The 57,671-nt window shown below is 70.4% G+C and carries 45 protein-coding genes (1 of these 45 cut by a window edge); 29 read left to right on the top strand and 16 right to left on the bottom strand.

What is annotated here, in order from left to right:
• Nucleotides 1-1,629: the 5' portion of an AMP-dependent synthetase/ligase gene (locus tag ACSMXX_RS04130; RefSeq protein ID WP_473182672.1), read on the bottom strand. Its footprint begins 198 nt before the window's first position; only the first 1,629 of its 1,827 coding nucleotides appear in the window; the start codon lies at nucleotides 1,627-1,629; the stop codon falls past the left edge of the window.
• Between the two features lie 304 nt (nucleotides 1,630-1,933).
• On the opposite strand from ACSMXX_RS04130, the gene ACSMXX_RS04125 reads away from it, so the two are divergent.
• Nucleotides 1,934-2,956 (top strand): bile acid:sodium symporter family protein, encoded by a 1,023-nt coding sequence (locus tag ACSMXX_RS04125; protein ID WP_473182671.1) that lies wholly within the window; start codon nucleotides 1,934-1,936, stop codon nucleotides 2,954-2,956.
• A 53-nt stretch (nucleotides 2,957-3,009) separates the two neighbouring features.
• Here the strand turns inward: ACSMXX_RS04125 and ACSMXX_RS04120 are convergent, their stop codons facing one another.
• The 9 genes from ACSMXX_RS04120 to ACSMXX_RS04080 all read right to left on the bottom strand — a co-directional run bounded on the left by ACSMXX_RS04120 (nucleotide 3,010) and on the right by ACSMXX_RS04080 (nucleotide 13,794).
• Nucleotides 3,010-4,896, bottom strand: coding sequence for an exo-alpha-sialidase (locus tag ACSMXX_RS04120; RefSeq protein WP_473182670.1), 1,887 nt, complete (start codon nucleotides 4,894-4,896; stop codon nucleotides 3,010-3,012).
• Nucleotides 4,897-5,171: 275 nt separating this feature from the next.
• The gene (fdhD, locus tag ACSMXX_RS04115; RefSeq protein ID WP_473182669.1) at nucleotides 5,172-6,044 is read right to left on the bottom strand and encodes a formate dehydrogenase accessory sulfurtransferase FdhD; all 873 of its coding nucleotides are present in this window, start codon (nucleotides 6,042-6,044) and stop codon (nucleotides 5,172-5,174) included.
• Between the two features lie 222 nt (nucleotides 6,045-6,266).
• Nucleotides 6,267-7,139, bottom strand: coding sequence for a 2Fe-2S iron-sulfur cluster-binding protein (locus tag ACSMXX_RS04110; protein WP_473182668.1), 873 nt, complete (start codon nucleotides 7,137-7,139; stop codon nucleotides 6,267-6,269).
• The gene (locus ACSMXX_RS04105; protein ID WP_473184620.1) at nucleotides 7,136-8,866 is read right to left on the bottom strand and encodes an NADH-ubiquinone oxidoreductase-F iron-sulfur binding region domain-containing protein; all 1,731 of its coding nucleotides are present in this window, start codon (nucleotides 8,864-8,866) and stop codon (nucleotides 7,136-7,138) included. Before ACSMXX_RS04105 ends, ACSMXX_RS04110 begins: the two co-directional genes overlap by 4 nt.
• Before the next feature lie 26 nt (nucleotides 8,867-8,892).
• Nucleotides 8,893-9,138 (bottom strand): hypothetical protein, encoded by a 246-nt coding sequence (locus tag ACSMXX_RS04100; RefSeq protein WP_473182667.1) that lies wholly within the window; start codon nucleotides 9,136-9,138, stop codon nucleotides 8,893-8,895.
• 8 nt (nucleotides 9,139-9,146) lie between these two features.
• The gene (locus tag ACSMXX_RS04095) at nucleotides 9,147-11,099 is read right to left on the bottom strand and encodes a molybdopterin oxidoreductase family protein (RefSeq protein WP_473182666.1); all 1,953 of its coding nucleotides are present in this window, start codon (nucleotides 11,097-11,099) and stop codon (nucleotides 9,147-9,149) included.
• Entirely contained in the window at nucleotides 11,096-12,073 is a 978-nt protein-coding gene (locus ACSMXX_RS04090; protein WP_473182665.1) for a 2-dehydropantoate 2-reductase, read from the bottom strand. Before ACSMXX_RS04090 ends, ACSMXX_RS04095 begins: the two co-directional genes overlap by 4 nt.
• A 165-nt stretch (nucleotides 12,074-12,238) precedes the next feature.
• Nucleotides 12,239-12,406 (bottom strand): MFS transporter small subunit, encoded by a 168-nt coding sequence (locus ACSMXX_RS04085; RefSeq protein ID WP_473182664.1) that lies wholly within the window; start codon nucleotides 12,404-12,406, stop codon nucleotides 12,239-12,241.
• Nucleotides 12,403-13,794, bottom strand: coding sequence for an OFA family MFS transporter (locus tag ACSMXX_RS04080; RefSeq protein ID WP_473182663.1), 1,392 nt, complete (start codon nucleotides 13,792-13,794; stop codon nucleotides 12,403-12,405). Before ACSMXX_RS04080 ends, ACSMXX_RS04085 begins: the two co-directional genes overlap by 4 nt.
• 200 nt (nucleotides 13,795-13,994) lie before the next feature.
• On the opposite strand from ACSMXX_RS04080, the gene ACSMXX_RS04075 reads away from it, so the two are divergent.
• Nucleotides 13,995-14,210, top strand: a complete 216-nt coding sequence (locus ACSMXX_RS04075; RefSeq protein ID WP_473182662.1) for a hypothetical protein — start codon at nucleotides 13,995-13,997, stop codon at nucleotides 14,208-14,210.
• 117 nt (nucleotides 14,211-14,327) lie between these two features.
• On the opposite strand, the gene ACSMXX_RS04070 is transcribed toward ACSMXX_RS04075, so the two are convergent.
• Complete coding sequence (locus tag ACSMXX_RS04070) at nucleotides 14,328-15,026, bottom strand: class I SAM-dependent methyltransferase (RefSeq protein WP_473182661.1); 699 nt, start codon at nucleotides 15,024-15,026, stop codon at nucleotides 14,328-14,330.
• Between the two features lie 242 nt (nucleotides 15,027-15,268).
• Between ACSMXX_RS04070 and ACSMXX_RS04065 the strand changes: the two genes are divergently transcribed.
• The 12 genes from ACSMXX_RS04065 (at nucleotide 15,269) to ACSMXX_RS04010 (ending at nucleotide 30,569) form a co-directional block, all read left to right on the top strand.
• On the top strand, nucleotides 15,269-15,946 hold the full coding sequence (locus ACSMXX_RS04065; RefSeq protein ID WP_473182660.1) for a GntR family transcriptional regulator: 678 nt from the start codon (nucleotides 15,269-15,271) through the stop codon (nucleotides 15,944-15,946).
• A 367-nt stretch (nucleotides 15,947-16,313) separates the two neighbouring features.
• Nucleotides 16,314-17,495 carry an ROK family transcriptional regulator gene (locus ACSMXX_RS04060; protein WP_473182659.1) on the top strand — a complete coding sequence of 394 codons (1,182 nt, stop codon included), beginning with the start codon at nucleotides 16,314-16,316 and terminating at the stop codon, nucleotides 17,493-17,495.
• 226 nt (nucleotides 17,496-17,721) lie between these two features.
• On the top strand, nucleotides 17,722-19,284 hold the full coding sequence (locus ACSMXX_RS04055) for a sugar ABC transporter ATP-binding protein (protein WP_473182658.1): 1,563 nt from the start codon (nucleotides 17,722-17,724) through the stop codon (nucleotides 19,282-19,284).
• 77 nt (nucleotides 19,285-19,361) lie between these two features.
• Nucleotides 19,362-20,303: an ABC transporter permease gene (locus ACSMXX_RS04050; RefSeq protein ID WP_473184619.1), complete on the top strand. Its 942-nt coding sequence runs from the start codon at nucleotides 19,362-19,364 to the stop codon at nucleotides 20,301-20,303.
• Nucleotides 20,300-21,382 carry a substrate-binding domain-containing protein gene (locus ACSMXX_RS04045; RefSeq protein WP_473182657.1) on the top strand — a complete coding sequence of 361 codons (1,083 nt, stop codon included), beginning with the start codon at nucleotides 20,300-20,302 and terminating at the stop codon, nucleotides 21,380-21,382. Before ACSMXX_RS04050 ends, ACSMXX_RS04045 begins: the two co-directional genes overlap by 4 nt.
• Before the next feature lie 197 nt (nucleotides 21,383-21,579).
• A complete protein-coding gene (locus ACSMXX_RS04040) occupies nucleotides 21,580-22,788 on the top strand; it encodes a Gfo/Idh/MocA family protein (RefSeq protein WP_473182656.1) in 1,209 nt (402 codons plus the stop codon).
• A 35-nt stretch (nucleotides 22,789-22,823) separates the two neighbouring features.
• Nucleotides 22,824-23,822 carry a sugar phosphate isomerase/epimerase family protein gene (locus tag ACSMXX_RS04035; protein ID WP_473182655.1) on the top strand — a complete coding sequence of 333 codons (999 nt, stop codon included), beginning with the start codon at nucleotides 22,824-22,826 and terminating at the stop codon, nucleotides 23,820-23,822.
• 275 nt (nucleotides 23,823-24,097) lie between these two features.
• Nucleotides 24,098-24,484, top strand: a complete 387-nt coding sequence (locus tag ACSMXX_RS04030; protein WP_473182654.1) for an SseB family protein — start codon at nucleotides 24,098-24,100, stop codon at nucleotides 24,482-24,484.
• Nucleotides 24,481-25,107, top strand: coding sequence for a hypothetical protein (locus ACSMXX_RS04025; RefSeq protein WP_473182653.1), 627 nt, complete (start codon nucleotides 24,481-24,483; stop codon nucleotides 25,105-25,107). Before ACSMXX_RS04030 ends, ACSMXX_RS04025 begins: the two co-directional genes overlap by 4 nt.
• Before the next feature lie 3 nt (nucleotides 25,108-25,110).
• Nucleotides 25,111-29,745, top strand: coding sequence for a putative T7SS-secreted protein (locus tag ACSMXX_RS04020; RefSeq protein ID WP_473182652.1), 4,635 nt, complete (start codon nucleotides 25,111-25,113; stop codon nucleotides 29,743-29,745).
• Between the two features lie 39 nt (nucleotides 29,746-29,784).
• A complete protein-coding gene (locus ACSMXX_RS04015; protein ID WP_473182651.1) occupies nucleotides 29,785-30,117 on the top strand; it encodes a hypothetical protein in 333 nt (110 codons plus the stop codon).
• Between the two features lie 38 nt (nucleotides 30,118-30,155).
• The gene (locus tag ACSMXX_RS04010) at nucleotides 30,156-30,569 is read left to right on the top strand and encodes a DUF7878 domain-containing protein (protein WP_473182650.1); all 414 of its coding nucleotides are present in this window, start codon (nucleotides 30,156-30,158) and stop codon (nucleotides 30,567-30,569) included.
• A 72-nt stretch (nucleotides 30,570-30,641) separates the two neighbouring features.
• Here ACSMXX_RS04010 and ACSMXX_RS04005 read toward each other — a convergent pair whose 3' ends face one another.
• On the bottom strand, nucleotides 30,642-30,977 hold the full coding sequence (locus ACSMXX_RS04005) for a hypothetical protein (RefSeq protein ID WP_473182649.1): 336 nt from the start codon (nucleotides 30,975-30,977) through the stop codon (nucleotides 30,642-30,644).
• A 104-nt stretch (nucleotides 30,978-31,081) separates the two neighbouring features.
• Here ACSMXX_RS04005 and ACSMXX_RS04000 point away from each other — a divergent pair, with 104 nt between their 5' ends.
• The 13 genes from ACSMXX_RS04000 (at nucleotide 31,082) to ACSMXX_RS03940 (ending at nucleotide 48,381) form a co-directional block, all read left to right on the top strand.
• Complete coding sequence (locus ACSMXX_RS04000; protein ID WP_473182648.1) at nucleotides 31,082-31,684, top strand: helix-turn-helix transcriptional regulator; 603 nt, start codon at nucleotides 31,082-31,084, stop codon at nucleotides 31,682-31,684.
• Nucleotides 31,685-31,727: 43 nt separating this feature from the next.
• Nucleotides 31,728-32,693: a hypothetical protein gene (locus ACSMXX_RS03995; protein WP_473184618.1), complete on the top strand. Its 966-nt coding sequence runs from the start codon at nucleotides 31,728-31,730 to the stop codon at nucleotides 32,691-32,693.
• Nucleotides 32,694-33,106: 413 nt separating this feature from the next.
• Nucleotides 33,107-33,877 (top strand): D-Ala-D-Ala carboxypeptidase family metallohydrolase, encoded by a 771-nt coding sequence (locus tag ACSMXX_RS03990; protein WP_473182647.1) that lies wholly within the window; start codon nucleotides 33,107-33,109, stop codon nucleotides 33,875-33,877.
• 484 nt (nucleotides 33,878-34,361) lie between these two features.
• Complete coding sequence (locus tag ACSMXX_RS03985; protein ID WP_473182646.1) at nucleotides 34,362-36,812, top strand: PQQ-dependent sugar dehydrogenase; 2,451 nt, start codon at nucleotides 34,362-34,364, stop codon at nucleotides 36,810-36,812.
• A gap of 14 nt (nucleotides 36,813-36,826) precedes the next feature.
• Nucleotides 36,827-38,260, top strand: a complete 1,434-nt coding sequence (locus tag ACSMXX_RS03980; RefSeq protein WP_473182645.1) for a ThuA domain-containing protein — start codon at nucleotides 36,827-36,829, stop codon at nucleotides 38,258-38,260.
• A gap of 416 nt (nucleotides 38,261-38,676) precedes the next feature.
• The gene (locus ACSMXX_RS03975) at nucleotides 38,677-39,891 is read left to right on the top strand and encodes an inositol-3-phosphate synthase (protein WP_473182644.1); all 1,215 of its coding nucleotides are present in this window, start codon (nucleotides 38,677-38,679) and stop codon (nucleotides 39,889-39,891) included.
• Between the two features lie 512 nt (nucleotides 39,892-40,403).
• Nucleotides 40,404-41,516: an SCO3242 family prenyltransferase gene (locus tag ACSMXX_RS03970; protein WP_473182643.1), complete on the top strand. Its 1,113-nt coding sequence runs from the start codon at nucleotides 40,404-40,406 to the stop codon at nucleotides 41,514-41,516.
• Nucleotides 41,513-42,493: a sugar phosphate isomerase/epimerase family protein gene (locus tag ACSMXX_RS03965; RefSeq protein WP_473182642.1), complete on the top strand. Its 981-nt coding sequence runs from the start codon at nucleotides 41,513-41,515 to the stop codon at nucleotides 42,491-42,493. Before ACSMXX_RS03970 ends, ACSMXX_RS03965 begins: the two co-directional genes overlap by 4 nt.
• Nucleotides 42,487-43,317: an EboA domain-containing protein gene (locus ACSMXX_RS03960; protein WP_473182641.1), complete on the top strand. Its 831-nt coding sequence runs from the start codon at nucleotides 42,487-42,489 to the stop codon at nucleotides 43,315-43,317. The genes ACSMXX_RS03965 and ACSMXX_RS03960 overlap by 7 nt, the downstream gene beginning before the upstream one ends.
• Nucleotides 43,317-44,174 (top strand): TatD family hydrolase, encoded by an 858-nt coding sequence (locus ACSMXX_RS03955; protein WP_473182640.1) that lies wholly within the window; start codon nucleotides 43,317-43,319, stop codon nucleotides 44,172-44,174. The genes ACSMXX_RS03960 and ACSMXX_RS03955 overlap by 1 nt, the downstream gene beginning before the upstream one ends.
• A gap of 15 nt (nucleotides 44,175-44,189) precedes the next feature.
• The gene (eboE, locus tag ACSMXX_RS03950) at nucleotides 44,190-45,368 is read left to right on the top strand and encodes a metabolite traffic protein EboE (protein ID WP_473182639.1); all 1,179 of its coding nucleotides are present in this window, start codon (nucleotides 44,190-44,192) and stop codon (nucleotides 45,366-45,368) included.
• A 560-nt stretch (nucleotides 45,369-45,928) separates the two neighbouring features.
• Nucleotides 45,929-47,359, top strand: a complete 1,431-nt coding sequence (locus tag ACSMXX_RS03945; RefSeq protein WP_473182638.1) for an alkaline phosphatase family protein — start codon at nucleotides 45,929-45,931, stop codon at nucleotides 47,357-47,359.
• A complete protein-coding gene (locus ACSMXX_RS03940) occupies nucleotides 47,356-48,381 on the top strand; it encodes a sugar phosphate isomerase/epimerase family protein (protein ID WP_473182637.1) in 1,026 nt (341 codons plus the stop codon). Before ACSMXX_RS03945 ends, ACSMXX_RS03940 begins: the two co-directional genes overlap by 4 nt.
• A gap of 76 nt (nucleotides 48,382-48,457) precedes the next feature.
• Here ACSMXX_RS03940 and ACSMXX_RS03935 read toward each other — a convergent pair whose 3' ends face one another.
• From ACSMXX_RS03935 to ACSMXX_RS03920, 4 genes are all read right to left on the bottom strand, one after another.
• On the bottom strand, nucleotides 48,458-49,840 hold the full coding sequence (locus ACSMXX_RS03935; protein ID WP_473182636.1) for an OFA family MFS transporter: 1,383 nt from the start codon (nucleotides 49,838-49,840) through the stop codon (nucleotides 48,458-48,460).
• Nucleotides 49,841-50,128: 288 nt separating this feature from the next.
• On the bottom strand, nucleotides 50,129-52,288 hold the full coding sequence (locus tag ACSMXX_RS03930) for an acetate--CoA ligase family protein (RefSeq protein ID WP_473182635.1): 2,160 nt from the start codon (nucleotides 52,286-52,288) through the stop codon (nucleotides 50,129-50,131).
• Nucleotides 52,289-52,291: 3 nt separating this feature from the next.
• Nucleotides 52,292-53,524, bottom strand: a complete 1,233-nt coding sequence (gene frc / locus ACSMXX_RS03925; protein WP_473184617.1) for a formyl-CoA transferase — start codon at nucleotides 53,522-53,524, stop codon at nucleotides 52,292-52,294.
• Nucleotides 53,525-53,570: 46 nt separating this feature from the next.
• On the bottom strand, nucleotides 53,571-55,271 hold the full coding sequence (locus tag ACSMXX_RS03920; protein ID WP_473182634.1) for a thiamine pyrophosphate-binding protein: 1,701 nt from the start codon (nucleotides 55,269-55,271) through the stop codon (nucleotides 53,571-53,573).
• 151 nt (nucleotides 55,272-55,422) lie between these two features.
• Here ACSMXX_RS03920 and sucC point away from each other — a divergent pair, with 151 nt between their 5' ends.
• Both sucC and sucD read left to right on the top strand, forming a co-directional pair.
• A complete protein-coding gene (gene sucC / locus ACSMXX_RS03915; protein ID WP_473182633.1) occupies nucleotides 55,423-56,577 on the top strand; it encodes an ADP-forming succinate--CoA ligase subunit beta in 1,155 nt (384 codons plus the stop codon).
• Between the two features lie 14 nt (nucleotides 56,578-56,591).
• Entirely contained in the window at nucleotides 56,592-57,470 is an 879-nt protein-coding gene (gene sucD, locus ACSMXX_RS03910; protein WP_473182632.1) for a succinate--CoA ligase subunit alpha, read from the top strand.
• The last annotated feature ends 201 nt before the right edge of the window (nucleotides 57,471-57,671 follow it).

Below are 57,671 nucleotides of genomic sequence, written 5' to 3'. Positions count from 1 at the left end.
CGGGTCGCGTACGAGGTCCGTGGGCTTCAGCTCCGGCTTCTCGCGCATCTGGAGCCAGTGCGTGACGGCGTCCGGGTCGAGCGTGACCAAGGCGGAGACGTACGGACGGTCGTTGCCGACGACGATGCACTGCGCGACCAGCGGGTGCGCGCGCACGCGCTCCTCCAGGATGCCGGGGGAGACGCTCTTGCCGCCGGAGGTGACCAGGATCTCCTTCTTGCGGCCGGTGATGGTGAGGTAGCCGTCCTCGTCCAGGGCGCCGAGGTCCCCCGTCGCCAGCCAGCCGTCGTGCAGGGCCTCGTCGGTGCCCTTGGGGTTGTTGAGGTAGCCCTGGAAGATCTGGGGACCGCGGAGCCAGATCTCGCCGTCGTCACCGATGTGCACGGTGGTACCGGGCAGCGGGTGCCCGACGGTGCCGAACCGGGTCCGCTCCGGCGGGTTGAGCGTGGCTCCCGCGCTGGTCTCGGTGAGGCCGTACCCCTCGTAGATGCGCATGCCCACGCCGTCGAAGAAGAGCCCGAGCCGGCGCTCCATGGCGCTGCCGCCCGACATGGCGCCGCGGCAGATGCCGCCCATGGCCTCGCGCAGCTTGCTGTAGACGAGCGTGTCGAAGACCTGGTGCTTCAGACGCAGCGACGCGCTGGGGCCGGGCCCGGTGCGGAACGCCTTGTGCTCCAGGGCCTCCGCGTACCGCACGGCCACGTCCACGGCCTTCTCGAACGGGCCGAGCTTGCCCTCCAGTTCGGCCTTGCGGCGCGAGGACTGGAAGATCTTCTCGAAGAGATAGGGCACGGCCAGCATGAACGTCGGCTTGAAGCTCTGCAGGTCGGGCAGCAGCGCTTCCGCCGCCATGACGGGCTGGTGACCGAGCCTGACTTTGCCGCGTATGCAGACCAGTTGCACCATACGTCCGAAGACGTGCGCGAGAGGGAGGAAGAGCAGCAGGGACGGCGGCTCGCTCGGCTTGGAGCTGAAGACCGGGTGGTACTTGCCCTGGATGGCGTCGGCGTCGGCGAGGAAGTTCGCGTGCGTGAGCACACAGCCCTTGGGGCGGCCGGTCGTACCGGAGGTGTAGATGATGGTGGCGGTGGAGTCCGGGGTGACGGCGAGCCGGTGCCGGTGGACGACGTCGTCCTCCAAGTGGGCGCCGGCGGCCATGAGTTCCTTCTCCGCCTGGGCGTCGAGCTGCCAGAGCTTCTTCAGCTGCGGCAGGCGGTCGATGACGGAACCGACCGTCATCGCGTGGTCCTCGTGCTCGACGATGGCGGCCGAGACCTCCGAGTCGTGCATCATCCAGCAGACCTGCTCGGCGGAGGAGGTCGGGTAGATGGGCACGACGTGGGCGCCGATGGCCCACAGTGCGAAGTCGAGCAGCGTCCACTCGTAGCGCGTACGGGACATGATGGCGACCCGGTCGCCGAAGCGGACGCCTTCCGCCAGCAGGCCCTTGGCCATAGCCATCACCTGGTCGCGGAACTCCGCGGCGGTCACATCCTGCCACTCGCCCGCGGCGTCCTTGCGGGACAGGGCGACCCGGTCCGGGTCCTCGGTGGCATGATCGAAAACCGTGTCAGCCAGCCCGCCAACCTGGGGCGTGGGCGCCACAGCCGGGACGGTGAACTCGCGCAATGGGAATGCTCCTCGACGTGCAGTGCACAGCTGTGTGTGAGGCACAGCGCGCGGTGACCGTATCCGATGAAACAGCTGGCGGGGAGAGGTCCCGAACCCGGTCAACCGGTCATTTCGGGATGCATCGGAAGGCCGTCGTCAGGTTGTTGCAGATCGTACGAGTTTTCTGCACGGAACCTCCCCGAGTAAAGCAGCCGAAGGGCCCCGGGGAGAATGGGGCGGAGGAGATTCGTACGACGCCCCGCGCGGCACCCGGCCTGCGGCCGCCGCCACGAGGGTGCAACAGCACCGCCCCGAGGGAGACATGCGCCGACTGGCACAACTGGCCGACCCCTACATCGCTCTGCTTCTCGGCACCGTCCTCCTCGCAGTGTTCCTGCCGGCGAGCGGCGGCGTGGCCGACGGCCTCGGATGGGCGACCAAGGCAGCCGTCGGGCTGATCTTCTTCCTCTACGGAGCCCGGCTCTCCACCCGCGAGGCCTTCGACGGCATGCGCCACTGGAGGCTTCAACTCCTCGTCCTTCTCTGCACGTTCGCTGTCTTCCCGCTGCTCGGCCTGGCGACACGGGTGCTCGTCCCGTACGTGCTGACACCCGGGCTGCAGGCAGGGCTGCTCTTCCTCTGCCTGGTCCCCTCCACCATCCAGTCCTCCATCGCCTTCACCTCCGTCGCACGCGGCAACGTGCCCGCGGCCATCTGCGCGGGCACCTACTCCAGCCTCGTCGGCATGGTGGCCACTCCGCTGCTCGCGGCCTGGCTCGTCGGCGGTCACGCCTCGCTCGGCGCGGACGGGCTCGCCGGCATCGTCGGCCAGCTCCTGGCGCCCTTCGTGGCCGGGCAGCTGCTGCGGCGGTGGATCGGGAGCTTCCTCACGCGGCACCGCCGCATCCTCGGCTTCGTCGACAGGGGATCGGTTCTCCTCGTCGTCTACGCCGCCTTCAGCCAGGGCATGACCGAGGGAATCTGGGGCCGGATCACACCGCTGCGGCTGCTCGCCCTCCTGGGCGTCGAGGCCGTGCTGCTCGCGCTGATGCTGGGCCTCACCTGGTACGGGGCGCGCCGGCTGGGCTTCTCACGAGCCGACCGCGTCGTCTCCGTCTTCGCCGGTTCCAACAAGTCCCTCGCGGCCGGACTGCCCATGGCGAGCGTCCTGTTCGGGGCGCACGCGAGCCTCGCCGTGCTGCCGCTGATGCTCTTCCACCAGATGCAGCTCATCGTCTGCGCGTTCCTGTCGCGGCGCTGGGCGGGGAGGACGTCGCACGTGCGTGCCACCGGAGAGGCCGACCGCGGGGCAGCCGGGAGCCCGCCGCTCACCCGCACCCCGTAGACCGGCGGACGGTCCAGGGGCGCGGGCGGGCCAGGCGTGCGGGCGGGGGAGGCTCAGCGGCCCGGGCTGGGGGTCCCCCCAGCGGAGCGAGGGGGAGTACGGACCCTGTCCAGCGGAAGATCCAGCACCCGGTGCCCGCCGGCGGTGACCCGCACCTCGTCCAGGGCTCCCGTGAAGTGCGCCCGGCTGTCCACCTTCTGCCCCAGATGCACGCCGAACGGAGAGCCGACGCTCACCGAGCCCGGCACATCGGGCGCGGACACGCTCTCCCCGTCGACCGTCAGCCGCAACTGCCCGCCTCCGCGGCGCAGTTCCGCGCGATGCCACCGCCCGTCGTTGTAGGCGCCCGCCGTGGCCACCTGCGCGGTGGCGGCAGGTGCCGGGAGCCGCCGCGCCGTGACCGCTGCCGTGATCCGGCCGCCCGCCGGGTCCGCCACGAGACGCACCTGTGGCTGTGCCGTGCCGACGCCGCCCATCCACAGCAGGGGCCGCTCGCCCGTCTCCGCCGTGTAGCGGAACCACAGGCGGGCCGAGAAGTCCCGTTCGCCCAGCGGCAGTCGGCGGCTGAAGGGCAGCCGCACCGCGTCGTCGCGACCGTCGAACTCCAGGGCGCCACCGTGACGCCCGCTCACCTGGCCGGGCCCGCCGAGTACGGCAGCGTCCGCGGCGCCCGGTGCCTCGTCCGGGGTGGCCGGGTCGGGGCCCCGGCGGGGGCCGAGCCAGTCCTCGGTGAAGCGCGCGAACCGGATCTCGTCACGTGCGTCGGCCGCACCGCCTTCGTACAGCAGCCCGACCTCGCCGGTGGTGGCCTGCACCAGGTCGGAGTATCCGGACCAGTCGGCCGTCACGGTGCGGCCACGGTCCACGCCCTCCCAGGTCGCGCCCTCGTCGTAGGAGGAGCGGACGGACATGGTGCGGCGCCGGTCCGGGTCGGCGGGTGCGGACAGCAGCAGCCGGTCGCTGCCGCCCAGGCGCAGCACGGAGCCCTGCACCTGAGGCGTGTAGAGCCCGGGCAGCGTACGGAAGGGCGTCTCGAAGGACTCCCCGCCGTCCGCGCTGACGGCTGCGGCCCGGTGCCCGAGGTCGGTGCCCTCGGTCTCACGCGCACTTGCGAGGACCGCACCGTCGCGGCGTTCGTGAAGAGTCAGCTCCTGCGGCTTCTGACGGAAGGTCCCGTCGGCCGCGTACGGGTGGCTGTCCGTGGCGCCGCGGCGCCAGTTGCGGCCGCCGTCGTCGCTGAAGACCAGCGCCGCATGGTTCCGGGTGTTCCTCCCGTCCTGCCACGTCTCGGCGTTGACACCGAGGACGAGCCGTCCGGCGTGGCTGCCGTGGCTCAGCTGGAGACCGTGCCCCGGGCCGGTCGCGTACCAGGAGTTCCAGCCGTCCGGGCGGAGTTGCGCGGTCAGGTCCCGGGGCGGTGACCAGCTCTGCCCGTCGTCGTCGCTGTGCTGCAGGTGCGGGGTGCGGTCACAGGGCGACTCGCAGCTCTTGCCGTCGGCACGCCCGGCGTTGAAGGTCTGAGCGAGCAGGATCCGCCCGGTGCGGTGGTCCACCAGGGGCACCGGATTGCCGTGGGTGTCGCCGTCGCCGCGGCTGACCACGCGCAGCGGGCCCCACGTACGACCGCCGTCGGCCGACCGCTTGACGACGATGTCTATGTCACCGGCGTCGCCGCAGTCGCGTACCCGCCCCTCCGCGAAGGCGAGAAGCGTGCCCTTGGCCGTCCGTACGACGGCCGGGATGCGGAAGCAGCTGTAGCCGGTCTCGTCCGTGGCCTTGAAGAGCACCTGCTGGGTGAAGCCGGTGGCCCGTCCGGCCCGGTCCTGTCCCGGATGTGCGCCCGCCCGGTCCGGCACCGCGAGCAGCGACGCGCACAGGACGAGGAGGAGCCCGGCCCGGAGGGCGGCTCCGTCACGTAAGGCTGAGCAGGTCGACCTCATGCGCGCCCCTTTCCGCGGCCTCTCCGGTGCACCCCGGGAACAGCCGGCCCATGGATATCAGATGTCGGATGTCGGACATCCTTCCAAGTGCATTCCCGGTCGGGGTGGAAAGTACGTCTGCTGCAGGAGTCCGGAACCCGGGATCCGGACCCCGGAACCGGGATCCGGCACGGCTCGGAGAGACAGGGAGCCCTTCGATCACGGGGAAGGGCCCGGCCGGCGCAGGGGGCGCCTCCCGCCGACCGAGCCCCTATCCCGTGCAGCAGGCGAGACCGTCAGGCCCGGCCGGCCGTGGTGCGCAGGGCGAGCCGGTGCTCACCTGCGTACACGTTCATGGAGGAGCCGCGGAGGAAGCCGATCAGGGTCAGCCCCGTCTCCGTGGCAAGATCCACCGCCAGTGACGACGGCGCCGAGACGGCCGCGAGCACGGGGATGCCCGCCATCACCGCCTTCTGCGCCAGTTCGAACGACGCGCGTCCCGAGACCATCAGCACGGACTCGCGCAGCGGCAGCCCGCCCTGCTGCAGCGCCCGTCCGACGAGCTTGTCCACGGCGTTGTGGCGGCCCACGTCCTCCCGGACGTCCAGCAGCTCGCCCTCGGCGGTGAAGAGGGCGGCGGCGTGGAGGCCGCCGGTGCGTTCGAAGACCCGCTGGGACGCGCGCAGCGTGTCGGGGAGGGAGGAGAGCACGGAGGGTTCGAGACGCACGCGAGGCCCGGCGGGATCGTCGGGGTCCTCCGGGTTCTCGATGCTCCAGCGTGCGGTCGTACGGACGGCGTCGAGGCTCGCCTTGCCGCACAGGCCGCACGACGAGGTGGTGTATACGTTCCGCTCCAGGGCGATGTCCGGGACCGGGACGCCGGGTGCGAGGCGGACGTCGACGATGTTGTAGGTGTTGGAGCCTTCGTCGGTGGCGCCCGCGCAGTAGACGATGTTCGCCAGCTCCTCGGCCGCGCCGAGCACGCCCTCGCTGACGAGGAAGCCCGCGGCCAGCGCGAAGTCGTCACCGGGGGTGCGCATGGTGATGGCGAGCGGCTTGCCGTTCAGCCGGATCTCCAGCGGCTCCTCGGCGACGAGGGTGTCCGGGCGGGTGGAGACCGCACCGTCCCGGATGCGCAGCACGCGCCGTCGCTCAGTGACCCGTCCCATTCGGTCCGTCCTGTCGGTGAGTCCTGTCGGTGAGTCCCGTGGGGGCGGCGGTGCCGGCCGGGCCGCGGGGTGCCCGGGGCCGGCCGGAGTCCGCCGTCATCCGTCAGTGGATGTCCGTCAGCCGATGTCGGTCATCGGCAGTTGGAAATCCGTTATCTGTTATCTGTCATCTGCCGTCCGCGATCCGTCATCTGACATCCGTCATCTGCCGTCCGCGATGCCTCATGCGCCGGCCGTGTTCCCGCCACCGACGTGCTGATAGCCGAAACGGCCCTTGATGCAGAGATTGCCGTGCGTCACCGGATTGTCGAGCGGTGAGCTGACCTTGACGATTTCATTGTCCTGCACGTGGAGCGTGAGGTTGCAGCCCACACCGCAGTACGCGCACACCGTGGTCGTCTCGGTCTGCCGCTCCTCGTCCCACGTGCCCGCCTCCCGCATGTCGAACTCCGACTTGAAGGAGAGCGCACCGGTCGGGCACACCTCGATGCAGTTGCCGCAGTAGACACACGCCGAGTCCGTCAGCGGCGCGTCGTGCTCGGTGGAGATACGGGCGTCGAAGCCCCTGCCCGCCATGGAGATCGCGAACGTGTTCTGCCACTGCTCACCGCAGGCGTCGACGCACTTGTAGCAGAGGATGCACTTGTCGTAGTCCCGCACGTACAGATCGTTGTCGATCTTCGGCTGCTCGTTCATCGTGGCCGCGTCCTCGCCGAAGCGGTCCGGCTTCGCGCCGTACTCCTTGATCCACTCGGCGGCGCGCGGCGTCGTGGACAAGTCCGTGGCCGAGGCGAGCAGTTCGAGGACGATCTTGCGGCTGTGCCGGGCGCGCTCGGTGTCGGTGCTCACCGTCATCCCCGGCTCGGCCTTGCGCGAACAGGCCGGCGCGAGCGTACGGGCGCCCTCCACCTCCACGACACAGGCACGGCAGGCGTTCTTCGGTTCGAGGGTCTCGCCCTGACAGAGCGTGGGGATGTCCTTGCCCGCCGCGCGGCAGGCGTCGAGGATCGTGGCCCCTTCGGCGACGCGGGCCGGCTCGCCGTCGAGGGTGAACTCCACGAGACGTCGCGGGGGATCCAGCGGTACAGCGGTCATGCGTACGCTCCAAGTCGGTCGATGGCGGACTCCACGGCGTTCCACGCGGTCTGTCCCAGACCGCAGATCGAGGCGTCGCGCATCGCCTCTCCCACCTCGCGGAGCAGCTGGATGTCTTCGGCGGTGCCGGCGGTGCCGTCGGTCCCGTTCGCGGTCCCGTTCGCGCCGTTCTTTCCGTTCGCAGAGGGCCCGCCGACGCGCTCGGCGAGCCGGTGCAGCGCCTCCTCCTGCCGTACGGTGCCGATCCGGCACGGCACGCACTGGCCGCAGGACTCGTCGCGGAAGAACTCCGCGATGCGCAGCAGGATCCGCGGCAGCGGCACCGAGGAGTCCAGCGCGAGCACCACGCCGGACCCGAGCGTCGTCCCTGCCTCTCTGGTGCCCTCGAAGGTCAGCGGGATGTCCAGCTCGTCGCCTCGTACGAAGCCGCCCGCGGCACCGCCCAGCAGCACCGCGCGCAGTCCGTCCGCCGCACCCGCGAGGGAGAGCAGGTCGCCGAGTGTGGCGCCGAATGGCAGTTCGTAGATGCCGGGACGCTCGACGCTGCCGGCGACGCAGAAGAGCTTCGGGCCCGTGGACTTCCCGGTGCCGATCGCGGCGTACGCCTCGGCGCCCGACTCCAGGACGGTCAGCACGTTCACCAGCGTCTCGACGTTGTTGGCGGCGGTCGGCTTGCCGAACAGCCCTTTTTCCACCGGGAAGGGCGGTTTGGCGCGGGGCTCGCCCCGGTTGCCCTCCAGGGAGTTGAAGAGTGCGGTCTCCTCGCCGCAGATGTACGCCCCGGCGCCGCGCCGGATCTCGATGTCGAAGGCGTAGCCCTGGCCGAGCACGTCGTCGCCGAGCAGCCCGCGGGCGCGCGCCTGGGTGATGGCGTCCGTCAACCGCCGCAGCGCGCGCGGGTATTCGCCGCGCAGATAGAGATAGCCCTTGTGCGCGCCGGTGGCGTAGCCGGCGATCGTCATGGACTCGATCAGGGCGAACGGGTCGCCCTCCATCAGCACGCGGTCCTTGAACGTGCCCGGCTCGCTCTCGTCGGCGTTGCAGACGACGTAGTGCGGGTGGTCGGGCTGCGACGCCGTGGCCTGCCACTTGCGGCCCGTGGGGAAGGCGGCGCCGCCGCGCCCCACCAGCCCCGAGTCGGTGACCTCGCGCAGCACCCCGGCCGGGCCGAGGGCGAACGCGCGGCGCAGCGCCCGGTAGCCGCCGTTGGCGCGGTAGGAGTCGAGCGACCCGGGGTCGGCGACCCCGATGCGGGAGAGCAGTTTCAGCTCCGGGTCGCCCGCCTGCGGTACGGCCAGCGCGGCATCGGGCTCCTCGGCGGCGTCCTCGGGGGCGCGCGCCGCCGCCTCGACGGCCTCGGCGGTGGCGGGCGCGACGACGGCGGTGGCGTATGTCGCCTCAGCGGGGGCGGGCCCGCTCGGCGCCGGTGAACTCCCGTTGGGCGAGGCCCCGTTGGCGGAGACAGCCGCTCCGGGACCGGCCGCCGAAGGGCAGCCCTGCCCGGCCCGAATCGCGAGCGCCGCGGGTGCCCGTTCGCACAGTCCCAGACAGGGGCTGGGCTGCCAGACCGCGCCGTCGCGCGCCTCGCCCGCCGGGCCCAGGCGGCTCTCCACCTCGGCCTGGAAGGCGTCCGCGCCCGGCGCCGCCGCGCATGCGATGTCCGTACAGACATGCACGACGGTCGCCGGACGCGGACGCATGGAGAACATCGAGTAGAACGTCGCCACCCCGTAGGCCTCGGCCGGCGGCACCGTCAGCCTGCGGCACAGGTAGGTGAGCGCTCCTCGCTGATCCAGCCCACCCGGTCGTTGACCGCGTGGAGCCCCGGCAACAGCAGGTCGCGCCGCTCCCGTGCGTCCCGGCCGCCGACTGCCCAGCGCAGGTCGCCCGTAGTGCGGTCGTCCGCTCCTTCCCAGGCGCTGGGGGGCGGCCCGAGCAGGTCGTCGACGGCTGCCTTCTCCTCGTCCGTCGGCTTGCTGTCACCGAAGCGCAGATCCATCGCAGGACTCAGCTCCTCACGGCTGCCGCGACAGGCAGCTTCTCGATCCGTATCGCGGATGCCTTGAATTCGGCGGTACCTGCGATGGGGCAGTTGGCCTCGATGGTCAGCTGGTTGGTGTCCACCTCGTCCGGGAAATGCATGGTCATGAAGGCGAGGCCGGGACGCAGCCCGGGATCGATCCACACGGGCGCGACGACCGAGCCGCGCCGCGAGGTCACCCGCACCTCCTCGTCGGGGCTGACGCCGTAGAGCTCGGCGTCCTCGGGGCACAGCTCCACGTACTCGCCGCGGCGCAGCGGCGAGGCGAAACTCCCGCTCTGCACACCGGTGTTGTACGAGTCCAGGCGCCGGCCGGTCGTCAGCCGCAGCGGGTATTCCTCATCGGTCAGGTCGACCGGCGGGTCGTGCTTCACGATGCCGAACGGGGCCGGCATGCCGCGCCTGTCCGGGTCCGTCTCCCACAACCGCCCGTGCATGTAGGTCGGTTCCAGCTTCTCGGTGCTGGGGCAGGGCCACTGGATGCCCTGGTGCTCGGCGAGACGGTCGTACGTCATGCCGTAGTGGTTGGGCGAGACGGAACGCAGCTCGTCCCAGACCGCCTCGGAGTCGGCGAACTTCCACTCGTAGCCGAGCCTCGCCGCGATGTCGCAGATGATGTCGATGTCCTCGCGGGCCTCGCCGGGCGGGTCGACGGCCTTGCGTACGCGCTGCACGCGCCGTTCGCTGTTGGTCGTGGTGCCGTCCGTCTCGCACCAGGCGGCGGTGGCGGGCAGGACGACGTCGGCCAGTTCGGCCGTCTTCGTCAGGAAGATGTCCTGCACCACGAGGTGTTCGAGCATCTGCATGCGCTCGATGGCCTGGCCGCTGTCGGCCTCCGACTGTGCCGGGTTCTCCCCGATGCAGTAGACGGTGCGCAGCTCGCGGCTCTCCATCGCCTCGAACATCGCGGTGAGGTTGCGTCCGTGGCGCGGCTCCAGCGTGACTCCCCATGCGGCCTCGAACTTCTCCCGGGTCTCGGGGTCGAGGACGTTCTGGAACCCGGGCAGCCGGTCCGGGATGGCGCCCATGTCGCCGCCGCCCTGCACGTTGTTCTGGCCGCGCAGCGGCTGCAGTCCGGCGCCGTAGCGGCCGACGTGCCCGGTGAGCAGCGAGAGGTTGATCAGCGCCCGTACGTTGTCGGTGCCGTTGTGGTGCTCGGTGATGCCCAGCGTCCAGCACAGCTGGGCGCGTTCGGCGGTGGCGTAGGCGTGCGCGAGGTCGCGTATCGCCTCCGCCGGTACGCCGGTGACCTTCTCGGCGGCGCTCAGCGTCCACGGCTCGACCTCGGCCTTGTACTCCTCGAAGCCGGTCGTCGCCCGCTCGATGAAGGCGTGGTTCGCGAGGCCCGCGTGGATGATCTCGCGGCCGATCGCGTGGGCGAGGGCGATGTCCGTGCCGACGTTCAGACCGAGCCAGCTCTCCGCCCACTCCGCCGTGGACGTACGGCGCGGGTCGACGGCGTACATCCGTGCGCCGTTGCGGATGCCGCGCAGCACGTGCTGGAAGAAGATCGGGTGCGCGAAGCGGGCGTTGGAGCCCCACATCACGATCAGGTCGGTCGCCTCGACCTCCTCGTAGGAGGAGGTGCCGCCGCCGGAGCCGAAGGCCGCGGAGAGACCGGCCACGCTGGGCGCGTGGCAGGTGCGGTTGCACGAGTCGACGTTGTGCGTGCCCATGATGACGCGGGTGAACTTCTGCGCCACGTAGTTCATTTCGTTCGTCGCGCGGGCGCAGGAGAACATGCCGAAGGCGTCCGGGCCGTGCTCCGCCTTGATCCTGCGGAACCCCTCGGTCGCCTTCTCCAGCGCCTCTTCCCAGGTCGCCCTGCGCAGCGGCCCGCCCTTCTCGTCCCGCACCAGGGGGTGTGTCAGTCGCGGGTAGTCCGTCGACGGCGGTTTCCCGCGGTCGCGTTGCCTCATGCTGCGCTCCTTACGGTCTGTGCCAGCAGGTCGGTGACGGCGTGTATGGCGCAGAGCTTCGGCACGGGGGTGCCGGTCAGCGCGGCGAGTTCGACCACGGCGGCCAGGAGCACGTCCAGCTCCATGGGCTTGCCGCTCTCCAGGTCCTGGAGGGTGGAGGTCTTGTGTTCGCCGACGCGTTCGGCTCCGGCCAGTCGCTTCTCGACGGAGATCTCGGGGCGGCAGCCGACGGCCTCTGCCACTGCGAGTGTCTCGCGCATCATCGTCGTCACCAGCGCCCGTGTGTCCTGGTGGCGGCAGATCTGCGCCATGGTCGCGCGGGAGAGCGCGCTGAGCGGGTTGAAGGCGATGTTGCCGAGCAGCTTGATCCAGATGTCGTTGCGGATGTCGGCCTCGACGGGGCACTTCAGGCCCCCGGCCACCATCGCCTCGCTGAACGCCTCGCAGCGCGAGGAGTCGGTGGTGTCCGGCTCGCCGATGGAGAAGCGGGTGCCTTCCATGTGCTGTACGACGCCGGGCCCTTGGAGCTGCGTCGCGGCATAGACGACGCAGCCGATGGCGCGGTGCGGCGGAAGCACCTCGCTGACGGCGCCGCCGGGATCGACGCTCTCGATGCGACGGCCCTCGTAGGGCCCTCGGAGACCGTGGAAGTACCACCACGGAATGCCGTTCTGCGCGGCCACGACGGCGGTCTTCGCACCGAGCAGGGGATGCACCAGCGGCCCGCACGCCGCGTAGGAGTTGGCCTTCAGCCCCAGGAAGACGTAGTCGACCGGTCCTATGGCGGACGGGTCGTCGGTAGCGTGGACCCGTGCGGTGAAGTCACCGCGCGGGCTGAGGACCTGGACGCCGTTCTCCTTCATGGCGGCCAGGTGGGGTCCACGGGCTATGAGGTGCACGTCGGCGCCCGCGCGGTGCAGCGCTGCTCCGACGTAGGCGCCGATCGCTCCGGCGCCGACCACTGCGACTTTCATATCCGCTCTCCGTTCGGTTGAGGGGACCGAGCGTGGGATGGAACCTAAGATGGTCGACAGAATATTGTATACACTCGCCTTTGTGAACGGACAAGACACGTGCGGCAGTTGTGCCGCAGCGACTTCGCCCGAATTATCCCCTCGCGGGGGCCGAGGGGGAACCCGTCAGCCCCCGGTGAAGAGCTTCGTCACCTTGAGGATCAGCTCGTAGACCCCGTACGCCATGGGCACGCCGACCCAGAGCCAGGCGAGCGCGAACAGAGCGGTCGGGGGTGCGCCCGGGGCGGCCGCCGGCGCCGCGGCCTCGGGTGTGCTGTTCTCGCCGGTCGTCATCGCCCCGTCGCCTCCTTGCGCTCTGCGCCGCCCTCCTGGCCGGCGGCGGTCGCCGGCTCGGGCACGTGGTGTTTCGGATTCACGGGCCGGATCAGCTCGTTGGCGACGAAGCCGACGGCCAGCAGCCCGATCATGATGGACAGCGCGAGCCCGTAGAGCCCGGCGCCCGAACGGCCCGCTGCCTCCTGCGAGTCCGCGATCCAGTTGACGATCAGCGGTCCGAGCACGCCCGCGGTGGACCACGCGGTCAGCAGCCGCCCGTGGATGGCACCCACCTCGTACGTCCCGAACAGGTCCTTCAGATACGCCGGTACGGTCGCGAAGCCGCCGCCGTAGAAGGAGATGATGACGAGCGCGCAGCCGATGAACAGCGGCTTGGAGGAGTCGCCGAGCAGCACGATCCCCAGATACATCAGCGCCCCGACGCCCAGGTAGCAGCGGTACATGTTCTTGCGGCCGATGACGTCGGACGTGGACGACCACACGAAGCGTCCGCTCATGTTCGCGAGCGAGAGCAGGGCGACGAAGCCGGCCGCGGCAGCGGCCGAGACGGGGGCGGAGGTGTCCGCGAAGAAGTCACCGATCATCGGCGCGGCCTTCTCCAGGATGCCGATGCCGGCGGTGACGTTCATGCACAGCACCACCCACAGGAGCCAGAACTGCGGCGTGCGCACGGCGCTGCGCGCCGAGACGTTCGCGGTGGTCACCAGCGGCTTCTGCGACTGCTGCTCCTGCGGCTTCCTCCCGCCGGGCGGCTGCCATCCCTCCGCCGGTACGCGGACCAGCAGCACGCCGAGGGACATGAAGACCGCGTAGACCAGCCCGTGCACGAGGAACGCGGAGGCCACGCCGCCCTTGTCGGACCCGAAGCTCTCCAGCATCTGCGCCGACCACGGCGAGGCGATCAGCGCGCCGCCCCCGAATCCCATGATCGCGATGCCGGTCGCCATGCCGGGACGGTCGGGGAACCACTTGATCAGCGTGGACACGGGGGAGATGTAGCCGATGCCGAGGCCGATCCCGCCTACGAAGCCGTAGCCGAAGACCACCAGCCAGTACTGCCCGGTGGCGGCGCCCAGCGCGGCGAGCAGGAAGCCGGAGCAGAAGCAGACGAGAGAGACCGTCATGGCCCAGCGCGGCCCGTTGCGCTCCACGAGGGTGCCGCCGAACGCCGCCGAGAGACCGAGCATCACCATGCCCAGCTGGAAGGGCAGCGCGCTCGCCGTGCCGGAGAGGTTCAGGGACGACTCGAGCGCGGGTTTGAAGACGCTCCACGCATACGCCTGGCCGATCGAGAGGTGCACCGACAACGCGGCGGGAGGGATCAGCCAGCGGCTCCAGCCAGGAGGTGCGACGGTACGGGAACGGTCGAGAAGCCCAGGTGCCATGACCAGGGAGCGTAGGAAGTTGAAGGCCGGATGACCAGAGGCACGGACAGATTTCGTCGACTGTATGTGGCCGGGCCGCTGCGCCAGGACGGGTTGGGCCTAACGAGGGGTTGCATAACAGCTTAAGCGTGTCGTTCTTCATATTGGCATCCGAATGCGGACATTAGTGAGGTCAGCACCCCAGGAGAAAAGGATTCCTCATGCGATCTGTCATCCGTCCCGCCTTCGTAGGGCTCGCGGTCGTCGGCATGGCCTTCGCGGGCGCCGCTTCTGCTCAGGCCTGCGACGACGACTACTCCAAGGCCCCCTCCTCGGTCAGCATTGAGGACAGCTTCAACGAGGACAGCTACAACGAATTCGAGTTCAACAACAGCTTCAACAACACGATCGTCGACGGCGACTTCACCATCAACTGACCACGGTCGGTCCCGCGACGCGGGGCGGCGACGGCGACGAGCCGGGCCGCCCCGCTTCCGTGTGTCAGCGCCCCCGCGCCGCCCCCGGCTCCACCGGTGTGACCCCTTTTCAGCTCTTCAGCGCTTCACGCAGGTGTACGAGGCGTAGACGGAGCCGCGGAAGGAGGAGTCGGCGATGTCGAAACCCGTCGCGGCGAGCATCGGTTCGAACAGCCAGCGGAACGTGCTGTGTTCGGTACGGATGTGCTCCGCCAGCTCCTCGCGGGTGTAGGCGGTAACGGAATCCTCCGGCGCGTCCGCCAGCCAGCGCTCGAGGAAGGTCTCCGTCTCCTCGGGGGCGAAGTCGTAGATCAGGTCGTGCAGCCGGAGGATGCCGCCGGGCCGCAGCATCCCGGCGATGCGGCGGAGTGCCAGCACCTTCCAGAAGTCGGGGAGCTGATGCAGGGCGTGGCGCGTGAAGACCGCATCGGCCGGTGCTCCGGAGTGCTCGTAGGTGAGGAAGCCGCCCCGTATGCATTCGAGCGTGGCCGACCCGTCCGCCGCGGCGCGTTCGCGCAGCATCTCCCGCATCGCCGGGGAGATCTCGACGGCGACCACGCGGCCGAAGTGCCGCGCCGCCGGCACGGCGAACTGGCCGGTGCCGGCCCCGAGATCCACGACGACCGAGTCCGCGGAGAGTCCGTAGGAGCGCAGGAGTGCCAGGTCAGCGCCCGGGTCCGGGTGCCCCTGCTTGAGGTCGAAGCCGCTGACGAAACGGGCGTCGAGATGCTCGTGGCCTGCGTGTGCGAGTTCGTCCGGTATCCAGTCGCGGTCCATGGAAGGGGACACTGGCACGGCGAAGGGGCGCGACGCGCGCCGATTTCGGGTGTGCGCCGGGGTCGCACAGGGGGCCGCGTGGGGAGGGAACGGCGCGTGTGACGCGTCACAGAGGGTGGAAGATGGCCCATCACGTCGCCGTGGACGCACTGCACTCCGTAGACTGTATCCAATAGCCAGTCTCCATTTCCCTGTCACGGTACGCCGCGGGTCCAGGGTCCGCCGAGAGTCAGGAGTCGCACATGCTGTCCGCCGGTCTGCCGGAAGGCACCATGCCCAAGCTGGAGCGGCCGGGGCCCCTCCGGGAGCGGGTCTACGAGGCGCTGCTGGAGCTCATCACCACGCGCGCGCTCAGGCCCGGGCAGCATCTCGTCGAGAGCGAGCTCGCCCAGCATCTCGGTGTCTCCCGGCAGCCCGTACGGGAGGCGCTGCAGCGGCTGAACACGGACGGATGGGTCGATCTGCGCCCCGCGCAGGGCGCGTTCGTGCACGAGCCGACGGAGGACGAGGCCGACCAGCTGCTGACCGTGCGGACGCTGCTGGAGGCCGAGGCCGCCCGGCTCGCGGCCGTGAACGCCGACGCGGCCGGCGTCGCGGAGCTGGAGGACCTCTGCGGGCGGGGCGAGGCAGCTGTCGGCGGCGAGGAGGTGGAGAGGGTCGTGGAGGCGAACGCGGCCTTCCACGCCCGCGTGATGGCGCTGGCCGGCAACGCGGTCCTCGCCGAGCTGGCCCGTCAGGTCGACCGCAGGGTGCGCTGGTACTACACGCCGGTTGCCCGGCAGCGGGGCGCGCAGTCCTGGATCGAGCACCGCGAGCTGATCGCGGCCATCGCCGGGGGAGACGAACAGCGGGCCGCAGAGGTCATGCGGCAGCACACGGAGCACACGCGCCGCTCTTATCACGAGCGCGAGCGCGGCTGACGCTTCCGGCCGCGGGCCGCCGCTCCTCGGCTGGCTGGCCGGCCCTCCCCCCTTGCTCGTTTCCCGCCGTTTCTTCCTTGCATGTCTGTGTCCGGCCGTTGCCGGGCTGGGCCCGTGCCCTGCGTCGGCCGGACCTTTGTCCATTGCATGGAAAAAGTCGAATGGGTTTCTGCAGAACTTCTTCCCCATTGCGCAGACCGCTGGTACGTTCCCAGTCAATCCCCGGGGAGCGACCCACGCTCCGCGGGAGAGGTCGACGAGAAGTCCGGCCGGAGGCAGGGGAGTTGCCCGACCTGCCCGCCGGCCGGGTGGCTTCCCGAGAGCCGGCTGACGGTGTCCAGGGGAGGGGAGGGTGGCGGTGAGGCGCATGACTGCTCGGCCCGCGAACGCGCACCAGGCGCGACTGCTCCGCCTGCTGCGTGACGGCGGTCCGAACTCCCGCGCCGAACTGGGCGACCACGTCGACCTCTCCCGCTCCAAGCTCGCCGTGGAGATCGACCGTCTGCTGGAGACGGGGCTCGTCGTCGCGGACGGGCTCGCCGCCTCCCGCGGCGGCCGCCGCTCGCACAACGTGCGGCTCACGCCCGAACTCCGCTTCCTGGGCGTCGACATCGGGGCGACGTCCGTCGATGTGGCCGTCACCAACCCCGAGTTGGAGATCCTGGGACACCTCAACCAGCCGATGGACGTGCGCGAGGGCCCCGTCGCCGTCTTCGACCAAGTGCTCGCGATGGTCGGCAAGCTCCGGGACTCCGGCGTCGCCGAAGGCTTCGACGGTGCGGGGATCGGCGTGCCGGGTCCGGTGCGCTTCCCCGAGGGCGTACCGGTGGCGCCGCCGATCATGCCCGGCTGGGACGGTTTCCCCGTACGGGAGGCCCTCAGCCAGGAGCTCGGCTGCCCGGTCATGGTCGACAACGACGTGAATCTGATGGCCATGGGCGAGATGCAGGCCGGAGTCGCCCGCTCGGTGCGGGACTTCTTCTGCGTGAAGATCGGCACCGGCATCGGATGCGGCGTCGTGGCAGGCGGTGAGGTGCACCGCGGCACGACGGGCAGCGCGGGCGACATCGGGCACATCCAGGTCGAGTCGGAGGGCCGCCAGTGCCCCTGCGGCAACCGCGGCTGTCTCGAGGCCTACTTCGGAGGGGCCGCACTCGCACGTGACGCCGAGGCCGCGGCGCGCGACGGCCGCTCGGCCGAACTCTCCGCGCGGCTGGAGGCCGCCGGACGGCTGACCGCCGAGGACGTCGCCAACGCGGCCGCTGCCGGGGACGGCACGTCCCTCGATCTCATCCGCGACGGCGGGGCCCGCGTCGGCCAGGTCATCGCCGGACTCGTCAGCTTCTTCAACCCCGGGCTCGTCGTGATCGGGGGCGGTGTGACCGGGCTCGGCCACACCCTGCTCGCGAGCATCCGCACACAGGTCTACCGCCAGTCGCTTCCGCTGGCGACCGGCAATCTCCCCATCGTCCTGGGCGAGTTGGGCCCCGCCGCCGGCGTGACCGGAGCCGCCCGCCTCATCAGCGACCACCTCTTCTCCCCGGCCTGACCCGACTCCTCACGGCCCGGCTCGCGCCAGGCCTCCACGGCCGCAAGGCCCCGTAGCACAGCGCGTGCACCGCCCCGCACCACGGCACCCGTACGACGGTGCCGGCTCCACGGCATCCGCGGCGCCGGCTCCACGGCACCCCGCACCCGCAGCACCGGCACCAACCCCCCGCAAGTGCACCAGCACGGTCCCGCCTGTCCGTACGCAGTACGCACGGAGGCCCCGCATGGCTCCAGAGGTTCCTCAGTCTCCACAGGCTCCACTGCTGACGATGTCCCGCATCACCAAGACCTTCCCCGGCGTGCGCGCGCTGGACGGCGTCGACCTGGACGTGAACGCCGGCGAAGTGCACTGCCTGCTGGGCCAGAACGGCGCGGGCAAGTCCACCCTGATCAAGGTCCTCGCCGGCGCCCACCAGCCCGACGAGGGCGACATCCGCTGGCAGGGCGAGCCCGTGCGGCTGACCACGCCGATGGCGGCCATGCGTCTCGGCATCGCCACCATCTACCAGGAACTCGACCTGGTGGAGCACCTGTCGGTCACCGAGAACATCTTCCTCGGCAACGAGGTCTCCGCCCGCGGCTTCATCCGCGCACGCGACGCCCGTACCCGTGCTGCCGCGCTCCTGCGCCGCCTCGGGCACCCGGAGATCGACCCCGACATCACCGTCGGAGCGCTCCCGGCCGCAGGGCAGCAGATCGTCTCGATGGCCCGCGCCCTCTCCCACGACGTACGCCTCATCGTCATGGACGAGCCGTCCGCCGCGCTCGACCCGGATGAGGTCGCCAACCTCTTCCGCATCGTCGCCGGCCTGACGGAGGACGGCGTCGCAGTCGTCTACATCTCCCACCGGCTGGAGGAGATCCGCCGCGTCGGCGACCGCGTCTCCGTGCTCAAGGACGGCCGCGTCGCCGCTCGCGGACTCCCCGCACGCACCACCGAGACCCGGGAGTTCGTCGCCCTGATGACAGGGCGCGAAGTGCAGTACGCCTTCCCCGAACGCCCCGTCTCCGTCGAGCCGCCCACGGACCGCGTCCTGCGCGCGGCGCCCCGGCCGCCCGTGCTGTGCACCGAAGGACTCGCGCGCGAAGGCGAGTTCGCGCCCCTCGACCTCCAGCTGCACCCCGGTGAGATCACCGGCCTAGCCGGGCTCGTCGGCTCCGGACGCTCCGAGATCCTGGAGACCCTCTCCGGAGCCCGCCGCCCCACCGCCGGGCGCATCCTCGTCGACGGCAGGCCGCTGCGCCCCGGCGACGTCACCGCGGCCGTGCGGGCGGGCATCGGGCTGGCTCCCGAAGAGCGCAAGTCCCAGGCGCTGTTGATGCTGGAGTCCGTCACCAGCAACGTCTCCGTCTCCGCGCTGCCCCGCTTCTCCACCGGCGGCTGGCTGGACCGTACGCGCGAGCGCACCGAGACCCGCGCACGCACCCGCGGCCTCGCACTGCACCCCGACGACCCGGACCGGCCCGTGCGCACCCTCTCCGGCGGCAACCAGCAGAAGGTCGTCCTCGCGCGGTGGCTGCTGCGCGAGTGCCGGGTGCTGCTGCTGGACGAGCCCACCCGAGGCGTCGACGTGGGCGCGCGGGCAGAGCTCTACACCGTCATCCGCCGGCTCGCGGACTCCGGCGTCGCCGTCCTCCTCGTCTCCAGCGAGGTTCCCGAAGTCCTCGGACTCGCGGACCGGGTGCTGGTGCTGCGGGAGGGCCGCGTCGTGCACACCGCCCCCGCCCGGGAGCTCGACGAGCACCGGGTGCTCGACCTCGTCATGGAAGGGAGCCCTTCGTGTTGAGCCCAACCGGTGCCGAGGCAGGCGCCGATGCGGTCAAGGAGCCCGCGCAGGAGCCGGCTTCGCCGCGCCGGCGCGGCATCAGCGCACCCCGTGGCGGTCTGCGTCACCTCTCGCTGGCGGGGGTGCTCGTCGCGCTGGTGGTCGTCGGCGCGTTCACCAAGCCGGAGCAGTTCCTGACCGGCGACAATCTTCAGCTGATCCTCACCCAGTCCTCGGTCATCGGGGTCGTCACCGTCGGCGTCACCTTCGTCATCATCGGTGGCGGGATCGACCTGTCCGTCGGGGCGATCGTCGCGCTCGCCTCGGTGTGGGCGACGACGGTCGCCACGCAGGAGTTCGGGCTCGGCGGCATGCTGCTGTGCTCCGTCGCCGTCGGGGTGGGGTGCGGGCTGGTCAACGGCATGCTCATCGCGTACGGGCCGATGGTGCCCTTCATCGCCACCCTCGCCATGCTCGCCTCGGCGCGCGGCCTCGCTCTGTTGATCAGCGACGGCAAGACGCAGGTGGTCGACGTGCAGGCCGTGCTCGAACTCGGCGTCTCCGACAGCTACGTGCTCGGAGTGCCGCCGCTGGTGCTGGTCTTCGCGGCGGTCGCGGTGCTGGGCTGGCTCGTCCTGGGGCGTACGACCTTCGGACGGCGCACGGTCGCGGTCGGCGGCAACGCCGAGGCCTCGCGGCTCGCCGGCATCGCCGTACGCAGGCAGCGGCTGCTGCTGTATCTCCTGTCCGGCCTGTGCTGCGGCATCGCCGCGTTCATGTTGATCGTCCTCACCGGCTCCGGTCAGAACACCAACGGCAATCTCTACGAACTCGACGCCATCGCCGCAGCGATCATCGGCGGCACCCTGCTCAGCGGCGGCCGGGGCACCATCACCGGCTCCGTGCTCGGAGTCCTCGTCTTCACCACGATCACGAATCTGTTCGCGCTCAACAACCTCCAGACAGACGTTCAGCAGATCGCCAAGGGAGCGATCATCGTCGCCGCAGTCCTGGTCCAGAAGGGTCGGAAGACGCCATGAGCCACACACCTGAGAACCCCAACTCGCCACGCCGCGAGACCACTTCAGCCACGTCCCGCCGGAACGTCCTCTTCGGTACGGCGGCGGCGGGCGCCGCCCTCTTCGCAGCGGGCTGCACCAGCAACACGAGCAACGACGACAAGGAAGAGACCGGCCAGGCGAACGTCGCCGACGACAGGCCCGGCAAGAAGGTCACGATCGGCTTCGCCGGACCGCAGGCCGACCACGGCTGGCTCAACGCCATCAACGAGCAGGCCAAGGAGCGGGCACAGAAATACAAGGACGTCACGCTGGAGGCGACCGAAGGCTCCAACGACAACGCCCAGCAGGTCGGCCAGATCGAGACTCTGATCAACAAGAAGGTCGACGTCCTGGTCATCCTCCCCGCCGACGGCAAGGCGCTGACACAGGTCGGCCTGAAGGCGATGCGTGCGGGCATCCCCGTCGTCAACCTCGACCGGGTCTTCGCCTCGCAGCAGGCCTACCGCTGCTGGATCGGCGGCGACAACTACGGCATGGGCCTCAACGCCGGCCGCTACATCGGCGAGAAGCTCAAGGACAAGAAGAACGCCAAGGTCGTCGAACTCGCCGGCATCGACAACCTGGAGCTGACCCGGGAGCGTACGGAAGGATTCGACGACGCCCTGAAGAACTTCCCGAACATCGAGAAGGTCGCCCGCCAGGCCGCCGAGTTCACCGTGGAGTCCGGGCAGTCGAAGATGGCGCAACTGCTGCGCGCGGAGCCGAAGTTCGACGCCCTGTGGAACCACGACGACGACCAGGGCGTAGGCGCCGAGCGGGCCATCAAGCAGGCAGGCCGGGACGACTTCCTGATGGTGGGCGGCGCCGGCTCACGGCGCGTCATGGACACCATCAAGGCCGACAACGGCGTCATCAAGGCCACCGTCCTCTACCCGCCGACGATGGCGGCCTCCGCCATCGACCTCGCCCGCGCACTCGGGCAGGGCAAGGGCGTCGGCGGCCTCGCCGAGTTCGAGATCCCCGCCTCCCTCACGCTCTACTCGGCCGTCGTCACCAAGGAGAACGTGGACGAGTATCTGCCGACCGGCTTCAAGTAGCCGGCGGCCGGGCCCGTCCGTCGCCGCCGTGCCGGGCCCGGCGCCGCCGGCGTGCGCCACGCCGCGCACCTCGCGCACCACCGCAGCACGTCACCGCCGTGCCTCACCACGGACGCACCACGCCGCGCACCACGCCAGGCCGTGCTGCCCCGGCCGTGCCACACCCCCCACTCGTACCCCCGACAGGGAGGAGCCCCATGTCCGACGACACAGCGCCCGCCCCCGCGCCCATACGCCCGGAGCAGGGCGGATCGGCGCCACCGCTCGGCGTGGGCATGGTCGGTTACGCCTTCATGGGAGCGGCCCACTCGCAGGGCTGGCGCACCGTCGGCCGGGTCTTCGACCTGCCGCTCGCTCCCGCGATGACGGCGGTGTGCGGTCGTGACCCTGAAGGCGTACGGGCGGCCGCGGGGCGGCTGGGCTGGACGGCGACGGAGACCGACTGGCGGGCGCTGATAGCCCGCAGCGACATCCAGCTCGTCGACATCTGCACTCCCGGCGAGAGCCATGCCGAGATCGCCGTCGCGGCGCTGGAGGCGGGCAAGCACGTGCTGTGCGAGAAGCCGCTCGCCAACTCGGTCGCCGAGGCGGAGCAGATGGCGTTGGCGGCACAACAGGCCCGGGCGCGCGGGCAGTTGACCATGGTGGGCTTCAACTACCGCCGTACGCCCGCGCTCGCCTTCGCCCGGCGCATGGTCGTCGACGGGCGTCTGGGCGAGCTGCGGCACGTGAGGGTGAGCTATCTGCAGGACTGGCTCGTCGATCCCTCCTTCCCGCTGGCGTGGCGGCTGCGCCGGGAGGCCGCGGGCTCCGGAGCGCTGGGCGACCTCGGCGCCCACGCCATCGACATCGCGCAGCACCTCGCGGGCTCGGCGCTGGCCGGGGTCTCGGCGCAGACGGAGACGTTCGTGACGGAGCGGCCGCTGCCCGGCGAGGCGTCCGCCGGCGCGCTCGGGCCGGTCACCGTCGACGACGCCGCCGTCTTCAACGGGCGCCTGGTGTCGGGGGCGTTGGCCTCCTTCGAAGTCAGCCGCGTCGCGGCGGGCCGTAAGAACGCGCTGCGGGTCGAGCTCAACGGCACACGCGGATCACTGGAGTTCGACCTGGAACGCCTCAACGAACTGCACTTCCACGACCACACGGACGCCGCCCAGGAGTCCGGTTTCCGCCGCATCCTCGTCACCGAGGCCGACCACCCCTATCTGGAGGCGTGGTGGCCGCCGGGGCACGGCCTGGGCTACGAGCACACCTTCGTGCACCAGGCGCGCGACCTGCTGTACGCCATCGCCACCGGCACCGACCCCGAACCGTCCTTCGCCGACGGCCTGCAGGTCCAGCGTGTGCTGGCCGCGGTCGAGGAGAGCGCGGCGAAGCACAGCGTGTACGTCAACGTCACCGCCGACTGAGGCGCCCCGCCCGGACAGATCAGGAGGCAGCGCAGATGCCCCGACAGTTCACCCTCTTCACCGGCCAGTGGGCGGACCTCCCACTGGAGGAAGTCTGCGGGCTCGCCCGCGACTTCGGCTACGACGGACTCGAACTCGCCTGCTGGGGCGACCACTTCGAAGTGGACCGCGCCCTGGCGGAGCCGGACTACGTGGACGGGCGCCGGGCCCTGCTGGAGAAGTACGGGCTGCAGTGCTGGGCGGTCTCCAACCACCTCGTGGGGCAGGCCGTCTGCGACAGTCCCATCGACGAGCGGCACCAGGGCATCCTGCCCGCCCGCATCTGGGGCGACGGCGACCCCGAGGGCGTACGGCAGCGCGCCGCCGCGGAGTTGAAGGACACGGCGCGGGCGGCGGCGGCGCTGGGCGTGCGTACCGTGGTCGGGTTCACGGGCTCCTCGATCTGGCATCTGGTGGCGATGTTCCCGCCGGTGCCGCCGCACATGGTCGAGCGCGGTTACGAGGACTTCGCGGAGCGATGGCACCCGATCCTCGACGTCTTCGACGCGGAGGGCGTGCGCTTCGCACACGAGGTGCACCCCAGCGAGATCGCGTACGACTACTGGACGACGCACCGCGCGCTGGAAGCCATCGGCCACCGCCCGGCGTTCGGGCTCAACTTCGATCCCAGCCACTTCGTGTGGCAGGACCTGGATCCGGCGGGGTTCCTCTACGACTACCGGGAGCGCATCTACCACGTCGACTGCAAGGAGGCCCGCACGCGTCTCGACGGGCGCAACGGCCGGCTGGGCTCCCACCTGCCGTGGGGCGACCCGCGGCGCGGCTGGGACTTCGTCTCCGCGGGGCACGGCGACGTGGCCTGGGAGGATGTGTTCCGCATGCTGCACTCCATCGGCTACGACGGGCCCGTCTCGGTGGAGTGGGAGGACGCGGGCATGGACCGGCTCGCGGGGGCGCCGGAGGCGCTGCGCCGGCTCAAGGCGTACGACTACGACCCACCCACGTCGTCCTTCGACGCGGCGTTCTCCAGCTGAGCGGCGCCGGGCTCCGGCGAGCCGCCGCGCCCGCCGTGCAAGCCGCGGCGCCCCCGGCCATGTGAGCTGCGGCGCCCGGCAGTTGAGCCGCGCGTCCTCCACCTGAGCCGCCGCGCCCCGGGCAACCCGCCTGCCTGGGGCGCGGTGCTGTGCGGGGCCGGGGTCGGCCGATGTGCGGATCCGGGCCGACGGGGCCGGGTGGCCGGGACGGAACCTGTTGCCGGGTGTTTTGTGTCCCTTACGGTTGGAACCGCAGATCTGGCCGGGGGGTTGTCATGCTGACGGAGGACTTCGAGGACGTCGAGGCGGCACGGGAGCATGTGCACGCCGAATTGGGGGAGTTCCGCAGGTCGCTGGTGCTGGTGCCGATCCGGGACGGCGGGATTCTTGCCGGGGATCAGGGTGGCCTGCGGTGGATCTACGCGTTCACCGACACGGACACACTGACGGCGTTTGCGCAGGCTCGGGGCGAGGGCGGGGAGTGGGAGTTCCGGCGTGTCTACGGGGCCCGGCTGCTGGATGAGACCTTGGCGGAGGTCGGAGTCCCGTGCGGGATCGCGGTCGATGTCGGCAGTGAGGGGGCGTTCCTGTTGCCGCCGGCGAAGGGGATCGTGCCCGATGAGGTAGCCGTGGACGAGGAGTCGGATGGGGCGGCGCCGTGAGCGGTGGCTACAAATTCGATCCGGCGGCGGCGAAGCAGGTCGAGCAGGGCTTGAAGGCGGCGACGGCGGAGCTGGAGGAGACGGGCTACTTCTCGATCACCGCCCAGCAGGGGCACGGGTTCCAGTTCCTGTCGATGTCAGGCATGGAGATGGGCAGCGGTGAACTGGCTGATGTGTTCGGGCAGTTCTGCGGCCGGTGGGGGCTGGCGGTGCACGGGAAGATGCAGGACCTGAACGACATCGCGGAGAGACTCGGGCTGTCTGCGGGGCTGTACCACGAGCAGGAGCAGTACGTGAACGACACCCTCAAGGAGGTCGTCGTCACGGCTGGCTCCTACAACCCGCAGCAGGGTGTCGCGGAGGGGGAGAAGGCGGGGGAGAAGTCCTGGGGCGAGGTGTGGGACGGGGTGAAGCCTCGGGTACCGGAGGCGGATTCGTCGATGCCGGACTGGGGCGAGATGGGAGATCAGTGGGGGCAGGTCGGGGACGACTTCCAGAGCTCCCCGTGGCAGGACGTGGCGGGTCCGGACCGGTGGGACGACTCGGACTATCAGTGGGACGGGCCACCGCCTGAGCAGGAACAGGGCAGCCCGGGCAACGACAGGGGCAACGGGGGGAACTGACCGATGGGGCTGGGGGACGCGTTCAACGACGCGGTCGGTGCGGTGAAGCAGGGCGCCGAGGTCGTCGGCGACGGGGTCGAGTGGGCGGGCGGCAAGGCCGCTGACGGTCTCGACAGCGTAGGCCTGGAGGGCGCGGCCGAGGGCGTACGGGACGCTGGCGAGTGGACGGCGGACAAGCTCGGTGCCGACGTGGCCGAACGCCAGCTCGGTGAGACGGAGGACCCGAAGGAGATCATCCACGGCGACGTGGAGAAGCTGACCGAACGGGCCGAGCATCTGCGGGACTTCTTCAAGGCCTTCGACAAGCTCGGCTCCGGGCTGAAGCGCCTCGACGTGCACGGCTGGGAAGGCGAGGCTGGCGAGGCGTTCCGGGCCGAGTTCGAGCCGCAGCCGAAGTTCTGGATCCAGGCTGCGGACGCCTGCGAAGCGGCGGCGAAGCAGATGGTCGAGTACGCGTCCACGGTGCAATGGGCGCAGGGCGAGGCCAAGGAGGCCATCGCCCTGTACAAGAAGTCGAAGGCGGCTTCGGCCAAGGCGGTGGGCGACTACAACGCGAAGGCCGACGAGTGGAACCGCAAGAACGAGTCCGGAGGCGACCCGGGTCCGAAGCCGCCGCCCTTCGAGGACCCGGGCAAGGCCGGGCTGGAGCGGGCCCAGTACATGGTCGGTGAGGCCCGGAAGCAGCGCGACGATGCCGCGCGGCGCTCGAAGGACGCGGTGAAGGGGCTGGTGGACCAGGCCCCGGAGGTGCCCGGCGGCTGGGAGCTGCTCAAGTCGGCCGGCCGGGACATGGCCGAGGGCATGGCGTTGAACAGCATGCACCTCACTGGCGGTTTGCTGAAGGGCCTGGGCGAGACGGTCGGCCTGGTGCGGATGCTGAACCCGACCGACCCGTACAACATGACCCACCCGGGCCAGTACCTGCAGAACATGAACGGCGTCGTCACCGGCCTGGCCTCCACCGTCGCCCATCCCGAACGGCTCGTCGGCATCGTCAAGAACCAGAACTGGCGCGACCCCGCCGAGGCCATCGGGAAGATCGCCGTCGACCTCATCGGCGGCAAGGGCTCGGGCGGCATCGTCAAGGGCGGACTCAAGGGTGGCCTGAAAGCCGGGGGCAAGGAGGCCATCGAGCAGGGTGCGAAGGAAGGCGCCCGGAAGTCGGTTAAGGAACGCCTCGGAGACCTCGGGCGGGACCTGAACTGCAAGGTCCTGCGCAACGAGCCCGTCGACATTGCCACCGGGCGGATGGTGCTGCCGCAGACCGACGGGATGCTGCCGGGCACGTTCCCGATGGAGTTCACCCGTACCTTCGAGTCGGCGTACCGCAACGGCGGCTGGTTCGGGCCGGCTTGGGCCTCCACCATCGACGAACGTCTGGAGGTCGACGCCGAAGGTGTCGTGCACGTAGCCGCCGACGGCAGCGTCCGCGCCTACCCCCATCCGGCACCCGGCCTGCCCGTCACCCCGGTCAAGGGTGTCCCCTGGCCACTGGAGCGGCACCCGGACGGCTCCTACGTTTTGTACGACCCGGTCGACCGGATCACCCGCACCTTCGAAGCGCCCGCCGGTGTGGCGCCGGGCGGTGATGGCGTCGCCAAGCTCGCCTCGATATCCGACGTGCAGGGAAACTGGATCTCTGTCGAGTGGGAGCTGGGGCAGCCCCACTCGATGACCCACTCCGGCGGCTACGAGCTGCAGTTCATCTGCGACGCAGGCCGCGTCGCGGCCCTGGCGCTGAGCACGCCGGAGGGCCCGGTACGGCTGCGCGCGTACGGCTACAACGACTGCGGCTTCCTCACTTCCGTCGCCGACTCCGAGGACCGTGCCACCCGGTACGACGTGGACGAGCGCGGCCGCATCACCAAGTGGACCGACAGCAACGACCGCTCGTTCTCGTACACGTACGACGACGAGGACCGCTGCGTCCACCACGCAGGCGAAGCCGGGCACCTCGCGGCCCGTTTCGAGTTCGGACTGGACAGCGACCAGCCGGGGTGCACGACGACCCGGGTCACCGACTCCCTCGGCCACGCCTCCCTGTTCACAGTCGACGCCCAGCTGCGGATCACCGCGGAGACCGACCGCGCCGGTCGTACCACCCGCACCACGTACGACGATCAGCACCGGCCGCTGACGGTCACTGATCCTCTCGGCGCGACGTTCACCTACGGCTACGATGATTTCGGCCGCATCCTCGGGGTTGAGCAGCCAGACGGCAACTTCGCGTGGGTGGCATACGACGATGAGGGGAACGCTGTCGAACTGCGTGACCCGGACGGTGCCATCACACGGCGGTCGTACGACGAGGCAGGCCGGCTTGTCGGCACCGTCCGTCCTGACGGCACCGTTACTGCCCTCTCGTATAACAGCGGTGGCCGGCTGGCGTCGGTCACGGATCCGCTCGGCCAGGTCACTCGTATCGAGAGCAACTCCGCCGGCCTGCCGGTGCGAGTCACGGAACCGCATGGCGCGGTCACTGCTTACGTGCGCGACGCCTTCGGTCGTCCCACCGTGGTCACCGATCCGCTTGGCAACACCACGCAGTTGACTTGGACGGCTGAGGGCAAGCTCGCTAGCCGCACGCGCCCGGACAGCACGGTGGAAGCCTGGGAGTGGGACGGCGAAGGGAACCTCCTGCGCCACACCGATCAGGTAGGCGGCGTCACCGAGCACGAGTACACGCACTTCGACCTACTGGCAGCCCGCACCGACCCGGACGGCACGCGGCACGTCTTCGCGTATGACACCGAGTTGCGGTTGCGGCAGGTCACCAGCCCGCAGGGTCTGACCTGGGAGTACGAGTACGACCCCACCGGCCTGGTCGTCCGCGAGACCGACTTCGACGGCCGCTACCTGTACTACTGGCACGACGACGCGGGCGGGTTGAGTATGCGATCCAACATGCTGGGACAGTCCGTCAGTTACAAGCGTGACGAACTCGGTCGCATCACCAGCAAGAACGTCGACGGCGACGAGACGCTGTACACCTATGACCCGGCCGGGCGGCTGCTCTCCGCCGTCACGTTGGACTCCGAGCTCGTGCTCCAGCGCGACCGTATGGGCCGCCTCCGCACGGAGATGTACAGGGGACGGGTCCTTGCCTTCGACCGCGACTCGCTGGGGCGCCCCGTGCGCCGGACGACTCCTGTCGGCGCCGTCACGGCGTATGCCTACGACCCGGCCGGCAACAGGGTCGGCGTCGACCTCGACGGTCACGCCATGGATTCCGCCTACGACGCCGCGGGGCGTGAAATCAGCAGAAGCGTCGATGCTGCTCTGAACTGCGTGAACGAATGGGATCCCACTGGTCGGCTCCTCAACCAGACGGTCACCGCCGACGGCATGATCGGCGGCCTGCGCATGCCGGACAAGGGCAGCCAGGTGGTGCAGCAGCGCAGTTACGAATACCGCGCCGACGGTCACCTCACCACCCTTACCGATCGCCTCAACGGCGCCCGCCGCTTCCGCCTCGACCGTGTCGGCCGCATCACCCAGGTCACCGGACAGAACTGGACCGAGACCTACGCGTACGACGCAGCGGGCAACCTCACCCAGGCTGCCTGGCCTGCCTCCCACGGTGAGTCCGCTACCGGTGCACGCGAGTTCCGCGGTCTGCATGTGACGAAGGCGGGCCGTTGGACCTACGTCTACGACGAAGCCGGTCGAGTTGTCGAGCGCCGCAAGACCCGCCTCTCCCGCAGGCCCGACGTCTGGCGCTACACCTGGGACGCCGAGGACCGGTTGACCGAGTGCGTGACACCCGACGGCACGGTCTGGACCTACAACTACGACCCTTTCGGGCGCCGTACTGCCAAGCAGAGACTCGACGTCGATGGCCAGGTGGTCGAGGAGACAGTGTTCACCTGGGATGGCACGCAGGTGATCGAGCAGACCACGACCGGTGTCGACGAGCGGCCGATCGCGCTGACTTGGGAATACGAGGGACTCGCGCCTGTTGCCCAGGCGGAGCGGGTACTCGCCCTCGATTCCCAACAGACCATCGACGCCCGCTTCTTCGCCATCATCACCGACTTGGCCGGTTCACCAACAGAACTGGTAGCCCCTGATGGGCAATTGACTTGGCGAACCCGCAGCACCGTGTGGGGCACAACCGCCGTGACCCGCGATGCCACCGCCCACACTCCATTGCGCCACGCGGGCCAGTATTCCGACCCCGAAACCGGCCTTCACTACAACCTGAACCGTCACTACGATCCGGCGGTTGCCCGCTACGTCAGTCCCGACCCGCTCGGATTGGACGGCGGCACGAATCCGTTGGCTTGGGTTGACAATCCCTACCGGTGGCGCGACCCGCTCGGACTGAAATGTGAGGATCTGAAGTTCGAGCCTTCCCCCAAGCATGGGCGGGACCAGCGCGGGAGTGCGGCACCTGAGCCGACGAATCCTCAGGAGTCGCTTGAGAAGTCCATCGTGTTCAACCCCAACACGACCCGCCGCGTAGCCGCCAACCCTGAGACAGGGGAGTTCTCGGTGTTCGACGAGACTCACAATGGCACAGGGATCTACCATGGCCATGCGCGAAGCTGGGACGAGTTGAGTCCGCAGATGCAGGCAGCGCTACGGAGGGCCGGCATGGTCAACAAGAAGGGGAAGATCCAGCCCTGGGAGGAATAGTCGGCATGTTGACCATGGAAGGGAAGGGGGGTCTTAGCCGTGCACTACGAGTCACCGGGGCCGATCACGCCTGAGGAGGCCGAGGACGTCTTTCTGCACGGACAGCCCGAGGACGTGAGCAGAGCGCTCGTGTCTTCGGCGTTGAGTGGTGAGAACCGCGAGTGGCTGGAGCAGTGGATCATTCGGTTGTCCCGGCATCAGGATCCTGCGGTAAGAAGCACGTCTGCGGTCAGTTTGGGGCATCTTGCACGACTCCACGGAGAGGTGTCACGTGAAGCCGTGAAGTCCGTGTCTGATCTTCGTCAGGATGCTCTTACAGTAGGCGCCGCGGAAAACGCGCTCGAGGACATCGAGATCTTTTGCAGGACTTGAAATCTCGGATGATGGCCTCCAGACCGGCTTCTGTTCTCGTGAACTACCAGAACTTCAATGCAGACGATCTGCCAGGGAGCCTCCTCGCCGACTACCTTGTCAATGTCGAAGCGGACTTCGAGGTTGCCGAGGGTGTCAATGTCGTCTATTCCGAGCCGGCATTTCCGGTAGCGGAGTTGGCGCGTGAACTGATCCAGTGGATATCCGTCTCTGAACGGGAAGCAGAGGACTTCTGCTTTGCTTCGCTCTCGTTCGAGGACCCGGGGGCGGTAAGGATTCTGCGTGGTCCGGAAGGTTGGCTTGTTGGTTCTGCCCTCACGCCCGAGAAGGTGAGTTCGCCACAGCCATGGCGGGATCTCACCGAGGCGATAGTCGAGTTCATAGGACGCGTGCAGGGAGACCTGGAGCGAGTGGGAATCGACGCCGACTTCGTCTTGGGGTCCCAGGCTTGAAGCTGGCGTACGGTGTCGAGGCCCCAGGCGCCCCGCACGGCGGCTCGGTCTTCATCCCAAGCAAGGGAAGACCTAATTGACGAGCCGGAGCAGTAAGTGATCAAGGTGCAGACTGTCCAAGGCAGCGTGGAGCTCGACGAGGAAGCCCGATCCCTGCTCCGGGCCGTTCTCCGCGAGATCAACCAGGCCTCGTATCTCCTCGAGGAAGATGCGGCCTGGACCGGGTTTCCCGAGCTCTTGTGAGCCGTGCGCACCGAGCGGATGTCCCCTGATACCCGGGTCGAGATCCGGACGGAGCAGATGCGGCGGATCGACGAGCTGGCTGTCCGGACCGGTGAACACCTGGGTGCCGACGAGTTTCGCACCCGGACGGGACGGCCCCTCCAACAGGCGCAAGAACTGCTGCACGACTGCTGCGCCCCCGGCAACCCGGGGGCGCGGTGCGGGTGCCGGGATGGGACGCGTCGCGCGGGGGGAGTCAGATAGTCTATTTAGACTGCTAGAGTTCCACTATGCCTGGTCGTGTTCTTGATAACCCGCTCGTCCTCGCTGTCCTCGGTCTTCTGCTGGAGAGGAGCTCTCACCCGCATCAGATGCTCTCCGAGCTGCGGCAACGGAGCGACAACCACGCGGCCGTGATCACGCGCGGCACGCTCTACAACATCGTTGCCGCCCTGGCCGAAGCGGGATGGGTGGCTTCGCAGGGCCGACAGCGTTCGGGAAACCGTCCGGAGAGGACTGTGTACGCCCTCACGGCAGAGGGCCGCGAGGAGCTCGTACGACGGCTGGACTCCCGAATCCGCGACCCGCAGCGGGAGTTCTCGCAGTTCCTGGGGGCTGTCACCTATCTCGGCGCTCTCGGGCCGGGCGGCGCGGAAGAGGCCCTGACCGAGCGCGCCCGACGCCTCCGGGACCGCACGGCTGCCGATGAGGAGCGCCTCGCGGCGGCATTGTCGGCCGGCGTACCCCGCCTGCACGTCATCGAGGCCGAATACGCGCTCTGCCTCGCTCACGCGGAGATGTCCTGGATCGGCTCCTTGCTCGACGACATCCGCACCGGCTCGCTGACGTGGCCGCCCGATGCGGAGCCGGCTCCGGCGCCCGCCGGGTCCTGAACCGAGAGGAACCGAACACGTGACACTGAGAACGCACGACGGCCTGCTCTTCGGGATCTACCCGGGCGGGGTCGCCGGTGATGACGCCGGGGGCCTGGCCGGTGGCCCGCCGGATGAGCCGTCCTCCGTGTCGAACGCGCTCGACCAGCTTCAGGGGCCGACAGGTCGCCCATTTCTCGTGCGGGCCTACATCGGCTTCGACGAAACGACCCGCCTGGGCGAGCCGCACGTGACCGCGACGCCGGCCGACGCGGCCCAGTACGCCGTGCGGGGGCGCCGCCTGGACCTGGTGACGCAGTATCAGTCCGTCGCCGCAGATGTCGACGGCTACTGCGACTTCTTGCGCGAGTTGGTCGATCAGTACGGCGCGGTCACGAGAACATTGCAAGTGACCGAGGAACCGAACGTCACATCGAACCCCGTGCTGGACGGCTATTATCCGGCGGTCCACGAGGCGGTCATCCGTGGAGTGTCCGCAGCCAAGGTGCAAGCACACGAATCCGGGAACAGACACCTGCGGGTTGGTTTCAACACAACTCCCCTCTTCGGGCCGGCCGCATCCTTCGTCGCCGACCTGACCGACCGAGGAGGGAAACGCTTTGTCGCCGACCTGGACTACGTGGGTCTGGACTTCTTTCCCGACGTCTTCCAGTCCATTGCCGCGGCCGAACTCCCGCGGGCGGTCGAGGGATTGCTGAGCCATCACCGTGACTCGGTGCTTACGCCCGCTGGCCTGGGCCATCTGCCACTGCACATCACCGAGCACGGCTGGCCCACCGGACCGGAGCGGTCGCAACAGCGGCAGGCTGACGTCGTCGAGACCGTGGTTCGCGTCATCGGGACCCAAGCGAAGCGGCTCGGACTGAGCGGTTACACGCACTTCGCGCTACGGGACGCCGACAGCGCGAACCCGGGACTGTTCCACCAATTCGGGCTCACCACCGATGACTACGTTCCCAAGCCGGCCTTCGAGACCATGAGAAAGCTCGTCGAAGAGCTCAGCGCCTGACGGGGACGACGCTCAAGAGGCGCTGCTGGCCCGCCCGGTCATCCTCTGCCGGTTGTGGCCGAGCCGCTCGTCAGCGCCCGGAGGCGTACGAGACGAAGCGAGCCCAAGCGGCGGGGGAGAGGGCGAGCTGCCATGACGTCCGTCATCTCCGGCCGCCCCCTTGCGCTTTCGTTTGCTCGCGACACTCCGATCTCACGCATGATTACGGAGGGCGATATTCGCTGTCCACTACTCGACCCGTACACCGCTGCTGTGTACGGGCGTTGAGAACAGGAGCCGTGAAACTGCCTGATTTCAATCGGCATTTCACGAACTCTGAGCAGTGTTTACGTGTTCTTGACAAAGGCTCTGGTCGGCGCCACCCTCATGCCTCGGCAGCCCGGCGCACCGACTGAGGAAGGCAACGACCCCCCATGAGTTCACGTTCTGCCAGAGTGCTGGTCACCGTTCTGACGAGTGCGGGCCTGATGCTCGGCGCCACCGCCGCCGTGCCCGCGATCGCGGGCGCCGCCCCGGCCGCAGCCGTCGACACCAGCGCCGCCGACGCCTGCTTCACCTGGAGCGAGGAGCTCAGCGAAGGCGCGTCCGGTGACGCCGTGCGGCAGCTCCAGATCCGTGTCTCCGGATACCCCGGTACCGGCGAACAGATCGCCGCCGACGGCGAGTTCGGCCCGGCCACCAAGGCCGCGGTGCAGCGCTTCCAGGCCGCGTACGGCCTCACCGAGAACGGTGTGGCGAACGAGCAGACCTTCAACAAGATCTACGAGTTGCAGGACGACGACTGCACCCCGGCCAACTTCGCCTACGACGAACTGAACAACTGCAACGCCGACTGGTCGGGCGGCAAGGTCGATGCGGCCACCGCCAAGTCCAACGCCCTCGTGACCATGTGGAAGCTGCAGGCCATGCGGCACGCCATGGGTGACAAGCCGATCGACGTCAACGGCGGCTTCCGCAGTGTCGCCTGCAACGACTCGGTGGGCGGCGCGGCCAACAGCCGTCACCTGTACGGCCACGCGGCCGACCTCGGCGCGGGCTCGCAGGGCTTCTGCGCCCTGGCCCAGGCGGCCCGTAACCACGGCTTCAGCGAGATACTCGGCCCGGGCTTCGAAGGGCACGACGACCACACCCATCTCGCGGGCGGCGAGGGCCAGTTCTGGTCGGCGCCCGACTGCGGTATCTGAGCCGCGAGTTCGCGCTCTTCGCTGCAACGCCCGCCCCGGTGCCTTTCGGCCCGGGGCGGGCGTCTGCGCATTGCGGCAAGTCACCCTGTCGAGGGCAGGGGCTCTGCACACACACTTTGTCCACATCGTGGATGAAGCCAACTTACCCTTTGTCAAAGGGGTTTCCGTATCGGACGAAGATGGCTACCGTCCTTGTGGTGTACCGGACATGAGTCGTCATGAGTAGCTTTCCCCCTCGTTCCTCACCCGTACGAACCGTTACACCCACACTCCGGCCTCCCGACCGGCCCGCCCGGCCCGCGAGGCCCCGTTCCGGCGCGACGGCGCGCGCCTGTGCCAGCTCAAGCGGTCAACGACACCCACGTCACCAACCGTTCTCCCTCTCAGGAGGAGTCGCGTGCACAGGATCACCCGTTCCTCATCCCTGCCCTCCGGACCAATCAGACACCCACGACAGCGCCTGTCGCCGCGCCGGCTGCGGCGGATGCGCGCCGCGTTCCGTTCCCGTATCGCCGTCGTCGTCTCCTGCGTGCTGGTTGCCGGCGTACTCACGCTGGGCGCCTCCCCGGCCTCGCAGGCCGCTGAAAAGGCACCGGGCGCGGACGACGCCCCGGCCGCGGCGGACTTCCAGCAGGTCACCCTCGCCAAGGGAGAGCCGGAGACCGGTGAGCCGATGACGCTCGCCGTGCTGCCCGACAGTTCGGTGCTGCACACCTCGCGCGACGGCACGGTGCGGCTGACCGACCAGGGCGGCGCAACGAAGGTCGCCGGCGAGATCCCCGTCTACAGCCACGACGAGGAAGGCCTCCAAGGCGTCGGCGTGGACCCGGACTTCGCCGACAACCGGTTCGTCTATCTCTATTACGCACCGCCCATGAACACCCCCGAGGGCGACGCCCCCGAGACGGGCAACCCGGACGACTTCAAGCCGTTCGAGGGCGTCAACCGGCTCTCCCGGTTCGTGCTCTCCGAGGACGGCACCCTCGACATGGACAGTGAGAAGAAGGTCCTCGAAGTCCCCGCCAGCCGCGGACTGTGCTGCCACGTCGGCGGCGACATCGCCTTCGACGCGGACGGGAACCTGCTGCTGTCCACCGGGGACGACACCAACCCGTTCCAGTCGGACGGCTACACGCCGATCGACGAACGCGCCGACCGCAACCCGGCGTTCGACGCGCAGCGCAGCTCCGGCAACACCGACGACCTGCGCGGCAAGATCCTCCGTGTCAAGGTCAAGGACGACGCCACCTACGACATTCCCGAGGGCAACCTCTTCGAGCCGGGCACCGAGAAGACCCGTCCGGAGATCTACGCGATGGGCTTCCGCAACCCGTTCCGCATGACCGTCGACAAGCCCACGGGCATCGTCTACGTCGGCGACTACGGACCCGACGCCGGCGCAGCCGACCCGGCGCGCGGCCCCGCGGGCCAGGTGGAGTTCGCGCGCGTCACCGAGGCGGGCAACTACGGATGGCCGTACTGCACCGGCAACAACGACGCCTACACCGACTACGCCTTCGGCAGCGGGGAGTCCGGTGAGAAGTTCGACTGCGCCGCCCCGAAGAACGAGTCGCCCAACAACACCGGCCTGACCGAGCTGCCGCCCGCGAAGGCCGCCTGGATCCCCTACGACGGCGCGTCCGTGCCCGAGTTCGGAGACGGCTCCGAATCGCCCATGGGCGGTCCCGTCTACCGGTACGACGAAGACCTCGACTCGGAGGTGAAGTTCCCGAAGGAGTACGACGGCGACTTCTTCGCCGGAGAGTTCGGCCGCCGCTGGATCAAGCGGATCGAGCAGGACACGGGCGGCGGCGTCACCTCCATCAACTCCTTCCCCTGGAGCGGCACTCAGGTGATGGACATGGAGTTCGGCCCGGACGGTGCGCTGTACGTGCTCGACTACGGCACCGGCTTCTTCAACGGCGACGAGAACTCGGCGGTCTACCGCATCGAGAACGCCACCGGCGGCCACAGCCCCATCGCCGAGGCCAAGTCGGACAGGACCAGTGGGCAGGCGCCGCTGGAGGTCGCGTTCTCCTCCGAGGGCAGCAGTGACGCCGACGGCGAAGAGCTCAGCTACAGCTGGGACTTCGGTGACGGCGCCACCTCCGCCGAGGCGAACCCGACGCACACCTACACGGAGAACGGCACGTACTCCGCCACCGTCACCGCCACCGACCCCGGCGGCCGCACCGGGAGCGCGAGCGTGATCGTCACCGTGGGGAACACGGCACCGACGGTGGAGCTCCAAGTGCCCGCCGACGGAACGCCGTTCAGCTTCGGGGACGAGGTGCCCTTCGAGGTGAAGGTGACCGACCCGGAGGACGGTGAGATCGACTGCTCCAAGGTGGAGGTCAGTTACGTCCTCGGGCACGACAGCCACGGTCACCCGATCACCTCGGCGAAGGGCTGCTCCGGCACCCTGGAGACGCCCGCTGACGGCGAACACGACCCGAACGCGGACATCTTCGGAGTCTTCGACGCCGAGTACACGGACAACGGAGGCGGCGGACAGGACCCGCTGACCAGCCACGACCAGAGCATCCTCCAGCCCGAGCACCGGCAGGCCGAGCACTTCACCACCTCGGCCGACGGCGTGACCGTCGCCGACGCCGAAGGCGCCGAGGGCGGCCGTGCCGTGACGGGTGCGGACGACGGTCAGTGGATCGCCTTCGACCCGTACGTCACCGAGGACGTCACCGAGCTGTCCGCACGCATCAAGGGCGGCACCGCCGGAGGCGCCATCGAGGTACGGGCGGGAGCACCCGACGGCGCCCTGCTCGGCACCGCCGAGGGCGGCACCGGGGACGGCTGGCGCGACGTGAGCACCGCCGTCGAGAACGCGCCGCAGGGGACGGGGAAGCTCTTCCTGGTCTTCAAGGGCGGTGGCAGCGACCTGTTCGACGTGGACAGCTTCAAGGTCACCACGGGCTGAGAGGAGGCGAGAACGTGCGGAACAAGAGACGGACACACAGGTCACGCATCGTGCGGCTGGCACTGGCCGCGTCCTCGGCGCTGCTGCTGAGCGCCGCGGCGGTGCCCGCGGACCCGGCGCCGCAGCCGGACGGACCGGTCGGAATGGATGAAGGCGAATCCGTGCTGGTCTTCTCCAAGACCGCCGGCTTCCGGCACGACTCCATCCCCGACGGCATCGAGGCACTGCAACAGCTGGGAGCCGAGGGCGGATTCACGGTGGAGGCCACGGAGGACGCCGGCGTCTTCACACCGGAACGTCTCGCCGCGTACGACGCCGTGGTCTTCCTCTCCACGACCGGCGACGTGCTCGACGGGACACAGCAGGCCGCCTTCGAGGACTACATCGAGGAGGGAGGCGGCTACGTCGGCATCCATGCCGCTGCCGACACGGAGTACGAATGGCCGTGGTACGGCGGGCTCGTGGGCGCCTGGTTCGACTCGCACCCGCTGATCCAGCCCGCGACTGTCGAGGTCGAGGACCGTGCGCACCCGGCGACCGCCCATCTGGGCACGGCCTGGGAGCGCACGGACGAGTGGTACAACTACCGCACCAACCCGCGCGAGGACGTCCATGTCCTGGCGGCCCTCGACGAAGGCTCGTACGCGGGCGGCAACATGGGCGACGACCACCCCATCGCCTGGTGCCAGGAGTACGAGGGCGGCAGGTCCTTCTACACCGGCGGCGGACACACCAAGGAGTCCTACGCGGACGACGCCTTCCGTGCGCATCTGCTCGGCGGCGTGCGGTGGGCGACGGGCGCCGCGCAGGCCGACTGCCGTCCGGAGAACGGCTACACGTCCCTCTACGGCGGCGGAACCGGGCTGGAGCAGTGGAGTCAGGCCGGGCCGGGCCACTTCGAGGAGAGCGACGACGGCGCGCTCAACACCGTCGGCGGCATGGGCCTGTTGTGGCACCGGACCGAGCAACAGGGCGGCTATTCACTGAAGTTCGACTGGAAGATGGCCGGGGACGACAACTCCGGCGTATTCGTGGGATTCCCGGCCTCCGACGACCCGTGGTCCGCCGTCGAGGCCGGCTACGAGATCCAGATCGACGCGAGCGACGTGCCGGAGAAGACGACCGGCTCCGTCTACGGATTCCAGTCGGCCGACCTGGAGGCCCGCGACGCGGCACTCAACCCGCCGGGGGAGTGGAACACCTACGAGATCCGCGTCGAGGGTGAACGGCTCCAGATCTGGCTCAACGGCACCCGTGTCAACGACTTCACCAACACCGATCCCGCGCGCAGTCTCACCGACGGCCACATCGGCCTGCAGAACCACGGTGACGGCGACGACGTGGCATTCCGCGACATCAGGCTGCGCGAACTGGCGCCCGGCGCGCCCGCGGCGCCCGCCGCGGTCGGCGGCGGCAGGGCGGCGGCACCGGAGGGAGGCGGGCACTGAGCCGGGCCGCACCGTCGCACGGGCAGCGGCCACCGGGCCGCGCTCCGTGCCGGCGGCGAGGGCCGTGAAAGCGACGAACCGCCTCAACTGCCGTCCGGCACACGCCGGATGACGAGCCGCAGCCAGCGGCCCGTCCGCACGGTGTCCACCGGTCCGAGGGGGGGCCGCGGACGCCGTACGGGCGGCGGGCGAGGAGAACGCCGACTCCTCCCCGCCGCCCCGGGCGTCACCGGCTCGGCGGCCTCACGTGCGTACGTACGCCCCGTGCGGCACCGCGCACGGCATGGCACGGCCACGGCCACGGCCACGGCCACGGCGCCGCGCGATTCCCGTTCCGCACAAGGCCGTTCGGCAGCACACACCCCCTCGCCGCGCCACCGTCCCACCCGTACACCCCCTCACAGCGGAGGCAGGCAGTGACCGAAGACCACCCGAACCAGCCGACCGCCGTCCCGGACGCCGCCCGTACCGGCGTCTGGCTCATCGGAGCACGCGGCTCCGTCGCCACCACCGCGATCGCCGGCTGCGCCGCGGTCGCCTCCGGAATGCACCCGCCCACCGGCATGGTCACCGAGACCGCGGCCTTCGCCGGATGCGGCCTGCCAGCGCTGGGGCAGCTGGTGTTCGGCGGTCACGACACGGCGTCCTGCCCGCTGCCCAAACGCGCCGAGCAGCTCGTCACCGGCGGTGTACTCCCGCACGGTCTGCCCGCGGCCGTGCACGCCGAACTCGCCGCGGCCGACGCGTACATACGGCCTGGGGGTCCCCCCAGGCCCCTCAGGGCCGAGGGGGAGGGCCGCCCTCCCGGGAGTCCCCTCAGGCCCTCCGGGGCCGAGGGTGACGACCCGCGCGGCGAGGACGAACTGATCGACTCCTTCGCCGCCGACCTGAAGGACTTCACCCGCGACAACGCGCTCACCCGTACGGTCGTCGTCAACGTCGCCTCCACGGAAGGCGCCCCCGGCGACGGGGACACCACGCTTCCGCCCAGCTCCCGCTACGCGGCCGCCGCTCTGCGCGCCGGCTGCCCGTACGTGAACTTCACCCCGTCCACGGGGCTGCACCACCCCGCCCTGCATGAGGCAGCCCGGCGCTCCGGGCTTCCGCATGCGGGCCGTGACGGCAAGACGGGCCAGACGCTGCTGCGTTCCGTGCTCGCCCCGATGTTCGCGCAGCGTGCGCTGCCTGTACGCGCGTGGTCGGGCACCAATCTGCTCGGCGGGGGCGACGGCGCGGCGCTCGCCGAGCCCGGCGCCGCCGCCGCGAAGAACGCCGGCAAGGAGCGTGTGCTGGCCGACAACCTCGGCCGACTGCCCGAGGGACAGCTGCACATCGACGACGTACCGGCGCTCGGCGACTGGAAGACGGCCTGGGATCACGTCGCCTTCGACGGCTTCCTCGGCTCACGCATGATCCTCCAGACGGTCTGGCAAGGCTGCGACTCGGCACTGGCGGCACCCCTCGTGCTCGACCTCGCCCGCATCGTCGCCCGCGCCCACGAGGCCGGAGCCGCGGGCGCGGTGGAAGGACTGGGCTTCTACTTCAAGGACCCCGACACCGGCCCGGCCGACCTGCCGGGCCAATGGCGCGAGCTGACGGACCTCGCCGGGCGTCTGCGGGCGGCTGCATGAAGGGCCCCGAGGTGACGCGCGGATCCGCGGGCTCCGCTGGCGCGGTCCCCGCTGGCGCTGGCGCTGGCACGGGCGCGGGCACCGGTTCCGGTGCCGGGGGTGCCGGTTCCGCTGGCGCGGGTGCGGGTGCTTCTGAGTACCCAAGTGGTGCTGCGGCCGCAGGTGTTGGCTCCGTGGGCGCTGGCGCGGGTGCGGGCGTCGCCGAGGGCGTCGGCCCCGCTGCCGCCGACGCAGGTTCCGGCGCTGGGGGTGCGGGTTCCGGTCTCTCGGGTGCCGGTGCCGTTCCCGCTGGCGGCGGGGCTGGTTCCGGCGCCGTGGGCTCCGTGGGCGCTGGCGCGGGTTCCGCGGGTGTGGGGGCTGGTTCCGGTGCCTCTGTCGCCGCGGGTGCCCGCCGCGCTGCCGCGCACGCGGCCGAGAGTGCTGGTTCCGCCGCTTCGGGCGCTGGCACCGCTGGCGCGGGTGCGGGTGCTTCTGAGCACCCAAGTGGTGCTGCGGCCGCAGGTGTTGGCTCCGTGGGCGCTGGCGTCGCCGAGGGCGTCGGCCCCGCTGCCGCCGACGCAGGTTCCGGCGCTGGGGGTGCGGGTTCCGCTCTCTCCGGCGCGGGTGCCGGTGGCGGGCGTACCGCGGGGAGTGCCGTTGGCGCATGGGCCGAACTGCTGCGTGTGTCGGCCCTGTTCACCGTGCCCGGTGACGCCGTGGCCGGTGCCGCGGCGTCCGGGCACCGTCCGAACCGGCGCACCGCGCTGGCGGCCGCGTCGTCGCTGTGCCTGTACGAGGCGGGCATGGCCCTCAACGACTACTCCGACCGGCACATCGACGCCGTCGAACGCCCCGGCCGGCCACTTCCGTCCGGCCGCATCGCACCCGCCCACGCGCTGGCGGCGTCCGCCGTACTGACGGGCGCGGGCCTCGGACTGGCCGCGGCGGCGGGTCGCGAGGCGCTGCTGACGGCCGCGGTGCTCGCAGGCACGGTCTGGGCCTACGACCTGGGGCTCAAGCACACCCCGTTCGGGCCCGTGGCGATGGCTGCCGCGCGTGGCCTCGACCTCGTACTCGGCGCCGCGGCGACCGCGCCCAGGTCCGCCAGGTTCAGGTCCGCCAGGTCCAGGTCCGCCGCGCCGTCCCGGCCTGCCGTGCCCCGAAGCCCGGCGTCGCGTCCTGGCCGGATGTCCGGCGAGGTGCTGGGTGCCGCCGGTCTGCTCGGGTTGCACACCTTCGCCGTGACCGCCGTCTCCCGGCGGGAAACCCTCGGCGGGTCATCCGCCGTGCCCCTCGCCGCGCTGGGCACGGTCGCGGCGGTCGCGGCCGCAGCCGGGGGCGCCCTCGGCAACACCCGCGCACGCACCGCCGGGTACGCACGCGCCGCCGGGTACGCACGCACCGCCGGGCACGCACGGGCCGCGCTGGCCGCCGCCTACGCGGCCACCGCCGCGCGTCCCCTCGCGCACGCCGCCCTCAACCCCTCGCCGCCGCTGCTCCAGCGGGCGGTCGGAGGGGGCATCCGCGCCACGATCCCGCTGCAGGCCGCGCTGAGTGCACGCGCCGGGCGGACCGGTGCGGCCGCCGCCGTACTGGCGTTGCTGCCGTCGGCCGCCCGGCTCTCACGGAAGGTCAGCCCGACATGACCGGGACCACCGGGACCGGCCCGCAGCCGCCGCGGCAGACCGCCCTGCGCTACGCCTACGGAACCAACGGCCTCGCCGACCTGCGGCTCGGCGACGCCCTCGCCCTGCTCGCGGACCTCGGCTACGACGGCGTCGGACTCACCCTCGACCACATGCACCTCGACCCGCTCGCGCCCGGCCTGCCGCGCCGAACGGCCGCCGTGGGCAAGGTACTTGAGCGGCACGGGCTGGCCGTCACCATCGAGACCGGCGCCCGTTACGTGCTCGACGCCCGCCGCAAGCACCACCCCACCCTCCTGGACCCCGACCCGCAGGCCCGCGCGGCGCGTCTGGAGCTGCTGCTGAAGTCCGTACGCGTAGCCGCCGATCTCGGCGCGCACGCCGCGCACTTCTTCAGCGGGACGCTCCCGGACGGTGCCGACGCCCACACCGCCTGGCCACGCTTCGCGGACAGCGTGGGCGCGCTGCTCACAGCGGCGCAGGCCGCCGGAGTCCCGCTGGCCGTGGAGCCCGAACCGGGGCATCTGCTGGGCGACCTGGCCGGATTCCACCGGTTGCGCACCACCCTGGGGGAGCCGGACGGCCTGGGAGTGACCCTGGACGTCGGGCACTGTCTGTGCCTGGAGTCCGAGCCGCCGCAGGAGTGCGTACGGGCGGCGGCCCCCTGGCTGCGGCATGTGCAGATCGAGGACATGCGGCGCGGCGTTCACGAGCATCTCCCGTTCGGCGAAGGCGAGTTGGACGTGCCGCCGGTCCTGGCGGCGCTGCGCGAGGCGGAGTACGGAGGGCTGGTCACCGTCGAGCTGCCCCGCCACTCCCACGCCGGGCCCGCATGCGCCGATGACGCCATCCGCTTCCTGCGGCAGGCGGAGGCCGCCGCAGGAGCCGGGCCCGCACGGCCCGATCAGCAGCCCCCCGATCAGCGGCCCTCCGATGAGCAGACCCCCGATGAGCAGACAGGAGGTCCCCCATGGTGAAGCCTCCCGCCCCGGAGCCTCCCTCCGGCGCCCCGGAGCCGCCGGCCCACGCCACTGGCACCTCCGGCGCCGAGGTGCCCGGAACGCCGACGGACATCGAGGCCCGGCTGGCCGGCAGCCTGGACGCCAAGGGCCGCTCCTGGCTGCGCGAGGCCCTCGCCGAGGCGGAACGCGCACCCGGCGCCGCGGCATGGGAGCTGTACTTCGCCTCTGCGGGCCGCCACTGCGGACGCGGGGCCGCCGGCGACGTCCGCGTACTGCTGCTGCACGCGGCCGGCGCGGGCCCCGGCACCCTCACCCGCCTCTACCGGCAGGGCACCGCCGCCGAACGCGCCGCCGTGCTCCGGGCCTTGCCGTATCTGCCCGCGGGCGCCACACCGGAGGCCCTGCCCCTGGTCGAGGACGCCCTGCGTGCCAACGACACCAACCTCGTGGCGGCCGCCGTCGGCCCGTACGCAGCGGCGCATCTCGACCCGCACGGCTGGCGGCACGCGGTGCTGAAGTGCCTGTTCACCGGAGTCCCCCTCGACGCCGTCGCCGGCCTCGCGCGCCGCGCCCGCGGCGATGCCGAGCTCGCCCGGATGCTGGGCGACTTCGCCCATGAGCGCACCGCCGCGGGCCGGCACGTACCGGCTGATCTGCACCGCGCCCTCGGCCTGACCGGCGCGACCGCCGCCACCGGCGGGACCGGATCACCCGACGCACCCGGCGCGACGGCCGCCACCGGCACGACCGAAGCCCCCGACGCAGTCGAAGCCCCCGACGCAGCCGCCGTCCCCGACGCCGCAGCCGCCGCCCCCGTGCACCCGCCCGAGGAGTCCTGATGCGCATCTTCGACCCGCACATCCACATGACCTCGCGCACCACCGACGACTACACCGCCATGTACGAGGCGGGCGTACGCGCCCTCGTCGAGCCTTCCTTCTGGCTGGGCCAGCCCCGCACCTCGCCCGGGTCCTTCTACGACTACTTCGACTCCCTGCTGGGCTGGGAGCCCTTCCGCGCCGCCCAGCACGGCATCGCCCACCACTGCACCATCGCCCTCAACCCCAAGGAGGCAGGCGACCCCCGCTGCGTGCCCGTACTGGACGAACTGCCGCGCTACCTCGTCAAGGACGGAGTCGTCGCCGTCGGCGAGATCGGCTACGACTCGATGACGCCCGCCGAGGACACCGCCCTCGCCGCGCAGCTCCAACTCGCCGCCGACCACGGCCTTCCGGCGCTCGTGCACACCCCGCACCGGGACAAGGCCGCGGGCCTGAGACGCACCCTGGACGTGCTCCGAGAGTCCGTCCTGCCGCCGGAGCGTGTCCTGCTCGACCACCTCAACGAGGCGACCGTCGACGAGGGCGCCGCGTCCGGCTGCTGGCTGGGCTTCTCCATCTACCCCGACACCAAGATGGACGAACAGCGCATGGTGCGGCTGCTGCGCCTGCACGGCACGCAGCGCGTCCTGGTCAACTCCGCCGCCGACTGGGGCCGCAGCGACCCGCTCAAGACCCGCGCCGTCGGCGACGCGATGCTCGACGCGGGCTTCACCGACGACGAGGTCGACCAGGTGCTGTGGCGCAACCCCGTGGCCTTCTACGGGCAGAGCGGCCGCCTGGAACCCGACCTCTCCCAGGAGTCCGCCGCGCCACCCACGTACGAGGGCAACTCGATTCTGCGCGGCGGGGAATGAGGGGAGGTCCGGGCCATGCGTTTCAGACACCCCGACGGCTCGACCGTCCACCTCGCCTACTGCACGAACGTGCACGCGGCGGAGGACCTCGACGGCGTACTGAACCAACTGGGCGAGCACGCCGAACCGGTGCGCCGCCGCCTGCACCGCGACCGCCTCGGCATCGGCCTGTGGCTGGCCCGGGGTGCCGTCCGCACGCTGACCGCCGACCCCGCCGCCGTACGGACGCTGCGCGGCGAACTCGACCGGCGCGGCCTGGAGGTCGTCACCCTGAACGGCTTCCCGTACCAGGGGTTCGGCGACGAACAGGTCAAGTACCGCGTCTACAGGCCCGACTGGACGGAGCCCGCGCGGCTGGACCACACCACAGACCTGGCACGGCTGCTGACGTCGCTGCTGCCCGACGACGTCACTGAGGGCACCGTCTCCACGCTGCCGCTGGCATGGCGTACCGGCTTCACACTGGAACGGCGCCGCACCGCGCTCGCCGCCCTCGGCACCCTCGCCGGGCGCCTCGACGCGCTGGAGGAGCTGACGGGCCGCAGCATCCGCATCGGTCTGGAGCCCGAGCCCGGCTGCACCGTGGAGAACACGGCGGATGCGCTGGACGCGCTGACCGGAGCGGACGCACCGCCCGCACACCGGATCGGGGTGTGCGTGGACACCTGCCATCTGGCCACCCAGTTCGAGGAGCCCGAGGCGGCGGTGAGCGCTCTCGAAGCGGCCGGGATCTCCGTCGTCAAGAGCCAGCTCTCGGCGGCGCTGCACCTCGAACACCCCGCCGGTGACGGGGCGTTGTCCGCGCTCGCCGAGTTCGACGAGCCCCGCTTCCTGCATCAGACCCGCGCCGCGACGGCCCAGGGGGTGCTCGCCACCGACGACCTGGGCGAGGCCCTCCGCACCGGTGTGCTGCCGTCCTCCGCCCCCTGGCGGGCACATTTCCACCTGCCGCTGCACGCGCCGCCGGTGCCGCCGCTGACCTCCACTCTCGACGTGCTGCGGGCGGCGCTCGCGCGGCTCGTGGGCGGCCCGGCGCCGCTGACCCGCCATCTGGAGGTGGAGACCTACACCTGGCAGGCCCTCCCGTACGCCTTGCGGCCCCGCACCCGCTCACAGCTCGCCGACGGCATCGCCGCCGAACTCGACGTGGCCCGCGAGATGTTGATCGACCTCGGCCTCAAGGAGCTGCCATGAGCGAGAGTCGCTCCGCACCAGCAGACGGACGCCGGACTCGGGAGGAGTCCGTGGCCCGGACGACGACCGGCGCAGAGCCGCGCGAATCCGCCGGCCGCGACCGGCCCGCACCTTCGGCGGCCGGTTCCGGGGCGAAGCTCTCATCGGCTGCCGCCGACGGTGCGGGACGTGGCGCGCAGGAGGCCGCACCGGGCCCGGCGGAGCCCGGCCGGCCCGCGCGGGGCCCCGCCCCGGCGCCGCGGGGCCGCCTCCGGCCGTCTGCGGACGCGGGGCCGGTTCGGGCACCGTCGGTTCCCGTTCGCGCGGGGAATTCCGGTGCCGGGGCCGAGCCGGCTGCCGTGGTGCACGGCGGTCCCGCACCAGGAGGCAATTCCCCACCGGCGGCTGCCGGTTCCGGGGCGGAGCCCCGAGCGGCTGCCCATGCGACCGGCCGGGGCCCGCAGGAGTCTGTTCCCGGTCCGGGTGAGCACCACGAGCCTGCGCGCGTCTCCGCGCGGGCGTCCCGGGCGTCCCGGGCGGACTCGCCGGGATCGGCGACGGGCAACGGGACGTCCCCGGACATGGACACGGAAAGCAGCGGCTACCGGGACCGCTCCGCGGCCGACAGGCCGAACCCCCTCCTCGTGATCGACGTCGTCGGGCTGACCCCTCAACTCCTCGCCCACATGCCCGCGTTGCGCGCCGTCGCGGACGAGGGGACGTACACGCCCCTTGGCACCGTGCTGCCCGCCGTCACCTGTGCCGCGCAGTCCACCTTCCTGACGGGCCTCACACCCGACGGGCACGGCATCGTCGGAAACGGCTGGTACTTCCGCGAGTTGGGCGAGGTCCTGCTGTGGCGCCAGCACAACGCCCTCGTCTCCGGCGAGAAGCTGTGGGACGCCGCACGCGCCCGCCACCCCGGATACACCGTCGCCAACATCTGCTGGTGGTATGCGATGGGAGCGGACACCGACTGGACGGTCACCCCGCGCCCCGTCTACTACGCCGACGGACGCAAGGAGCCCGACTGCTACACCCGGCCGCCGGACCTGCACGACGAACTCACCGGCGCCCTGGGCACGTTCCCCCTTTTCCACTTCTGGGGGCCCGGCGCCGACCTCGTCTCCTCCCGCTGGATCATCGACGCCACCCGCCACATCCTGCGCACCCGCAGCCCCGACCTCGCCCTCACCTATGTCCCGCACCTCGACTACGACCTTCAGCGGTACGGGCCCGACGACCCCCGCTCCCACCGCGCCGCCGCCCGGCTCGACGCCGCACTCGCACCGTTGCTGGACGACGCCCGCGCCGAGGGCCGCACCGTCGTCGCGCTCTCCGAGTACGGCATCACCCCCGTCGACCGCACAGTCGACGTCAACCGGGCGCTGCGCCGCGCGGGCCTCCTGGAGGTGCACACCCAGGACGGCATGGAGTACCTGGACCCCACCACGTCACGTGCCTTCGCCGTCGTCGACCATCAGCTGGCCCACGTCTACGTACGCGATCCCGCCGACGTCCCCGCGGCCCGCGACGTGCTCGAAGGGCTGGACGGCATCGCCGAACTCCTCGGCGAGCAGGGCAAGAAGGCCCACCACCTGGACCATCCGCGCTCAGGCGAACTCGTCGCCGTCGCCGAGCCCGGCGCCTGGTTCACCTACTACTACTGGCTCGACGACGCCCGCGCCCCCGACTTCGCCCAGCTCGTCGAGATCCACCGCAAGCCGGGCTACGACCCGGCCGAGCTGTTCATGGACCCGCTCGACCCGTACGTGCGGCTGCGTGCGGCGACCGCGCTCGCACGCAAGAAGACCGGCATGCGCTACCGCATGGCGGTCGTGCCCCTCGACCCCTCACCGGTGCGCGGCAGCCACGGACGGCTTCCCGGACGCAGCGAAGAGGGGCCGGTGTTCATCTGTTCGCGCCCCGGCGTGACGGAGGGCGACGGCCCCCTGCCCGCCACCGACGTCAAGTCCCTGCTCGTCAACCTCGCTCTGGGAGAGCACACATGAGACGCATGCCCCAAGACCCCGAACTGTCCAGGCGTCTTCGCCGCCGCGGCTTCCTCGCTGTCGCCGCCGGCGCCGCCGCGGCCTCGCTGCTGGGCACCTCGGCCCCCGCGCACGCGGCCGTCCCCGCCGCGGACCGGGGCGGCTGTGACCCTGTCGTGCCCAAGGGCCGGCTGGGCATCCAGCTCTACACGCTCCGCGACAAGGTGCAGTCGCTCGGCTTCGCCGCCGTCTTCGAGGAACTGGCCCGGTACAGCTACGAACAGGTGGAGTTCGCCGGCTACACCCAGGGGACCGGCGACATATCGCTCGGCGGGCTGCGCAAGCTGCTGCGCGAGCACGGGCTGCGCGGCATCGGCAGCCACGTCGGCTACTACTCCGACAACCCCGACGACTACACCTTCGCCACCCAGCTGGAGAAGGTGCTCGACGACGCGGCCGCGCTCGGGCTGCCGCACGTGGGCACCGCGGCGAGCCCCGACCGGTACGGCCGTACGGTCGACGGCTGGAAGCGCGCGGCGGAGGACTTCAACACCTACGGCGCCGCCGCGAGGAAGCGCGGCATGAAGTTCTACCAGCACAACCACCAGATGGAGTTCGGCTTCGCGGAGGACCGCCCGGACGTGCGCCTGTACGACGTGCTGCTCGCCGAGACCGACCCCGACCTGGTGTACCTGGAGATGGACATCTACTGGGCGTACGCCGGCCAGTACCGCTTCAGCGTCCGCCCCGACGGCACCCCGGCGCCGTTCGAACCCGTCGACTACGTACTGAAGCAACCGCAGCGCTACCCGCTCTTCCACGTCAAGGACGGCGAACACGACGAGACCGCCGAGGACGGCTACCGCATGGTGGACGTCGGCGACGGCGACATCGACTACCGGCGCTTCCTGACGAAGGTCGGCAGGACGCCCGGCGGCAGGAAGCACAACTGGCTGGTGGAGCACGACAATCCGGCCGACTCGTTGCGCACGGCCCGCCGTTCGGCGGCGCACCTTCGCTCGCTGCGCGGCAGCGGGCACTGACCGCGCATACAGCTGCCGGGCAACCCTTGGGGAGCGGGTGGCCCGGCAGCTGTCGGATCTGTCGTCCTGCGTTACATCACTCCCCGCCTATCGGCTGCGGATTGGGCTTGATCATGGACTTCCTCGGCCGTCCCGGCTGATGCAGGAACAGCGCGACGACGCCGGCCAGCAGCGACGTGCCGCCGGCGAGCCAGAACGCCCCGCCGTAGCCCCACGCGCTGACCACCATCGAGCCCAGGCCCGCGCCCGCTATGCCGGACAGCAGCTTGGAGCTGTAGACCATGCCGTAGTTGGTGGCGTTGTTGTTCTCACCGAAGTAGTCGGCGGTCATCGCCGCGAACATCGGGAAGATCGCGCCACCGCCGAAGCCGGAGATCATCGAGCAGAGCAGGAACAGCGGCATCGACCTCGCCTCACCGGAGAGCAGGATGCCGAACTGCGACAGCCCGAGCACGAGGCAGACGAAGAGCAGGCACTGCTTGCGGCCGTACCGGTCGGACAGCCAGCCGATCACGCCGCGGCCGGTGCCGTTGACGATGGCCTTCAGCGACATGGCGGTGGCGACGATGCCGCCGGCGAAGCCCATGTCGTTGCCGAAGGGCACCTGGAAGGCGATGCCGAAGATGTTCACGCCGGAGGTGCACAGCAGGCAGAACCACATGATGTACACACGGCCGGTCCCGAGCGCCTCCTTGGCGGTGTACTGCTTGACCGCCGGCGGGTTCTTCTCCAGCGCGCGGCGTGCACGCGGGTCGTCCGGTGTCTTCAGCGGATCGACGTGTGAGGGCCACCAGTTCTTCGGCGGGTCCTTGAAGAAGGAACCGGCGAAGGCGACCACCGCGGCCAGGAACACACCGACGCTCACCAGCACCCACTTGAAGTTGCTGACGTCCATGAAGCCGGTGAAGATGAACACGAACGGCACCGAGCCGTAGGCGAAACCGCCGTTGACGAACCCGGTCTTGCCGCCCTTCCGTTCCGGATACCACTTGCCGACCATGTTCACGCAGGTCGCGTACACCGCACCGGCGCCCATGCCGCTGAAGACACTGAAGCCGATGTAGGCCAGGATCACGTTCGGCGAATACGCGAGCGCGAGATAGCCGATGAACGTGCCGAGCGCGCCCCACATCATGGCCTGCCGCGCGGGGAACCGCCCGTTCTCACGCAGCTTCCCGACCGGGAAGGCGACGCCTCCCTGGAAGAGGACCCAGATGCCCATCATCCAGAAGATGTGAGCACTGTTCCAGCCGTGCGCGGTGTGGAGGGTCTCCTCGGCGGACGCGAAGGCGTACTCGGCCGAGCTGATGCCCATCATGCCGATCCACGGCAGGATCACCATCCACCGACGGTGCCGTCCCATGATGTCCACATCGGACTCGCCGATGCGGTACGTCCGTCCGTTCTTGTCGGTCACCTCCCGGTATGGAAGTGCCGACGGTGCTTCCGTTGTTGTCATGTGCTGCACCCCTTGCGTTGAAGAGAGTCTGGCCAGCGCCCCCTGTCCTGATCCCTTGCTCTGGTGCTCGGTCCTGCCTTTCCGCTCGTCAGGTGTGTGGAGGGTGGACTCCGCCGTGGACTCCGCCGTCAAAGGGGGAGCCCGCGGTTCCGCCGGAGCCCTGCCGAGGGCCTCCCGCCGTGACGGCGAGGGGAGGTGGTTCCGCCCTCATGGGGGAGGCCCACGGCATCTGCGGCTCTTTCGATGTGCTTCCGTTTCAGCCGGCGTGCGTACGGCTGCTGTGTCCCGCTACTTCAGGAGGCCCGCCGCCCGCGCCCAGCGGTACTTCGCGCCGAGCACGGCGACCGGCTTCTCCGTCGTGTACGGGTAGGCGACCACGCCGCGTTCGAAGAGGTACTGGCTTGCCTCCTCGACCTCGGTGTCGCCCGCGAGCGACGCCACCACCGGCTTCTCGATGCCCTTCTCCCGCGCCTCGGCCACGACCCTGGCCGTCAGCTCCGCGAACACCATGGGCGGAGTGACGATCGTGTGCCAATAGCCGAGCACGAGGGAATGGATGCGGGGGTCCTCCAGGCCGAGCCGGATCGTGGCCTCGTACGTGGAGGGCGGTTCACCACCGGTGATGTCCACCGGATTGCCCGCGGCGCCGAAAGGCGGAATGAAGGCGCGGAACGCCTCGTCCAGGTCCGGAGGGATCTCCATGAGCGACATGCCGTTGTCGACGATGGCGTCCGAGAGCAGCACGCCCGAACCGCCCGCGCCGGTGATGATCACGGTGTTGTCGCCCTTGGGGGTGGGCAGTACGGGCAGCGCCCGCGCGTACTCCAGCATCTCGTTCAGGCCCGGCGCCCGGATGACGCCGGCCTGCCGCAGTACGTCGTCGTAGACCGCGTCGTCGCCCGCGAGCGCGCCCGTGTGCGAGCCGGCGGCCTTGGCGCCCGCGCTGGTGCGGCCGGCCTTCAGCACGACGACCGGCTTCTTCGGCACGGTCTCCCGCGCCGCTTCCACGAACGCCCGCCCGTCCTTGAGGTCTTCGAGGTGCATCGCGATGCACTTCGTGTTCGGGTCGTCCGCGAAGTAGGTGAGCAGGTCGTCCTCGTCCAGGTCGGACTTGTTGCCGAGCCCGACGATCGCCGAGACACCGGTGCTGGTGCTGCGGGCGAATCCGAGGATGGCCATGCCGATGCCGCCCGACTGGGAGGTGAGTGCCACACCGCCCTTGACGTCGTACGGCGTGCAGAAGGTGGCGCACAGGTCGTGCCACGTCGAGTAGTAGCCGTAGATGTTCGGCCCGAGCAGCCGCACACCGTGCTTCTCGCCGATGGCGACGATCTTCTCCTGGAGCTCCACCTCACCCGTCTCGGCGAAGCCGGACGGGATGAGCACGGCGTTGGGTATGCCCTTGGCGCCCACGGCCTCCAGGGTGTCCGGCACGAACTTCGCCGGCACGGCGAAGACCGCCACGTCGACGTCGCCGGGGATGTCGGCGACCGACTTGTACGCCTTGCGCCCCAGGATCTCGTCGGCCTTCGGGTTGACCGGGTGGATCTCCCCGGGGAAGCCGCCGTCCACGAGGTTGCGCATGACCGAATTGCCGATCTTGCCCTGCTCGTTGGAGGCGCCGATCACCGCGACCGACGACGGCTGCATCAGCCGCTTCATCGATACCCGGATCTCCTCGGGCGTGTACCGCCGCCGCTCCGCCGGCTGCCCCTCGGTGAGCAGGATGCGGATGTCCGCGGCCATCGCGCCGCCGGCCGACGCGAAGACGGGGTTGAGGTCGACCTCGGCCAGCTCGGGGAAGTCGTGAGCGAGCTGCGAGACGGCCCTGATCACCTGTGTGAGCGCGGCACGGTCCACCGGGTCCCCGCCGCGTACGCCCTTGAGGACCTCGGAGGCCTTGATGCCGTCGAGCATCGACTCCGCGTCCTCCTGGGACGCAGGCGCCAGGCGGAAGGTGACGTCCTTCAGGACCTCCACCAGCACACCGCCGAGCCCGAAGGCGACGACCTTGCCGAAGGTGGGGTCGGTGACCGTACCGACCAGCACCTCCTGCCCCGGTTTCGCCATCTGCTGCACCTGCACGCCGAGGACTTCCGCCTTCGCGTCGTACGCACGGGCGTTGCCGACGATATCGGTGTACGCGCTGCGCACCTCGGCCGCGGAGGACAGCCCCACGCGGACGCCGCCCGCGTCGGTCTTGTGCAGGATGTCCGGCGAGACGATCTTCATGACGACGGGGAAGCCGAGCCTGTCGGCCAGCTGCACCGCCTCGTCGGCGGATTCCGCCAGCCCTTCGTCCGGTACGGGAATGCCGTAGGCGTCCGCCACGCGCTTGCCCTCGGGGGCGGTCAGCGAGGTGCGGCCCTCGGCGCGGGCGGCATCCAGTACCGCCCGTACCGCTTCCCTGTCCGGCGTGGCGAGGCCGTCGTTCTTCTCCTGCGCCATCGGTCAGATCACTCCGTTCGTCTTGAGCAGCGCCAGTTCTTCGTCGTTCAGGCCCAGCTCGCCTACGTAGACCTCTTCGTTGTGCTCACCCAGCAGCGGAGACGAGGTGATCTCGACGGGGGAGTCGGAGAGCTTCATCGGGGAGCCCACGGTGGTGAAGGAGCCGCGCTCGGGGTGATCGACCTCGACGATCATCCCGTTGGCGGCCAGGGACTCGTCCTCGACGATCTCCTTCGTCGAAAGGATCGGCCCGCAGGGGATGTTGTGGGCGTTGAGCGCTCCCAGCACCTCCCACTTGGGCAGCGTCGAGGACCACTCCTCGATGAGCTGGAACATCTTGTTCAGCTTCGGCAGCCGCGCCTCGGGCGTGTTCCAGTCCGGGTCGTCGGCGAGTTCGGGACGGCCGATGAGCTTCGTCAGCGGCTCCCAGCCCACCGGCTGCACGATCACGTACACGTAGTCGTTGGGGCCGCCCGGCGCGCACTTGACCGCCCAGCCGGGCTGGCCGCCGCCGGAGGCGTTGCCCGAACGCGGCACTTCGTCGCCGAAGTCCTCGTTCGGGTACTCGCCGAGCGGGCCGTGCGAGAGCCGCTGCTGGTCGCGCAGCTTGACCCGGCACAGGTTGAGCACCGAGTGCTGCATGGCCACGTTCACGCGCTGTCCGCGGCCCGAGCGCTCACGCTGCAGCAGCGCGGCGAGGATCGCGGCGACGGTGTGGATGCCGGTGCCGGAGTCGCCGATCTGCGCCCCGGTCGCCAGCGGCGGTCCGTCCTCGAAGCCGGTCGTCGACATCGAGCCGCCCATGGCCTGCGCGACGACCTCGTAGGCCTTGAAGCTGGTGTACGGGCCCTCGCCGAAGCCCTTGATGGAGGCGTAGACGAGCCTGGGGTTGATCTGCTTGATGCGGTCCCAGGTGAAGCCCATCCGGTCCACCGCTCCGGGGCCGAAGTTCTCCACCAGCACGTCGCTGCGCCGGATCAGCTCCGTCAGCAGTTCCTTGCCGCGGTCGGACTTGGTGTTGAGGGTGATGCTGCGCTTGTTGCAGTTCAGCATCGTGAAGTAGAGCGAGTCGACGTCCGGGACGTCCCGCAGCTGCTTGCGGGTGATGTCGCCCGAGGTCGCCTCGAGTTTGATCACGTCGGCACCGAGCCAGGCGAGCAGCTGGGTTGCGGAGGGGCCTGACTGGACATGCGTCATGTCCAGGATGCGCACCCCGTCGAGCGCCTTCGACGTCATGCTCGTCGTGCCGGTCACATCGGTCACATCGGTCACCGCGGTCACCTCACTTGTACATCGTCTGGTTCATGGTTCCGGGGGCGTACGCGTCCGGGTCGATCCACACGTTGACCAGGGACGGCTTGCCGGAGGCGCGGGCCCGGTCCAACGCGGGCCGGATCTCGGACGGTTCGCGTACGACCTCGCCGTGGCCGCCGAGCATCCGCGCGAACTCCTCGTAGGGAACGTCGCCGAGGGTGTTGCCGACCCGCTCGCGCTCCTCGCCGTACTTGGCCTTCTGGCCGTAACGGATCTGGTTCATCGAGGAGTTGTTGCCGACGATGCCGACGAACGGCAGGTCGTAGCGCACGAGCGTCTCGAAGTCCCAGCCGGTCAGCGAGAACGCGCCGTCGCCGAAGAGCGCGACGACCTCCTTGTCCGGACGGGCCTGCTTCGCGGCCAGCACGAACGGCACGCCGACGCCGAGCGTCCCCAGCGGCCCCGGGTCCATCCAGTTGCCCGGCGCCTTGGGCTGCACGACCTGACCGGAGAAGGTGACGATGTCGCCGCCGTCGCCGATGTAGAGCGAGTCCTCGGTGAGGAAGTCGTTGATCTCGCTGACCAGCCGGTACGGGTGGATCGGCGACGCGTCCGAACGAAGCTGCGGCAGCCGCTTCTCCAGCGCGGTCTGCTCGGCGCTGCGCAGCTCCTCCATCCACGCCTTGCGCTTGTCGCCGCCGCCGTTGATCCGCCCCGACGCCGCCTGCGTGACCGCCGACAGCACGAGGTCGGCGGAGCCGACGATGCCGAGGTCGATGTCGCGGTTCTTGCCGACGGTGCGGTAGTCGAGGTCGATCTGCACGACCGTCGCGTCGGGGGAGAGGCGCTTGCCGTAGCCCATGCGGAAGTCGAAGGGCGTGCCGACGATGATGATGAGGTCGGCGTTGGAGAAGGCGTAGCGCCGCGAGAGCTGGAAGTGGTGCGGGTCGCCGGGCGGCAGGGTGCCGCGTCCCGCGCCGTTCATGTACGCGGGTACGTTCAGCGTCCGTACGAGCTCGGTCGCCGCGTCCGTCGCCCGGCACGTCCAGGTCTGCGAGCCGAGCAGGATCGCCGGGCGCTCCGCCTGCACGAGCAGGTCCGCGAGCTTCTGGACGTCCTCGGGGTCGCCCGGCTGACGCGTCGAGGCGCGGTAGTTGCCGGTCTTGGGCACCCGCGCCTTCTCCACGGGGACCTTCGCGTCGAGCACGTCGCGCGGGATCTCCAGGAAGGACGGGCCGGGCGCACCGTGGTAGCACTCGCGGAACGCCATGGAGACCATGTCCGCCGCGCGCGCCGTGTCCGGCACCGTGGAGGCGAACTTGGTGATCGGCGTCATCATGTCCACGTGCGGCAGGTCCTGCAGGGACCCCATCTTGTGCTGCGTGTGGGCGCCCTGGCCGCCGATGAGAAGCATCGGCGACTCGGCACGGAAGGCGTTGGCCACGCCGGTGACGGCGTCGGTGGTGCCCGGGCCGGCCGTCACCACGGCGCAGCCGGGTTTGCCGGTGAGCCGTGCGTAGCCGTCCGCGGCGTGCGCGGCCACCTGCTCGTGGCGTACGTCCACCACGTCGATTCCCTCGTCGACGCAGCCGTCGTAGATGTCGATGATGTGGCCGCCGCAGAGCGTGTAGATGACCTCCACGCCCTCGGCCTTGAGCGCCTTGGCGACCAGGTGTCCGCCGGATATCAGGTCCTGGCTGTCGCGGCCGTCCTGGCTGTCGTCGGGCATGGCGTACGAGTCCTCTCGTCGGGTGTGAGCTCGGGTGAGAGCAGATTGCATACAGTCGACGAATACTGTATGAACCTTGTTATCCCGCATCGAGAGAGCGATGTCCAGGGGGCGTGCACCGATCGTTTCGAAGATCGACCAGGGAGCACATGTGGACCTTTTCGAGCACCAGGCGAGGGAACTCTTCGAGCGCTACGGCGTCTTGGTACCGGAAGCACAGGTCGCGGACACGGGCAGCAGCGCCCGTGAAGCGGCCGGGAAGCTCGACGCCGACCGGCACGGCGTCGTGGTCAAGGCGCAGGTCAAAACGGGAGGCAGGGGCAAGGCCGGCGGCGTGAAGCTCGCGGCCGACGCCGCTGCCGCCGAGATCACCGCACGCCAGATCCTGGGCATGGACATCAAGGGCCACACCGTGCACAAGGTGATGCTCGCCCAGCCCGTGAAGGTGGATCAGGAGTACTACGTCTCCTTCGTGCTGGACCGTGCACAGGGATGCTTCATCGCCATCGCCTCCGCGGAAGGGGGCATGGAGATCGAGGAGGTGGCGGAGGCCCGTCCGGAAGCCGTCGCCCGCATCCCCGTCGATCCGGCCGAGGGCGTGACGGACGAGAAGGCCGCGGAGATCGTCGCTGCGGCCGCACTGCCCGTGAACGTCGCGCCCGTGCTGCGCAAGCTCTGGCAGATCCTGCAGTCCGAGGACGCGGTGCTCGTCGAGGTCAACCCCCTTGTCCGTACGGCGGACGGCGCGATCGTCGCCCTCGACGGCAAGGTCACCCTCGACGACAACGCCCGCTTCCGGCAGGCGCGTTGGGGCGAGGAGGACGACGGCGGCGACACCGGCGGGCTGGAGGCGCAGGCCGCCGAGAAGGGGCTGAACTACGTCAAGCTGGAGGGCGAGGTCGGCGTCATCGGCAACGGCGCGGGGCTGGTGATGTCCACCCTCGACGTCGTCGCCGGCTGCGGAGCCAGGCCGGCCAACTTCCTCGACATCGGGGGAGGGGCCTCGGCCCAGGTCATGGCCGACGGGCTGTCGGTCGTCCTCGGTGACCCCTCCGTGAAGTCCATCCTCGTCAACGTCTTCGGCGGGATCACCGCCTGCGACGCGGTGGCCGAGGGCATCACCCGGGCCCTCGGGCAGATCCGGCTGACCAAGCCCCTGGTCGTACGGCTCGACGGCAACAACGCCGCACGCGGACGGGAGATCCTCGACGCGAACCCCCATCCGCTGCTGGAGCAGCGGACGACCATGGACGGTGCCGCCCAGCGGGCCGCCGAACTGGCCACGGCAGCGGCTGCGGCCGCGTAGGGAGGCGGGAGAGCATGGCGATCTTCCTCAACAAGGACAGCAAGGTCATCGTCCAGGGCATGACCGGCTCGGAAGGCATGAAGCACACCCGCCGAATGCTGGCTTCGGGCACCGACATCGTCGGCGGCGTCAACCCCCGCAAAGCTGGAACGGATGTGGACGTGGACGGGCGTTCCGTGCCCGTCTTCGGCTCGGTGGCGGAGGCGCGGGACGCGACGGAGGCCGACGTGTCGGTGCTCTTCGTCCCACCCGCCTTCTCCAAGGCGGCAGTCGTCGAGGCGGCCGACGCGGGCATCCCGCTCGCCGTCACCATCACCGAGGGCATCCCCGTGCACGACGCGGTCGCCTTCCGCGCGTACGCCCAGGGGCGCGGCACGCGCATCATCGGCCCCAACTGCCCCGGGCTCATCAGTCCCGGGCTCTCCAACGCCGGCATCATCCCGGCCGACATCGCACCCGAGCCGGGCCGCATCGGGCTCGTCTCCAAGTCGGGCACGCTCACCTACCAACTCATGTACGAGCTGCGCGACATCGGCTTCTCCAGCTGCGTCGGCATCGGCGGCGACCCCGTCATCGGCACGACGCACATCGACTGCCTCGCGGCCTTCGAGGAGGACCCGGAGACCGACCTGATCGTGATGATCGGCGAGATCGGCGGCGACGCGGAGGAGCGGGCGGCGGACTTCATCAAGGAGAACGTCAGCAAACCCGTCATCGGATACGTCGCCGGATTCACCGCTCCCGAGGGCAAGACCATGGGGCACGCGGGAGCCATCGTCTCCGGCTCCTCCGGTACGGCGCGCGCGAAGAAAGAGGCACTGGAGGCGGCCGGCGTACGGGTCGGCGAGACCCCGACCGAGACGGCACGTCTCGTGCTCGACCGGCTGGCGTGACTGCCCAGGGGGTGCCGTCAGCGTCACCCCCTGGAGCAGACCGGGCACGGCCTTGCGCGCACGCGGGCGCGGCCCTCCGCGTCGGCGTGCCTCGGCGACGTGCCTCGACGTGACGTTCCGCATATCGGGGCGGCGGCGGGTGTGCCATCATGCGCCGACTCACTACTGTCCAGTAATAAGTCCACGCCGGCTTCAGCGACC

Source organism: Streptomyces sp. DSM 116795, from assembly GCF_055792905.1.
The sequence above is the reverse complement of the archived record's forward strand: the minus strand, read 5'-3'. Positions and strand labels throughout refer to the sequence as shown.

What these genes read in the sequence shown, in the direction of transcription:
- ACSMXX_RS04110 (WP_473182668.1), bottom strand. Translation starts at nt 7,139, where the DNA reads ATGACCGCTGTACCGCTGGATCCCCCGCGACGTCTCGTGGAGTTCACC.
- ACSMXX_RS04070 (WP_473182661.1), bottom strand. Translation starts at nt 15,026, where the DNA reads ATGGACCGCGACTGGATACCGGACGAACTCGCACACGCAGGCCACGAG.
- ACSMXX_RS03990 (WP_473182647.1), top strand. Translation starts at nt 33,107, where the DNA reads ATGAGTTCACGTTCTGCCAGAGTGCTGGTCACCGTTCTGACGAGTGCG.
- ACSMXX_RS03930 (WP_473182635.1), bottom strand. Translation starts at nt 52,288, where the DNA reads ATGGCGCAGGAGAAGAACGACGGCCTCGCCACGCCGGACAGGGAAGCG.
- ACSMXX_RS03920 (WP_473182634.1), bottom strand. Translation starts at nt 55,271, where the DNA reads ATGCCCGACGACAGCCAGGACGGCCGCGACAGCCAGGACCTGATATCC.
- ACSMXX_RS04125 (WP_473182671.1), top strand. Translation starts at nt 1,934, where the DNA reads ATGCGCCGACTGGCACAACTGGCCGACCCCTACATCGCTCTGCTTCTC.
- ACSMXX_RS04080 (WP_473182663.1), bottom strand. Translation starts at nt 13,794, where the DNA reads ATGGCACCTGGGCTTCTCGACCGTTCCCGTACCGTCGCACCTCCTGGC.
- ACSMXX_RS03955 (WP_473182640.1), top strand. Translation starts at nt 43,317, where the DNA reads ATGCGCATCTTCGACCCGCACATCCACATGACCTCGCGCACCACCGAC.
- ACSMXX_RS04020 (WP_473182652.1), top strand. Translation starts at nt 25,111, where the DNA reads ATGGGGCTGGGGGACGCGTTCAACGACGCGGTCGGTGCGGTGAAGCAG.
- ACSMXX_RS04100 (WP_473182667.1), bottom strand. Translation starts at nt 9,138, where the DNA reads ATGGATCTGCGCTTCGGTGACAGCAAGCCGACGGACGAGGAGAAGGCA.
- ACSMXX_RS04120 (WP_473182670.1), bottom strand. Translation starts at nt 4,896, where the DNA reads ATGAGGTCGACCTGCTCAGCCTTACGTGACGGAGCCGCCCTCCGGGCC.
- ACSMXX_RS03935 (WP_473182636.1), bottom strand. Translation starts at nt 49,840, where the DNA reads ATGACAACAACGGAAGCACCGTCGGCACTTCCATACCGGGAGGTGACC.
- ACSMXX_RS03965 (WP_473182642.1), top strand. Translation starts at nt 41,513, where the DNA reads ATGACCGGGACCACCGGGACCGGCCCGCAGCCGCCGCGGCAGACCGCC.
- ACSMXX_RS04085 (WP_473182664.1), bottom strand. Translation starts at nt 12,406, where the DNA reads ATGACGACCGGCGAGAACAGCACACCCGAGGCCGCGGCGCCGGCGGCC.
- ACSMXX_RS04060 (WP_473182659.1), top strand. Translation starts at nt 16,314, where the DNA reads ATGACTGCTCGGCCCGCGAACGCGCACCAGGCGCGACTGCTCCGCCTG.
- ACSMXX_RS04075 (WP_473182662.1), top strand. Translation starts at nt 13,995, where the DNA reads ATGCGATCTGTCATCCGTCCCGCCTTCGTAGGGCTCGCGGTCGTCGGC.
- ACSMXX_RS04035 (WP_473182655.1), top strand. Translation starts at nt 22,824, where the DNA reads ATGCCCCGACAGTTCACCCTCTTCACCGGCCAGTGGGCGGACCTCCCA.
- eboE (WP_473182639.1), top strand. Translation starts at nt 44,190, where the DNA reads ATGCGTTTCAGACACCCCGACGGCTCGACCGTCCACCTCGCCTACTGC.
- frc (WP_473184617.1), bottom strand. Translation starts at nt 53,524, where the DNA reads ATGACGTCGAAGGCGCTCGACGGGGTGCGCATCCTGGACATGACGCAT.
- ACSMXX_RS03945 (WP_473182638.1), top strand. Translation starts at nt 45,929, where the DNA reads ATGGACACGGAAAGCAGCGGCTACCGGGACCGCTCCGCGGCCGACAGG.
- ACSMXX_RS04040 (WP_473182656.1), top strand. Translation starts at nt 21,580, where the DNA reads ATGTCCGACGACACAGCGCCCGCCCCCGCGCCCATACGCCCGGAGCAG.
- fdhD (WP_473182669.1), bottom strand. Translation starts at nt 6,044, where the DNA reads ATGGGACGGGTCACTGAGCGACGGCGCGTGCTGCGCATCCGGGACGGT.
- ACSMXX_RS03985 (WP_473182646.1), top strand. Translation starts at nt 34,362, where the DNA reads ATGCGCGCCGCGTTCCGTTCCCGTATCGCCGTCGTCGTCTCCTGCGTG.
- ACSMXX_RS03960 (WP_473182641.1), top strand. Translation starts at nt 42,487, where the DNA reads ATGGTGAAGCCTCCCGCCCCGGAGCCTCCCTCCGGCGCCCCGGAGCCG.
- sucD (WP_473182632.1), top strand. Translation starts at nt 56,592, where the DNA reads ATGGCGATCTTCCTCAACAAGGACAGCAAGGTCATCGTCCAGGGCATG.
- ACSMXX_RS04090 (WP_473182665.1), bottom strand. Translation starts at nt 12,073, where the DNA reads ATGAAAGTCGCAGTGGTCGGCGCCGGAGCGATCGGCGCCTACGTCGGA.
- ACSMXX_RS04045 (WP_473182657.1), top strand. Translation starts at nt 20,300, where the DNA reads ATGAGCCACACACCTGAGAACCCCAACTCGCCACGCCGCGAGACCACT.
- ACSMXX_RS03940 (WP_473182637.1), top strand. Translation starts at nt 47,356, where the DNA reads ATGAGACGCATGCCCCAAGACCCCGAACTGTCCAGGCGTCTTCGCCGC.
- ACSMXX_RS04030 (WP_473182654.1), top strand. Translation starts at nt 24,098, where the DNA reads ATGCTGACGGAGGACTTCGAGGACGTCGAGGCGGCACGGGAGCATGTG.
- ACSMXX_RS04065 (WP_473182660.1), top strand. Translation starts at nt 15,269, where the DNA reads ATGCTGTCCGCCGGTCTGCCGGAAGGCACCATGCCCAAGCTGGAGCGG.
- ACSMXX_RS04055 (WP_473182658.1), top strand. Translation starts at nt 17,722, where the DNA reads ATGGCTCCAGAGGTTCCTCAGTCTCCACAGGCTCCACTGCTGACGATG.
- ACSMXX_RS04000 (WP_473182648.1), top strand. Translation starts at nt 31,082, where the DNA reads ATGCCTGGTCGTGTTCTTGATAACCCGCTCGTCCTCGCTGTCCTCGGT.
- ACSMXX_RS04095 (WP_473182666.1), bottom strand. Translation starts at nt 11,099, where the DNA reads ATGAGGCAACGCGACCGCGGGAAACCGCCGTCGACGGACTACCCGCGA.